Here is a 56269-nt window from a genome sequence, read left to right as displayed (position 1 = left end):
TGGAAAACATTGAGCGTCAGCGTCGGCTGGGGCTGGACCGATTTGAATCGGCCCTGAAAGGCGTGAAAGAGGTGTGGCCAGCGGTATTGGCTTCCACCACCACGACCATGCTGGTGTTCCTTCCGATCCTGTTTATTCAGGAAGAGGCAGGGCAGCTGTATTCCGACGTCGCTATCGCTATCTCGGCGGCGATTCTGGCCTCTATGCTGATTGCGGTCACGGTGATTCCCACCCTGAGTGCGCGGCTGGATTTTGGCACCCGAAATGGCAATGCTGACGTACAGGGTAATGTGGTGTCCGGCGGCTGGGCTGGCGGCATTGTTCGAGCCGTTCGCTGGATGGTGAGCGGGCAATTGAGGCGTCTGGTGGTGATTGGCGGCACCATCGCCGCGAGCCTCTGGGTGATTCTGGTGCTCACGCCGCCGGCGGAATATCTGCCCGAGGGTGAAGAGCCCAAAACCTTTGCGTACATGAATGCGCCGCCGGGCTACAACCTGGAGGAGATGGCCGCCATCGCGCAACAGGTGGAAGACCATTTCCTGCCCCATGTGAACGCCGAACCTGGACCCTATGAGCGCGGTGAAACGCCGGTCCCGCCCATGGCGTACCTGAACCTTGAGGCCACGCCCACCAGCATTCGTATCATTGCAGAAACCATCAATCCGAATCACATCGACGTACTGATGGAGGAGATTACCGGCTTCTACGAGCAGTTCCCGGGTATGCGGGCGTTTGCGGCCAAGGGGTCGATTATCTCCAGCAACGACGGTGGAACCCGCAGTATCAACCTCGACATTTCCGGTCCGGACCTGGTGTCGATTTACAAAGTCGCCAACACCGCCTATGACCGGGCCCGAAGCATCTTCGACAATCCGCGGATTCAGAGCCGCCCGGCTACCCTGTCGCTGGCCCAACCCCTGATTCAGGTGCGCCCCGAATGGGATCGGGCTGCCGAACTGGGCTTGGATACCGAGGCCATCGGCTTCACGGTTGCGTCGCTGACGGAAGGCTCTTACGTGGATGATTTCTTTCTGGAAGACGACAAGATCGACATCTATCTGTACGGCAGTGGCGGGCGCCAGCCTGGTTTGGCCCAGTTGCCGGACGTGATGGTGCACACCCCGCAGGGCGCCACGCTGCCCCTGTCCAGCCTGGCAACCATTGAGGAAACCGTGGATACCAGCACGGTGCGGCGGCTGGACGGCCGCCGGACGGTGACGCTGAATGTGATTCCACCTGACGATGTGCCGCTGGAAGTGGGCGTTGAACGGGTGAAAACCGAATTGCTGGGGGCGATGCGGGAGAGTGGAGAAATTCCGCTGGATGTGTCCATCGACATTTCCGGTGCCAGCGACCAGTTGAACGCCACCAAAGAGGCCCTCACCGGCAATTTCCTGATTGCGTTGGTTATTGTGTACCTGCTGCTGGTGGCGATTTTCGCCCACTGGGGCTTTCCACTGCTGATTCTGACGGCGATACCGCTGGGCATTGCCGGTGGCATTGTGGGGTTGTCGCTGATGAATCTGGTGGGCAGCCTGTTACCGATGATCGGCTTGCGACCGCTGAGTCAGCCGTTCGACATGATCACCATGCTGGGCTTTCTGATTCTGATGGGGACGGTGGTGAACAATCCGATCCTGGTGGTGGAACAGGCCCGGCAAAATCTGCGGCACCGCTCCACGTCGGTGGTGGATGCGGTGGTGATGGCGGTGGAAACCCGCCTGAGGCCCATTGCCATGACCACGCTGACCACCATTTGCGGCCTGTCGCCGCTGGTGTTCCTGCCGGGTGAAGGCACGGAGCTCTACCGGGGCGTGGGTGCTATTGTGCTGTTCGGCTTGCTTGGCGCTGCCACCGTTACGCTGACGTTCTTGCCTGCACTGACAGTGTTTGTGCTGGGGTGGCGTCGGCGTTCTGGCGCGGAGTCGGCCTCGCAGGCCTGAGAGCCCTGGTGAGTCGCCGCTTCGGGGCTCGTAGACCTTTTCTTCTGGAAAAAGAACTCGCTGCGCTCAGACACCTTTTCCGGCCAGAAAAGGCCTACCATCCCCCAATCGGCTTTGCTGACAAAGTGCTGGTCTCGCTTCGCATTGACCAGCACGGACTCAGAATTCAGCCGTTCACTACTTGGCCTGGTCAGGCTACTGCAGACTCTGGCTTTTTAGCAGGCACACCAAGTACTACTCGACCCTCTTTCAGGGCGACCTGGTAGGTTTTGACCTGAACGTTTTCGTCTTCCAGACACTGCCCGGTTTCCAGATTGAAGTGCTGCTTATACAACGGCGACGCCACTACCAACTGTCCTTTCAGATCGCCGGTAATCCCCCGCGCCAGCACATTTTTCCCGGTAAACGGGTCGGTGTGACCGATCGCGTAAAGCTCGCGCCCCCGCTCTGGCAGATAAAACACCGCCACCGGTCCATCTTTGGTCCAAACTGCAATGCCAGATTCCGGCACCAGGTCTTCAAATGTGCAAACCGCCGTCCATTCAACTTGATTCGCCATAACAGTTCTCCCTATCAAAAGGCTTTGCCCGTTCTGGGCAAAGCACAATCTTTCCTTTCAAATCTCCGAGTCTTCCAGTGTTAAGCAGGCTCACTCTCAAGCTCAGCCTCATGAGCCGGGCGCTTCTGCCCGCGTTCAGAGACCCACTGCTGCACCGGATCTTTCTTCTCTGGCGCATTCACAAACTCGCGGAACCGCTTGCGCTTCTCCGGATCTTCCACCGCGGCTTTCCACTCGCACTGATAAGTGCCCACAAGGCTTTCCATGTGCTCTTCCAGTTCCTGGCCAATACCCAGGCTGTCTTCCAGCACCACCTGCTTCAGGTAATCCAGGCCGCCTTCCAGGTTCTCCATCCACACGCTTGTGCGCTGCAGGCGGTCGGCGGTGCGCACGTAGAACATCAGTACCCGGTCGATGGTGGATACCAGTTCTTCGTCGCTCAGGTCAGTAGCAAACAGGTCGCCGTGGCGTGGGCGCATGCCGCCGTTGCCGCAGACATACAGGTTCCAGCCGTTTTCTGTGGCGATCACGCCGATGTCCTTGCTCTGGGCTTCCGCGCATTCGCGGGTGCAGCCGGATACGGCGAACTTAATTTTGTGCGGTGCGCGAAGGCCCTTGTAGCGGTCTTCCAGATGGATCGCCATGCCGACGCTGTCCTGCACCCCATAACGGCACCAGGTGCTGCCGACGCATGACTTCACTGTGCGCAGAGCCTTGCCATACGCATGGCCGGTTTCGAAGCCGGCAGCGATCAGTTTCTCCCAGATTTCTGGCAGCTCGCTCAGGCTGGCGCCGAACAGGTCGATGCGCTGGCCACCGGTAATTTTGGTGTACAGGTTGTACTGCTTGGCCACTTCGCCCAGCACGATCAGCTTGTCCGGTGTGATTTCACCGCCCGGGACACGAGGAACGATGGAGTAGGTACCGTTCTTCTGCATGTTGGCCATGAAGGTGTCATTGGTGTCCTGCAGGGGAACATGATCCGTCGCCAGCACGTGCTCGTTCCAGCAGCTAGCCAGAATGGAGCCGACGGCCGGTTTGCAGATGTCGCAACCGTGGCCACGGCCATGGTCCCGGATCAGGGTCTGGAAGGTGCGGATGCCGTTTACCTTCACCAGATGGAAGAGTTCCTGTCGGGTGTAAGGGAAGTGTTCGCAGATGTCTTTGTTGACCTCCACGCCGCGCTTTTCCAATTCGTTGTCCACCACGGATTTCAGCAAAGCCGCGCAGCCGCCGCAGCCGGAGCTGGCCTTGGTTTCAGCCTTCACAGAGCCCAGATCGGCACAACCGGCGTCAATCGTGGTGCAAATGTCGCCTTTGGTGACGTTGTGGCAGGAACAGATGCCCGCGGTGTCCGGCAGGGCGTCAGGGCCCAGCGCAGGGGCACCACCCTCCGATTCCGGCAGAATGAGGGTTTCGGGGCTGTCCGGAAGTTCTATTTCGTTCAGCATGTATTGCAGCAGAGTGTCGTAAGGGCCGTTGTCCCCGACCAGAATGGCACCCAGTAGCTTTTTGCCGTCCTCGCTGATGACCATGCGGCGGTAATGGCCGGCCTGCTCGTCGTTGAAGCGAATGCTCTTGGCTCCCTTGGTCTGGCCATGGGCGTCGCCGATAGAGCCCACATCCACACCCAGTAGTTTCAGCTTGGTGCTCATATCGGCACCGATGAAGGCGGCTTCTTTATCGCCATTCAGGACTGCTGACATGGTGCGAGCCATGGTGTAACCAGGGGCGACCAGACCGAAGATCTTTTCACTCCACAGAGCGCATTCGCCGATGGCGTGAATGTTCGGGTCTGAGGTTGTGCACTGATCGTTGATGACGATACCGCCGCGTTCGCCCACCTGAAGGCCACAGGACCGGGCCAGCGCGTCCTGGGGACGGATGCCAGCAGAAAACACGATCAGGTCGGTTTCCAGGTGGGTGTCGTCGCTGAAGTTCATCCGCAGACGGGCGTCTTCGCCCTCAACGATGTCCGTGGTGGCCTTTTCGGTGTGCACCTGCACGCCCAGGTCTTCAATTTTGCGCTTCAGCAAAGCGCCGCCGTCGGTGTCCAACTGGACCGGCATCAGCCGGGGCGCAAATTCAACCACGTGTGCTTCCAGCCCCAAGCTCTTCAAAGCGTTGGCGGCTTCCAGGCCCAACAGGCCGCCGCCCACAACGACGCCGGTTTTAACGCCTTTGGCACTGGCGCGGATGGCGTCCAGGTCTTCCAGGGTGCGGTAGACCAGGCAATGGGGGTGTTCGTTGCCCTGAATCGGTGGAACGAACGGGTACGAGCCCGTCGCCATGACCAGTTCATCGTATGGGTAGTCGCCCATCGGTGTGGTCACGATGCGGCGGTCCCGGTCGATGTTGGTCACTTGCTCGCCCAGTCGCAGGTCAATGCCCTGCTCTGCGTACCACTCGGCCGTACTCATGGCCAAATCACTGTGGGTCGAACCACTGAAATATTCCGACAGGTGCACCCGGTCGTAGGCGAGGAGTTTTTCTTCGCCGAAGACAACGATGTTGAAGTCAGAAGCGGCCGGGCTATCGCAGAACTGTTCCAGGAAATGATGGCCGACCATGCCGTTCCCGACTACGATCAGATTTTTTTTGCTCATGCCGCGTTTGCCTCCCGCACAACTAAAAAAGCCGGAGCAGTTAGTCCCCTGGGGGAAATAACTGGTCCGGCGCCAATGCCAACAACAATGATCTGATGGTCCGGCCTGAATCCATGGCCGGGGAAATCTTCCATACACTCAGAACAAAGCGATCTTTGTGCCAACTTTTAAAGCGTCTAAAAATCAGTCACCTATGATTTTGGGGTGTGGAAAGCACCAGTTTTTGGCGGAGTTCTTGCCCAGACACGGGGCAAGGCGCACGAGTTTGGCGCCTGAATTTGCTGGCGTGGTAATTGCTCTAGTCGTCCAGTGTTCAAATGTAAAGAATCCTGGCGCACTGGAGTTGAGCCATGAATACGACATCCGATTCAAGCCATTATGTCCCGAACGCCGGTGATTATCTGATTGCCTCAAAGTCCTGCGAGCTCATGAGCCTTCAGTATTTCCTGCGGATGGGCAAAATGATTCAGTGCATTAGCAACCTTGTGCACGGGCTGCAGCGAGAGCGTGGCGCATCGAATGTATTTCTAGGCTCCGCGGGTACCAGGTTTGGGGTAGAACGCCGGGAGCTTCTGGAAGAAGCCGACCGGTTAAAACAGGCCTTTGAACAGGCCCTTGCCGAGATTCACGAGGAGCTCACGGGGGATCCGGTGAGCAGCCGCTTGCTGAACCAGATCGCCATTGGTCTCCATGATCTGGAGGGTCTTGATGAATTGCGCGCAGGGGTAGCGGCCCTGAGCATAACCGCCGATTGTGCCACCGAGAGCTACAGCACCCTGATCAAGAACCTGATAGCCATTGTATTCGAGGCGGCCGACACCGCGGTGGACCCCACCATCGCTGGCCTTCTGGTGGCGATGGTGCATTTGATGAACGGCAAAGAATTCTGTGGCCAGGAACGAGCGGTCGGGTCCACCGGTTTTTCCAGTGGAAGCTTCAACACTGCACAATCTCAGCGCATGATGCACCTTGTTGAAGCGCAGGAACGGTGTTTTCAGGTTTTCACCAGTTTTGCAGACAATGATTCGCTGGCGCTCTGGCGAGACGTGAGTGAGCACGACCGGGAGAGGTCGATCAAACAACTCAGAGAGCTTGCTTCCTCAGTGGGCCGATACAAATCCCTGGACCCGGAGCTGGCGGACCAGTGGTTCGCCCTGATGACGGACCGCATCGATGCCTTGAAAGCAGTCGAAGACAGCGTTGAGGGCTGCTTCCACGCCCGTTGTGCAGAGCGTTATGCCGATGCGCGGGAGTCCCTGTCGCATCAGGAAACGCTAATTTCCTCACTGGAGGAAGAAGATAAGAGCCCCGGCCAGCCGGTGTTGCTACTGTGTGATTCTGGTGAGGATGAAGAGACTGCCGGTTCCTTTGCCAGCGGCGGTGTCAGCCAGCAGTTCGGTCGTTCGATTTTCGAGTTGGTCCAGCAGCAAAGCGTTCGGCTACAGCAGATGAATGACGAACTGCAAAGTGCCCGTGAGGCGCTTGCGGATCGAAAACTTCACGAAAAAGCAGTGCTGGTCCTGATGAATCACCGGAACATCAGTAATGATGAGGCCCACCGGGTGCTCAGAAAGCTGGCCATGGACCAGGGAAAGAAACTGTCGGAGGTGGCGAGTTCAGTGATCGCCATGGAGGAGGTTCTAAAACGCCGCTGATCTCGAACCAGTAGATGGCAGCACTGGATATTCTCTATGGTTTGCAACAGAACCTAAGCCTACCTGAATCTGTCCCCTACGTTCTCCACTTTCCGGAGCAGCTGAACAGGCACCCGGTAGTGCAGGGCGCGCGACAGTCCAAACCCCTGCACGGTGCAGGTCTTGTGATTTACGCGCAGTATTTTGCCATGCAGCTCACGGGTGCTGGTACTGAACGCAACGGTATCGCCAACCTGCCAGCGTGCCTGATGATCCACCGGGTCTGGAAGTTCAAACTCGTCAACCGATAACACGATGTCCTGATTTCTGGCCTTGCTCAGAAGCTCATTGCGTGTGGCGTCGGCCAGTCCGTCGGTGTGAAGCTCGTCCAAAAGCCGGTAGAAATGGACGTTGTGAACGGACCCCCGATACCGATGTCCTGCGTTGTGTTGAAGGAGGTGTGCAAACTCATGACAGCAGGTATGAGCCAACAGATTGAGCGCGCTCAATTTCCCGCCAAAATAATTTCGTTGCGTTATCTCCCGCGCAGAAAGCCACCCGGTTGCGGTTTCCGGCCCGTGTTTGGCTGCGATCATTTTGGCGCCGTAGGTGATCTGATGCTGCTGTCTTGAAGGGTCGAATCGATGGTAGGTCGCCTGCCCGGAGCCAACGCGGCACATAAGCGAATGACCTTTCGAGCGATATTGGGCCGTTGTAGACGCGGCGGGCCACAGCACCTGTTCGGTTGCGGCGCACATCAGTTGGCCGAGCTTGCGGGTATTAAGGGATGGTTTCGTCATGACAAAGAGGATAATGCCTCTTTTTGTCACAAAGAAAAATGCCCCGAACGACATAAGTCGACGGGGCATCTGAGAGGCATCTAACGGATCGACCTTACGCCTCGACCGGTGCGCGCCAGTCGTCGCCACCGGAAGTGCCGGCAACGGCATGTTCCCAGGTGATCTTGCGGTAGGACAGGGAAGCCGTTACCAGCTGGGTGAAATCAGCGCTGGCGGCGTCCTGGCAGTGCGGCATGTTGCACTGGATGTCGATGATGGTGGCATCTTCCAGGATGGTGGAGAAGAAGTGCTCCTGCTTACCCTCGACAGAGGTGCGGTACCACTTCAGTTCGACTTTCGGCAGCATTTCGCCGGACGCCAGAGCGTTGTACATAAGCGGCGTGGCTTTGTTCAGCGCAGAGGTGAACTTGAAAGGCTTGTGAACGCGCTGGCCTGAAGGCTGGCCTGACTGAGGGTCAGTCGGAACGGTAACAACGTGGCTGAATTCCTGAACCAGCACTTCGTCTTCGTGACCTTCAACGTAGATGTTGCCTACGGAATCAGAAGTGAATGCGCCAGCGGTAATGTTGCCCTGAGTTTGGCCTTCGATGCTGATATAACAAGGAGTTGGCATAGTCTGCTCCATGACGATTAAATGAATAAGTGTCCCAAGGTTCTCCCTGGACAATCAGGTTATTACAAGCAACGTGCCACTATTGGAAAGTGCAGTAAAAACAGAGGTATAAGATTTTTCGGTGGCATAAGACCAGATGGTTGGGCAATTCGTTGCAGAAATTGGAGCGATAAATTGCTGGCTAGGCAAAATCTTGCTCAGCGTAAGAAGAAACGGATGGGCAGCGCGAAAGAAAATGCCTCTCCAGACATGGTGTCCGGCACCTCCGGTAGCGGCTCAGCGGCTTTCATCATGCTGAGTGCGGCATCGTCGAGCATGGTATGGCCTGACCCTGTCCTGATCCTGTAATCCAGCAATTCCCCCTGACGGTTGAATTCGAACAAGACCACCGGTGTGCCTTCCATGTTCAGCCTTTGCGCCCGGCGAGGATAGTTATAGAACTCGCTGAGATGTCGGTTCAATCTGGTCAGATAACTGTCCACAGACGATGAACTGCCTGCAGTCAGGCGTACCTGTTGCGCGACAGGCTCTTCTGGCGTCTGAACCGTTTCCGTTGATTTGCGTGTGGGTTCTGTTTCAGCAGGCTTGGCAACAGGTTCAGGTTCGGCCACGATTTCTGGCTCTGGCTCTGGCTCTGGCTCTGGCTCTGGCTCTGGCTCTGGCTCTGGCTCTGGCTCTGGCTCTGGCTCTGGCTCTGGCTCTGGCTCTGGCTCTGGCTCTGGCTCTGGCTCTGGCTCTGGTTCCGGTTGCTCAACCGCCTTTGGTTTCGCTTCGGTAGCTGGCAATTGTTTCGGTTGGTTGGGCGGGGCCAGTTGGATTTTCATGGCGGGCGCCTGCGTGATGGTTGCATTGCCTTGAATACGCAGCTCGGGCGTATCTTCTGGAAGCGCAAACAGTAAAACAGCGCCTGTCATGGCGATCGATATCACCAGCAGAACGAAACGGGCCAGCGCACTCTGGTTCATGTTTCAGAAGGCTCCGTCATTAACAGAACGTCCTGAAAGCCCATCTTCGCAAGCAGTGCGAACAGTGATTCGAGATCCGCCATCGACGTATTCCCGGCGGCCCCGATGGTCAGGGTGGGAGACTCCTCTGCGGAAGGCAGAAGCCGGGCAAGGTTGTCTTCACCGGCCGGTTCCCCTTTTACCTGCCACTGACCGGAACCCAGCACAACCAGATCAGCGTCTGGTCCGTCCTGTTTAAGTTCCGTCGCAGAGCCTGGCAAATCCGGAAGCGAATGGTTCTGGAGCTGGCCGGCGACGATGAAAAACATCAGCAGCAGGAAGACCAGGTTGATCAGCGGAAGCAACGCGTCTTCGAGTCGCTCCAGTAACGATTTTCGCGGAGCGAAGGAGGGTGGCACAAACTCGGTCATGGCTGGGTCTTTGCCCCTTGTTCCCTCACCCAGTTGGGTTTGATGCCCCGGTAGTCCAGTGTGCTCAGGGCCAGTGTAAAATCCTGAACCGTTGCGTCGGGTGTCGACACCATTCTGACACGGCTGATCCCAGCGGTTTTCAGTGCGCTAACGAGATCATCCAGTGAATAGTGCTGGTCGTTCCACGCCAGCTCCTGGTTTGGAAGGATTGAGATTTCCGGAACAGGATCAGTGTCCGCTGAGCTTGCAGAGGATCGAACGCTGGTACTCACTTCCATAAGACCAACCGGCAGCAATCTTGTGGTCAGCATGAAAAAGACCAGAAGTATAAAAACGACATCGATCAGTGGGGTAATCCGGATGGCCAGCGGTTTTGCCGGCCTGGGTTCAACGAACGGCATTGACGGCCTGACGTCCCTGCCAATCCATGTCTGTCGCCTCTTGAGGTCCCATAACCTGCGCGGCGAGCGGCCGGGCATTGGAGTCGCGTTCGACGTCAGCGGTTTCAGGCGTGTTCAGGGTATCGAATAGAACGGTGTTCATGGTGGCTTGCAATCGGCCCAGGCGGAATTCGATCCAGGCAGCAATGGCTGCAAATGGAATGGCGACGACCAGACCTGCCGCTGTGGTTGTCAGCGCCTGGTATATGCCACCGCTCAGCTGCGAGGCGCTGGCCCGGCCCTCAGCAGCTGCCATGGTGCTGAAAGCTTCCATCATGCCGATGACCGTTCCTAACAAACCCAGCAGCGGTGCCAGGGCCGCAATCACCTCGATGATTTTCAGCGGTGCCTCGAAAGGCGCGAGGGCCCCCTTAGCCTTTTGCGAAACCGACTCCTGAATCCGCGCTGAAGGTTGTCGGTTCAGCCGTCCTTCCATGATTGCCAGCACCAGATGGGAAAGCGGATTCAATCTGCTTGCACCTCGAGTTGACTTGTTCAGGCTTTCCGCCATTGTACTGTCCGGCTGCTGTTGCCACAGCTGAAGGTGTCGTTTCAGCACCGCAGAATGGCGAGGCGCAAACAGCGCGCCGTAGAGCATCAGATAAACGAAAGCCACGACGCCGATAACGGCCATGATCATCAAAACGGCTATTACCGGGCCGCCCATGATGATGAGCTGATCTATCAGTCCATTGAGTGCTCCGCTGGAGGGCATCACGGTTTCCATGGGCGAGGCTCCGAAAACTTTTGAAATACGAATGATAAAGATTCGCAATAATATATCAAGTGTTCGATCCTTAACCACCGTGGCGCGGAGTCTCTGTTAAACTCAGGGCATGGAAAGTAGAGACCGCATTATCTCTGGAGAGTTAATCCCTTGGCCAAGTTGATTAGATGGTGGTTTGCCAGCCTGGTTAACCGTGCCGTCACTTTCATGGTGGTAGGGATTGTTCTGGCCGTGCTGGTGGTGGTGTTGGTCGGTTCAGCGGTTTCTCGCTCTGAACTTGAAGCCCAGGCGCGTCAGCAAGTCGCTACCATTGCAGATCTGGTGGCGGACGATCTGGACGTGAAACTGGGGAATCGTCGCGACACTCTGGCCCATGTCGCCCAAAACCTCACCATGGACGAAGAGGTGCTGCTGTCACGGGCCAACGTGTTTTTACGCCGCAACGTGGCACTTCAGCACCAGTTTGATGGCCTGTTTCTATTCGACGCTGCAGGCAATGCGCTCGCCGCTTTCCCTGAGAAGTATCATCTTGTGGACCAGAACGTTTCCGACAAGCCCTATTTCATCAATACCTCAGGGCAGTTGACCCCCTTCATCAGCGAGCCTTACGTGACCGACTATCAGGACAACCCGGCGATCATGATGACGGCCCCCATTTTTGATCATCGTCAGCGTTTTATTGGTGTACTGGCCGGTAGTGTGCGTCTTGAAGGTAAAAACTTCATGAAGGAATCGAGCGGGATTCGGGTAGGCAAATCGGGTTACGTAACGGTCGCCACCCGAAACGGTGTGGTACTGACTCATGGTCGCACCGGTGAATCCATGGTTCAGGTCAGGGTTGAAAGTGAGGCGGTCAAAGACGCCATGGCGGGTTTCGAAGGTACGAGGCGCACCCGCAACGCCGCTGGCGAGGATGCCATCATGGCAGTGCGTCAGTTATCCCAGGTGCCCTGGTATGTGTCGACGGTATGGCCCCTGAAAGAAGCCTATGCTCCGGTGCAGCGTCTGACAGACAGTTTCGTTCTGGTGTTATTGGGTGTGCTGCTGTTTATTTTGCCGTTGGCCATGTTGGTGTTCCGTCGTCTGATGGCGCCCTTGAAGTTGCTGGGTGCACAGATCAGTGACCGGCATCTGGGGATAAGGACGGTGCCCGTTGACGAGGTGGGTGGCAGTGAGATCCGCCAGGTGGCGCAAACCTTCAACACCGTAATGGAAGAGCGGGATGAAGTTATGGCGTCTCTGGCTGAGCGCGAGGCGTTTTTCCGGTCACTGACCCGCAGCGCACCCATCGGTATTGTGCAAACGGACGTGCTGGGGCGCATCGAATTCGCCAACCCGGCGTTTGAACAGATTGTAGGCGTGGCCTCCAAAGACCTTCAGCAAAGCCTGTTGATTGAGGGCGTTTACGAAGAGGATCGCGCCGGTGCCGTTGATGCCTGGCGGGAAGCATTGAGGAATCATACCGTCTTCCGCGCCCGTTTCCGTCTCAAAACTATCAGTGGCGAACTTGTCTGGGCCGATGTGATGACAGCGGTGATTGATACCGAAGAAAAGACCCTGGGCACCATTACTGTCGTTCGGGATATTACCCACCAACTGGAGATCGAAGGCCAGCTGGCAGAAGAACAAGCCCGGGCTGACAGCATCCTTGGCGTGCTGCAGGAGGGCGTTTTGATGGTGGATCTGGCCGGTGAGATCCGCTACGCCAACAACGCATCGAAGGACTTTATGGGCGCACTGGACCTGGGCGAGCATGAGAACTTCTTTGATTACATCACCATCGTTGATGAGGAAAAAACCTGGACCCCGGAAGAGTTTTTGCAGGGTGATGACCAGGAAAACCTCTACGTTACCCTCAAGAATTCCCAGAACCTGAGTTACGACATCGATTTGACGGTGCTTCACCTGCGGCCCGATTCGGACCGCCATCGCGTGGTCTTTGTGATACGCGACGACAGCGAGCGTCGTCGAGAGGAGCAGAAGCTGTCCTGGGAAGCTACCCATGACAGTCTGACGGGCTTGTTGAACCGACGAGCTTTCAGTGCCTCCCTGAATCGTTGCCTGACAGAATTGTCCCCTCGCTCAAATGACAGTGTGTTGATGTTGATCGACCTTGATTACTTCAAGCCGGTGAACGATCAAGGGGGTCACCTGCTTGGGGATGACCTTTTGACCCGGCTATCGAAATTTCTGATGGACACGGTCCGGCAGTCAGATACTGTTGCCCGCCTTGGAGGCGATGAATTCGGAGTTATCCTGCCTGCCTGCGGCATGGCTAGAGCCGAGGTCCTGGCAGAGCAAATCCGTCGTGGCGTCGAAGGGCTTAGAGTGGAGCAGGATGGTCGAACGTTCGGAGTGACTGCCAGCATCGGTGTAACCGCGATGTCGTCATATGACAGTGGGCCGAGGGAAATACTGGCCAGGGCCGATGAAGGCACCTACGCTGCCAAGGCCCAGGGTCGCAATCAGGTGGTTGTGGTGCCATTACCACCAGAGCGCTGACTGGCCTGCCTGCCACAGGAGTCTCAGCGCCAGCAGGGTCAGAACCAGGTTGAATACGCGCTGGAAGTGACGGTTGCTGATCGATCGAAGCACATGCAGGCCCAGCCAGGTACCGGCAAAACCGAAGGCGATCATCGCCAGCATGAACGCCAGCCATTCGTGGAACACAAAGCCGGCAAAACCAAATACAACGGCTTTTGGCGCGTGTTGCAGGCTCATGGCGGTGGCAAAGGTCGCCACGGTTTTGTAGCGGTCTTTGTGCATCTGCTTGATAAACGCTGCCACCAACGGCCCTGTGGCACCCACAAACAGACTGATAAAACTGGTCGCCATGGAGGCGATGAAAATGCCGGGGCGCCCAAAGGCCCCTTTTGGCAGCGCTGGTCCCCAGCAAAGGTAGAGTACGAAAGCGGCGATGGTCAGTTGCCAGAGGTGCTCGGGAAGATCAACCAGCAACCAGGCACCAAGACCCGCGCCAACCAGCACGCCGGGCGCGAAGGCCGCGATCGCCGGCCAGTCGGTATGCCGCCAGGTCAGTGTGGCCCTCCCCACATTGGAGCCCAGTTGAATCATGCCATGTACCGGTATGATCGCCGCCGGTGGAATCCACAGCGCCATCAGGACCAGCAACAACAAACCACCGCCGGCACCCAGGCTGGCGGTAATCATGGAGGTAATAACAGAGGCCATCATCAGGCCGATGGCGATGGTAGGGCTAATAGAGCCAGGTAGTAGAGATAATTCCAATCGTGTTCCAGCAAAAAGCGCGGTTTGGTCCAGTGTTTACATCAAGCTTGATCAATCAAAGTAGCAACTTTCCGCCAGAACAGGAATTCAAAGATCACATTACCCTGCTGGGTTTTGTCCGTCTTCTGAGGCCCACGATACCAAGTCCCATCCCCAGAAGTAGAAGAGAACTCGGTTCTGAAACTGTGGAAATAGGCAGTGAGTTGCTAGCGCCAAACCTAAGAGCAGTCAGAGAGTACGTGGCATTCCCAAATGAATCGCCCAGTTGAGTCCTGTGAAAGATCTTCAGTTTCGTGCCTGCTGCCGCTGTTGGGGAAGTCCAGTCAAGCCCGAAAGGCTGGTAAATGTCCTCGCCTGCCAGGAAATCGAAGTCTGGAATCTGAAAGCTCAGTTCGATTCGACGAAGTTCCGCTGTGTTGATCGCAGTGGTATCACTGGCTTTATCTATGAATTCAAGCCTATCTCCCACTGAAGAGTCTGAATCGACCATAACCATCCGATCGGTTTGCAGCGGTGCTTGAGTGTTATCCATCAGGGGGAGTGACAGTTCGTTAATCGTTATGTCGATCCAACTGATGTTGTTGGTATTGTTGTAGTAGACACCGCTGCCGCCATTGCTAACTCGGGCTGGTTCATAATCGATAAAGATATTACCCGTGATTTCCTGGACCTGGGACAGAGGGCTAGTTGCTGTTGCCGAAAAGTTGCCTTCGAGCAAAAGGGCATTTGCGCTGGAACTGAGTAGGACACCAGACAGCGCCGCTGAAAGAATCCTTTTTTTCATATTTCTTCCTTGATTGGGGAATAGAGTGAACCCAAAGGCTAGCAATGATGGGATTAGAAAAGCGGGCCGCTAGTCACATTTCGTCGATGCTTTTACTGAATTCTAGGGGCAGAAGTGTTCTTGCCTTAGATCTACGGTGGCGCATAGGGCTTCGGTAGCCAACTCCACATCGGCAACATAGTAAAGCGATGCCAGCCCCAGGCGATCACGCCCAAGGTTGTGGAAGATCATGCCGAACAGAATGTCGCCGGCGCTGTACTCCTCATGTTCGCGTGCGAAATAGATGGCTGGCTTCGAGAGTTGTTCATCGGTGAGCAGCGACAAAACACGTCCCACGCCACCGTGGTAGGCCTGTACCAGCAACAGTGTGAATAACTGGTCCCGTTTCATGTCGGGCAGGTGGCCGAAACGTTCCTCGAAGGTGGGTTCGAGGTTGCGGGCATTCTGTTGCATCAGCTTGAGCGCGCAGTCGACCTGCGCAAGACGATGCCAGTGGTTGACTGGCTTGATCTGGCAGTCGTTCAGCGCGGAGGGTGACAATTGCAATATGCCTTTGGCATCGGCTCGGGAATGGGCGTTGGCCTGCCCGCTGCTCTCAATCAACACCTGGCCACCAAGATAACGGGGCAATGTAGCGGGCAAGTCGAGCCTCTGCTGGTCAAGGCGAGTCTGGTAGACATACATCATGGCCTGATGCAGGGAGCGCGGCTCTGCCTGAGAGGCAAAGATCAGGTCGTCCCAGGTCCCCCACAATAGGTCGGATTCGGACCGCCCCAGGTAACGGTCTACAGCCGCAGACAGGTCGACGTGCGGCTGAAGGCATGACAATGCAAACGGATAGCCAGTGTCGCTCAGGCTGCCCGGCACCCAGCTGTCCACCTTGCCTTTTTCAGCCAGCGCCGCTCTGGTTTCGTTCAGTCGGATCTGGGTGGCCTGTCGGGTCGCGGCGTCGTCGATATAGCCCAGAAACTGGCCGCGCCGGTCAAAGAGGATGTGGCGGTCAGCAACTGAGCAAAATCCACGCTCTTTCAGCACCCAGCGTCGGATGGTGGTGATGTTCTGGTAAACACCCTGGCTAACCCAGTAGGGTGAATTGCGAACCACCTCTACCCAGTCTTTTTCCGGTTCTGGCGGTTCGCTGGCGTGGGCAATCGGTGCAATAATGCCTGCCAACGCCACGATTCTGACAACACAATAAAAAACGGAACGCCACATGAAGCAATCCGAATACCTTCGATTCGACGCCGTTGCCCTTGCGGACCTGATACGGCGTAAAGAAGTCACCGCGCGTGAAGTCTGTGACGCCGCCATTGAGCGGGCGGCCACGGTGAACGACCGGCTGAATGCCATCTGCTACCCCCAATTTTCGGACGCGCTTGAGCAGCCCTTTCCCTCCGATGGTACCTTTTGTGGGGTGCCAATGCTGCTTAAAGATCTGATGCAGCAGCAACAGGGCCACCCTTGCACCTACGGAAGTAGAGGGCTGAAAAATAACATTGCCAGCCAGGATTCTGAATTTGTGCGGCGCGCCCGTGAAGGTGGGCTGGTGTTTCTGGGCCGAACCACCACTCCGGAATTCGGGCTGAAAGGCGTCACTGAATCGAAGCTGTGGGGTGCAACCCGTAATCCATGGAACACTGACCGAACGCCCGGCGGCTCAAGCGGCGGCTCTGCCGCCGCGGTTGCTGCGGGCATCGTGCCGATGGCCGGTGCCAACGACGGTGGCGGCTCGATCCGCATTCCCGCTGCCTACAATGGCTTGTTCGGGCTCAAACCCTCGCGCGGGCGGATCTCTTCCGGCCCCTTTGCCGGGGAAGCCTGGACCGGCGCCTCGATGGACCACGTCGTCACTCGCACGGTGCGGGACAGCGCTGCCATGCTGGATGTTCTGTCCGGGCCAGCACCTGGCGATCCGTTTGTGATCCAGCAGCCGCCCGCTCCCTTCAGTGATCTGATGCAGCAGTCGCCAAAGCCTTTACGAATCGGTGTATTTACCTCTTCTCCCTACGATACGGAGGTTGCCGCAGAATGTGTGGACGCGGTCGAGGACGCGGCGCGTATGCTCGAAAGCCTGGGCCACACCGTGGAGTACGCTCGGCCGGAGTTTGAAGGGATGGCGCTGGCACGCTGCTATCTGGGTCTGTACTTTGGCGAAGTGTCCACCCTGATGGATTACGCCAAAAAGGAACTCGGTGCTAAAGACGAAGATTTCGAGCTGGATACCCGCCTGATCGGCATGCTGGGTCAGACCCTGCCGCTGCCCGAATACGTGCGCCGCCGACAGCAATGGAATGACTTTGCCCGGGCGTTGGGCGCCTATTTCGAAACCTACGATATGTACCTGTGCCCCACTGTTGGCCAGATGCCCGCAAAGATCGGCGAGCTGGACACACCGGCTCATTTGCAGATTGCGGCCAAACTGATGCTGCGCCTGAATGCCGGAAAAATTGTGCATCGAAGCGGCCAGGTGGATCAGATGGCCTTGGAAAGTCTGTCAAGAACCCCATTTACTCAATTAGCAAACCTGACAGGCACGCCGGCTATGTCCGTACCATTGAACTGGAGTACCGAGGGGCTACCTGTTGGCGTTCAGTTTGGTGCGCCCCATGGTGATGAGGGGAAACTGCTGCAACTGGCGGCGCAGCTGGAAGAAGCCAGCCCCTGGTTTGGCCAGTATGAGCGGCTGGACGCCCTGATGTGACAACGTTTGATCAGGTGTTGTGATCCGCCCGTGAAAGTTTCACGTTTATCTTTATGGCAGGAACAGTCTATGCTGTGAGTCAGGGAGACCCTTCTTCCTGTACGACCCTGATGGCATCGAGGAGGCGAGTGAATTATGAACCAACCGATGGCAATCGACGAACTGGTGTCTGTAGCGCAGGCCGAAGCCATGGGGGAGCTCGACGCCCCGATGATGGCGATCGTACTGTCCAGCGAACAAAGCTACGACTTGCCCATTAACTCTCTTGAAAGCGATGCCGACAAGGCCCGCTGGGGTTTGATCCTCCGCGCGGCCCGTGAGCACGTAGAAGCCGACGCCGTGGCCGTGCTGTATCCGGCATGGACCACGATCCGCAACAAGAAACCCGCTGAGGAAACCGAGGAAGGCGTTGAAGACGAAGCGCTGAAAGCGGAAGAATCCGAGCAGGACATTGACCCGGGCCGTGGGGAAGATCCGAGCGAACCCATTGATACCTTGTTTGTACAGCTTCACACCCGTGACCGTATCTACTGGCGCGGTTTTGAACAGATCCGCGATCCGAAGCATCAACGGATCATCGGTTTTCGCAGGATCAAAGCCCTGTCTACCGAGTATGGCCGTGACGAAGCACCATCAGTCACGTCGTGGCTGAATACCCTGTTCGAGCCTTTACCCGATGAAGGGCAGGAAACCGACGTGGATCGGGAACTGGCGGATATGCTTGAAGAACCCGAAGTCAGCGCGGCGCTGTATCCGCGACAGATGCGGGCTCTGCATTAAGGCACGGCTAGCGGGCCCTTGGCCTCCCTAAGTTGTCATGGCGCGTTCAGCTACTCGATAGAGGCTGAACGCGCCAATGGTTACCTGCCCCAAAATCTGGCCTATTGGCCGGATAGCATGGTCAGGCAGAGCTGAGCGTTCTGGACGAAATGTGAAAACGCGGTGAGCTGCTGATCCGAGGGTACGTAGTCCGCCGCCGCGTTGTCCGCATAAAACAGGCCAACCAGGCGGCCTTTTGCCTTAAGGGGGCCGACCAGCGCCGGCACTTGCCCCAGCCAACGGTCGTATTCCACCGGTTCACTCTTGCGTTTGGGCTGGTAGATGTAACAGCTGGCATGGGGCAGCAAAGCACCCAGCTTTCCCGTTCCGTCCTTGCTGATTCGAAAACTGTCTTTCCAGTTTTCTGTTCCCTTGCCACCCAGCTTTCTTGGAATCAGCGTGTGGCCCGATTTGTCGGTCATCAGCAAGGCAACACGCTGCATGCCCACAGCTCGGTGTATGCCTTCAATGACCAGCTGACATACCTCATTGATGTCGGGTTTGTCTGTCAGGCTGTGAGTCAGGTCTCTGAGAATCTGCAGCTGCAGATTGGGGTCGACTTCCGGAGCGTGAGTTGCCGTCGCCCCCTCGTCGCTGTTGCTTCCCGGCATCAATGCGGTGACCTGGGGTATGCCTAGTGATACGGCCACCCGGGCTGCTTCGCCGGCATTCACTTTAACATGGTCGCGCACGGTGGCTGGCGGTTCGCCGATGTCATCACCCAGCTGCTCCAGAACGGCATCCATGTCTGCGCCTCGCCAACCATGTTCAGACAGCTTTGCCATTTCAACGGAATGGCGCACCAGGCTAGACGCTTTCGAATTTGCTTTTCCGGGCGCTACAACATCCTTGATGAATGGGCCCAGCGCCCACGCGTCCACAAGGCCACGGGTAATGTCCGTAAAGGTCGAGTGAATGATCGATTTCTGAGCCTCGATGGCGGGTGTCTCCAGCCGCAATTCCTGCTCCAGCTCGCTCGCCTGCTCGGTGTCGCAGGACCAGAAAGCCAGCTCACCGATATTCATGAGGAGAGCCCCTATGAACACTTCCTCCAGCGCCTGTTCGTTTCGTTTTGGCAACAGGCAGCGGGCCTGAACCGCGGCATGAATCGCCCGGGCCAGACAGTGGAGCAGGTGTGGGCGATCATTGCGTTTGAGCAGCGAATCAACAATCAGTGACGAGATCGCCATGGATTTGACCGCATCGAAACCAATCAGAGTGATGGCACGGCTGACTGTGCTGACCTGGGTTCGGGTCTGGTTGTAAAAAACCGTATTGGACAACCGCAAAACCTGCGACGTGAGCTGGGCATCATTGAGGATCACGTTGGCCAGCTCATTAACGGTGCTGTTGCTGTTGTCCGTCAGTTCGTTGATCCGCCGTAAGGTGTTGGCCAGTACCGGCAGCTCCACTTTACTGAGATAGGAAACCCAGGCGCTGGTAGAAGTCATTCGTGGTGCTGCACTGCTGCTATTGTCGCTCAACGTCTGGTCCGTCCTGCTTTGTCAGATGGAATAGATAGTAGTAGATGATGACCGTTAATTGAGTCTAGTCCAACAGGCAAACGGGTGTGGAATGCTTGCCGTGTACGGGCATTTACCAAGGCCATAAGCTCGGGTTCAGACAGTGAGTGGTCTATAATCGCCGGTTTTTTCCACGCACTTCCGACACGTTGGCAGGTTTGACCCGTGATTGTTTTTGACCAGGTTGAAAAGTCCTATCAGGTGAATGGCCAGGCGGTTCCCGCATTACGCCCGACCAGCATGACCATTGAAACCGGAGAGATCTTCGGCATTGTGGGCCATTCTGGTGCCGGCAAATCCACGCTGGTTCGTCTGATTAACCTGCTGGAACCGCCCTCCGCAGGTCGCATCCTGATTGATAATGAAAACATCACTCGCTACAGCCAGGCAGAGCTAAGGGCCTTCCGTCGCAAGGTGGGCATGATCTTCCAGCACTTCAATCTGCTGTCCTCAAAAACCGTCGCTGACAACATTGCGTTCCCCATGAAGCTGGCGGGCATCTATTCCAAACAGGAGATACAGGCCCGGGTGGAAGAGTTGCTGCAGAGGGTCAGCCTGAGTGATCAGGCCAATAAGTATCCGTCCCAGCTATCCGGTGGTCAGAAGCAGCGGGTCGGTATTGCCCGCGCCCTGGCCTGTCGACCCACGATATTATTGTGCGATGAAGCGACCAGTGCGCTCGACCCACAAACAACACAGTCGGTTCTACGGCTGCTGGCGGATATCAATAAAGAACTCGGGCTGACCATCGTACTGATCACCCATGAAATGGACGTGGTGCGGCGCGTGTGTGACCGGGTGGCCGTCATGGACGCCGGTGAGGTCGTGGAAATGGGAAAGGTCAGCGATGTGTTTCTTCATCCGGAGCACCCAACCACCCGGGATTTTGTGTTCGAGAGCGAGCATATTGATCATGAGGATATGCAACGAGATCTGGCGCACGCGCCCGGCCGCATCCTGCGTCTGACGTTCAAAGGTGAATCCACCTACACGCCGCTGCTGGGAAGTGTTGCGCGGGAATCCGGAGTGGATTTCAGCATCCTGTCGGGCCGAATTGATCACATCAAAGACACGCCATACGGCCAGCTTACTCTTTCACTGGTGGGCGGTGATCTGAATGTGGCCATGAACGCCCTGAAAGCCGCCGATGTTCACGTGGAGGTACTGCGCTGATGGATGCTTTGATGGAAGGCCTGTTGAGTAACGTGGATTGGACCGAAATCGGCCTGGCCAGCTGGGATACGCTGGTGATGGTCGGGTTGTCTTTGTTGTTCAGTGTACTGATCGGTTTGCCCATTGGCGTGTTGCTGTTCCTGTTTGGCAAGCGCCAGTTACTGGAACAGCCGATTGCCTACGCAGTGTTGTCATTTGTAGTGAACGTGCTGCGTTCTGTGCCGTTTATCATCCTTTTGATCGTGATGATTCCGTTTACCGTGATGCTGATCGGTACCTCGCTGGGCGTGGCCGGGGCGATACCGCCGCTGGTCGCCGGCGGGGCTCCCTTCTTTGCGCGTCTGGTGGAAACCTCATTGCGGGAGGTGGACCGCGGTATCATCGAGGCCACGCAGGCCATGGGCGCAAATGTACGGCAGATTGTCTTCGGCGCCCTGCTTCCTGAAGCGTTACCCGGCCTGATCGCCGGTATTACGGTGACTGCTATCACCCTGGTGTCCTATGCCGCGATGTCCGGCGTCATTGGCGGCGGTGGCCTCGGTGACCTGGCCATTCGCTTCGGTTATCAACGATTCCAGACCGACGTCATGGTCATTACCGTGGCGCTTCTCGTGATTTTTGTTCAAGTGCTGCAGATGGTCGGCGACCGTCTGGTGCTTTATTTCAGCCGAAAATAACGTTTGGCGCGAAAAACGCTCATTTCCAAGACACTCTGACAGGAGAATATCCATGAATGTGAAGAAGACGTTGGCAGCCCTGGCTGTCGCAACCACGGTGTCAGTGGCCGCGTCCGCAGAAGAGTTGTCTGTGGCGGCGACGCCGGTGCCCCACGCGGAGATTCTGGAGCACGTAAAGCCAATGCTGGCGGAAGACGGCATTGAACTTGAGGTCAAAGTCTTCACCGATTACATCCAGCCGAACATTCAGGTGGATCAGGAACGGATGGATGCCAACTTCTTCCAGCATCAGCCTTACCTGGATGAATTCAATGACGGCCGCGGCACTGACCTGGTGACCGTGACAGGCGTCCATGTGGAGCCTTTTGGCGCCTATTCCAATCGCATCGATTCACTGGATGACCTGGAAGAAGGCTCGGTAGTGGCCATCCCTAACGACCCTACCAATGGCGGCCGGGCCCTGCTGCTGTTGCAAAAGCACGGTGTGATTACCCTCGAAGACAGCAGCAAGATTACGGCGACACCGCGTGACATTGCCGACAATCCGAAAAATCTGGATTTCAAGGAGCTGGAAGCGGCGACGTTGCCACGGATTCTGAACCAGGTGGATATCGCCCTTATCAACACCAACTACGCGCTTGAAGCCGGCCTCAATCCGACAGAAGACGCGTTGGTGATTGAGGGGTCTGATTCACCGTACGTGAACATTCTGGTCGCGCGCCCGGACAACAAGGACAGCGAGGCGATGCAAAAGCTGGCTGAAGCGTTGAACTCCGAATCGGTGAAGACCTTCATTATGAATCAGTATGAAGGTGCCGTGGTCCCGGCGTTTTAATGCAGATAATGTAAGAACAAAAAAACCGGGCCGAGGCCCGGTTTTTTTATGGCTGGACGATTTATTCGCCGCTCCAGTTCACAGTCGGATCTGGCGTCATCCGCAGGTACGGACGCACCGCGTTGTAGCCTTTCGGGAAGCGCTGTTTGATTTCGTCCTCGTCCTGAAGGGACGGCACGATCACGACGTCTTCGCCTTTTTCCCAGTTACCGGGTGTGGCTACCTTGTGTTCATCGGTCATTTGCAAGGAATCAACGGCGCGCAGCACTTCATTGAAGTTACGGCCGGTGCTGGCCGGATAGGTAATCATCAGGCGGATTTTCTTGTTCGGATCGATCACGAACAGCGAACGAACCGTCAGGCTGTTCTCCGCCGCCGGCGGAATCATGTCGTACAGCGTTGAGACTTTGCGATCCTCATCCGCGATGATCGGGAAGTTCACGGTGCAGCCCTGAGTTTCGTTGATGTCGCTGATCCACTGCTTGTGGGAATCAACGGCATCCACGCTCAGCGCGATCGCTTTCACATTGCGCTTGGCAAACTCGTCTTTCAGCTTGGCAGTCAGCCCCAGCTCGGTGGTGCATACCGGCGTAAAGTCGGCCGGGTGAGAAAACAGAATGCCCCAGCTGTCGCCGAGCCACTCGTGAAAGCGAATGGTACCCTCACTGGATTCCTGCTCGAAATCCGGTGCGGTATCTCCAAGATGTAAACCCATAACGTTTCCTCCTCTACTGAAACCAAACCAAATTGGCTAAAAACCGACAAACATACTGTGCCGGTGTGTGCTTCCTATACGAAGTGATATGGTGACGGATGATCGAAAAACCAAGGGCGCCAGCGACTGCTTCAATACTTGCTGAAACCAACTGTTGCAGCCAAGAGTGTAGACCCATGGTCCGTGGTGTACATATTTCATCGGTAGGTTAATCTGACGATGAGAGTTTTCAGGAGTAAACGTCCATGACCCAGACATCGACCCCACAAGCCTTCCACGTTGATGTTGGTGACTTGCAGTTTTGCGTGGAAACCCGGGGCAATCCCGAGGGTGAGCCGGTGCTTTTCGTCATGGGGCTGGGAGCCCAGATGACCTTGTGGCCGGAAGCGCTGTTGGAGCAGTACGTCAGTGAAGGCTACCGCGTAATCCGGTTCGATAACCGGGATATTGGCCTGTCGTCTCATCTGAAAGACCGACTGAAAGGGCATCCCATGGCGGTGATGGCAAGGGCTCGGATGGGGCTCAACGTGCCCGCGCCTTACACGCTCCAGGATATGGCCGCCGATGTGTGCGGCATCATGGACGCCATGCAATTGAACAGTTGCCACCTGGTAGGCGTGTCGATGGGTGGGATGATTACCCAGCTGGTGGCTGCCAACTGGCCGGAGAGAGTGCGCTCGGCCACGTTGATCATGACATCGACGAACAGCCCCCGCCTGCCTATACCCAAGCCTTCGCTGATTGTTCGTCTGGCCGGGATTGGTTCCCGAGGAAACGACGAAGATACCGTGGTGGCGCGCTCCATGGACTTCTGGAAGCTGATTCAGAGCCCGGATTTCCCGTCACGTGACGACGAGCTCCGAGAGCGTATCACTGTTAATTACCGGCGCAGTTATCACCCTGCTGGCATACTTCGCCAGACCCGGGCCATTCTGGCGACTGGTAGTCTATCCTCCGCGACCCGGCGGATTCGTCAGCCTGTCGCCGTGATTCACGGTAAGGCGGATCCTCTGGTACGCCCGGCGGCGGCAGAGCAGCTTGGCTATCTGATGCCTCACGCCCGCGTTGAACTCATCGAAGGGATGGGGCATGACCTGCCACAGCCTCTGCTGCCTAGGTTTGCGGAAATCGGCTTTGAAACCATGGGCCGTGCACGCTGATTGACGTTTCAAGTTTCGCCGGGATTGCCTATGTTTAGAGTGTCGTGAACCGGAATTTAATTGATTAGGGAGTGTGATCATGGAATCGCTCAAAGCTTCGGATGTAATGTCGAACCACATTGAACCTATTCGTTGTGGGACGCCGCTGACCAAAGTGGTTAAAACCCTGCTGCATAACCATGTCAGCGGTTTGCCGGTCGTCGATGACCATCGCAAGGTGATTGGTTTCATTTCTGAACAGGATTGCATTCACGCTCTGCTGGTGAGCAATTACCACCGGGAAGGCGATCCGAAAGTCGACGATGTAATGTTTCACAACCCCATGACCATTTCACCGGAAATGTCTGTAGTGGATCTGGCGCAGAACCTGGGCGCGGGCAAACCGAAAGTGTATCCGGTGACCGATCATGGCCGCTTGATTGGTATCGTGACGCGCACATCCATTCTTCGGGAATTGGCCAAGATTGGTTGCGGCATCGAGGTGCCCAAGACCGCCTGACGGCCGCTGCGCTCTCAATAGACACCGCGTATGAAAACAAAGAGGTTGGCATGGAACTGCTTTCGACAAATGTCTGTTTCAACGGCGAGCATCGGCGGTATCGGCACCGCTCGGCGGCGCTGGACTGTGAAATGGAGTTTGCCGTGTTTCTCCCCCCGGCCGCCCTCGGCGCCGAATCCCGGAAGGTGCCGGTGTTGTACTGGCTGTCAGGGCTGACCTGCACTGATCAGAATTTCATGCAGAAGGCGGGCGCCATGAGACGGGCGGCCCAACTGGGGTTGGCCATTGTGTGCCCGGACACCAGCCCGCGGGGCGTGAATCTTCCCGGGGAAGACGAGAGTTACGATTTTGGCAGTGGGGCTGGCTTTTACATCAACGCCACGCAGCAGCCATGGGCGCCCCATTACCGGATGTACGATTATGTGGTGAAGGAAATCCCGCAGGTGGTGGAATCCAATCTGCCGATCACCGAGCAGAGATCCATCAGCGGTCACTCAATGGGTGGTCATGGTGCGCTGATTGCAGCGCTGAAGAATCCGGGGCGATACCAATCCGTGTCGGCCTTTGCGCCCATTGCGCATCCAACGGCCTGTCCCTGGGGACAGAAAGCCTTTAAAGGGTATCTGGGCGACGATACCAGTACCTGGGAAGAATGGGATGCAACGCTGCTGATTCCGACGGCCCGGGAACGTCTCCCCCTGCTGGTGGACCAGGGTACAGCGGATAATTTCCTGGATGAGCAGTTAAACCCGGATGCGCTGTTGGACGCCTGTGAAAAAGTACATCACCACATCGATTTGCGGATGCACCGTGGCTACGACCACAGCTATTTTTTCATTGCATCATTCATCGACGAGCACCTGGATCATCACGCCAGAGCACTTGGCCTGATGCCGGGCTAGTGGAAGCCCCAGATTTGCCCGAAATCCATTGACGGCATGATTTCGGGCATCTCGACCCCCACAATATTGTAATCCGGTTGGCTGCAATCGCGCTCGAAGGTGCCGTTGTAACGGTTGCCTCTGGGGCCGATGATGGCCTTCGCAAAAGGACCCTTCGCCCGCTTCGGCCGCGCAAAGACCACCGCAATTTCCTCGTTCTGAAGCCGAACCAGAGTGCCTGGTGGGTATTCAGTAAGCACCTTCAACAAGGCTTTAGGAATCGCCGGCCTGAATGCGCCATCCGCCAGGCTGGCAACCATCTTGTTCGCCTCTATGACGGTCATCCGCTTTCGATAGGCCCGGCGCGTGATCATGGCAATGTAGCGCTCTGACAACGCCAGTATTTCCGCTTCGCCCCGGATATCGGTGCCGCTGAGCCCATGGGGGTAGCCGGAGCCATCGGCCTGTTCGTGGTGTTGATCAATGATCTTCAACAACAGTGCGTTGTCGATCCCTGCTTCTTTGAGTGCGGCAATACTGCGCTGCGGGTGTTTGCGGATGACGGCTCTTTGATCGTTTGTGAGAACGCGATTGGAGGCGTTCAGTTTGTCCGCAACGGGTACCAGGGCCAGGTTGGCTGTAAGGGCAGCGCTAATCAGGACGGCCGTGCGCTTTTCGTCCAGGCCAAAACGCTTTGCGGTGAACTGACACAGAATGGCGTAAAAAATGATCTGTTCGTATATGGTTGGCTCGATGGAATACAGCTGCACCAGCGCAAGGCTGGCTTCCGGTGAATCCGTGCACATCTGGTCAATCATTCGTGCCAGGCCCAGCAAGCGTTTCTTCGCATTCGGGTCCTGACTGGTCACCGCGTTCAGGGCCGATTCCAGCGTCTGAAGCAGAACAGGGTATTCGGCAAAAGGGTTACGAACGCGCGTGTCCTCGACCGCTTCCTCCGGCCGGCGTTCCATCTTTCGCGGGTGGAATAGCCCACGTTCAAAAAGCTGTTCCAGTTGAGTCTCGTTCTGAATTACATAGCCCTGACGCAACAGGACGTTACCGTCAGCATCAAAGACAGTCCATGGCAATGGTTTTCCGATGTCCAGCGCACCGGGCGCAATTTTGACGAGATTAGCCAAGTTACGAGGTCCTTCTTATTATTCTCGTGTATTTCAATTCTAACCTCTAAAATATATCTGTCATCTTTCAATATATTGTGAAATCTTGAAGCGGCGCACCCAAAAGGTGCAACCGTTCGCATATAATAGTTGTCTATTCAAGCACTGTGATCCAGTGTAGTAGCCTGCGCGTTCATTTCCCGGATATTTCATGCTCTACCGTCTGAAGACAGATCTCAGATTATCGGTTATTACCTTGCTTGGCATAAGCGCTTTGCTGGGCATCACGCCGTTCGCCATTATGCGTTTTGCGCAAGGCAATGCGATAGCCGGGCTGGTCGATCTGACCATTATGCTGGCCATCCTGTCCGCCATGACATACGCCTGGGTCACCGGCGACACGGCGCGCAGTGGTTTTTTCATGGCCATTGTTGCCGCCAGTGGTGCCGTTGCCGTGGGCGCAGTGGTTGGCGAGCCCGGTTTGTTCTGGTTATACCCGGTACTGGTGACCAGTTTCTTTCTGACCGAAGCGCGCTATGCCATTTTTATCAATGTGGCCGCCGTTGTGGCACTGATGGTTCATGGCGTTGCATTCAGTTCTTCCGTTCAGATGTGGTCGTTTGCCACCACCGCTTTTGTTGTCAGTGCCTGTGCCTTTGCCTTTGCCCACCGTAATGAAGACCAACGTGAACGTCTCGAACACCTGGCGACAGTGGATCCGCTTACGGGCGTCAAAAATCGCCGTTCCATGGATGAAGAGCTGGCGATCGCAACCTCAATGGCGGCACGTAACGGCATTTCCCAGGGCCTGGTTCTGCTGGATATTGATTTCTTCAAGCAAGTGAACGATGAATACGGGCACAGCGTTGGCGATGAGGTGCTGAAAGAACTTGTTAACCTGTTGCAGAAGAACGTGCGTCGGTCGGATCAGTTGTTTCGCTTTGGTGGTGAGGAATTCGTGCTTTTGATGCCGGGCGTGGAGCAAGTCGGATTGCGGGCGGTTATGCACAATCTTCAGGAGATCATTCGCCGTTTTCTGAGGCATCCAGGCGGCCCGGTCACGGCTTCGTTCGGGGTGGCAGTGCTGAAGCCAGATGAAAGTCCGGAAGACTGGTTCGGCCGGGCAGATGGAGCTTTGTACCGTGCCAAGGAAACCGGACGTGACAGGGTTGTCTATTCAGAGGACCTGCCCGAAGTCGCCAACGTGCAATCTGCTGTATGATTCTGCTTCAGGCCTGATCCTGCCCGGGCCTGAACAGGAAGAGCCGAATACCAAGTAACACACTGGCGGAAGTCAGCCCGCACGTCAGCCCTACCCAGAAACCGGCCGCGCCCATGGTCGGCACCAGCCAGTCTGTAAAGGTAAGTACCCAGCCCAGGGTCAGGCCTACACCCCAGAACGAAAACAGCATGATGAACATGGGAATGCGGGTGTCCTTGTAGCCCCTCAGCGCACTGATGCAGGTCACCTGGATGACGTCGGCAATCTGGAAGATCGCTGCAAACACCAGCAACCGGATCGTCACTTCCTGCACCTGAGGGTCGCTGGTGTAGAGGGCGGCGATTTGCTCTGAAAACAGGAAAAGCCCCAGAGCGAACACGAAGGCGACCGCGACAGCCAGTATCAGTGAACTCAATGCAATGAGCCTGGCCGTGCCCGGTGTTCGTGCGCCCAGAAGAAAGCTGACCCGTAGCGTCAGCGCCATGCCAATGCTCAGTGGCAGCATAAACAGCAAAGACACCACGTTCAGAGCGATCTGATGGCCCGCAACCACAACTGGCCCCAGGGGAGCGAGAAACAGGGCGATGACCGAAAACAGGCTGGCTTCGACGAAGATGGTAAAGCCAATGGGAATGCCCAGCTTGAGGACTTCCATGATGCCCTGTCGGTCGGGTTTGACCCAATCGGCCAACAGATGGAAATGGCGGTATACCTCACTGCGATTCAGGTACAGAACCAGTGCAGATACCGCCACCACGTTTGAAATGGAGGTGGCCCAGCCACAACCGACGCCACCCATGGCCGGCACGCCGAATTTACCGTAGATGAAGATGTAGTTCAGCGGCAGGTTGACCAGGGTGCCCAACACTGAAAACGCCATGATCACCCGGGTATGTCCCAGGCCATCGGTCAGGCCTCGCAGAGACATCATCACCAGCATGAAGGGGATGCCCCAGGCAAAGGCGTCCAGATACCCCTGGGCGATGCGGGCGGTATTGATTTCCAGCCTCAGCAGATTGAGTACCGGAAAAACGTTGGTCAGCAACAGGATCATGATCACTGACCCGCCCGCTGCGATATACAGGCCTTGCCAGGTGGCAGGCATGATACGGTCGAAGGTTCTGGCACCGTTGTGCCCGGAGATGATGGGTTGCAGTGCGCCCAGAAGGCCCATGAAGAACAGAAATACCGGCATCCACAGGCTACTGCCGATGCCGACCGCGGCCAGATCTTCTGCGCTGGCATGGCCCGCCATCACGGTATCAATGACGCCGTTAGCCATTTGTGCCACCTGGGCAATCAGAATTGGCCCACCCAGGATCGCCAGAGTTCGCCATTCCGTAAGTGTGCGCGGAATCAGCGGCTGTCGGACTTCGGGTAATGGCTGATGGGTTTCATCCATAGCAGTTGGAACCAGGCCAGCGGAAAATGGAAAACAATGGAAACGCGGGATGGTACCTCATACGCGCCAGTGATTGGCATAAGTGTTTCCTCGGCACGGTGTACAGGCCGTCGTGCTAAGGGGTAAAGTGCCCGGCTTGCAGATTTCGGGGGTAATGAACGTGGGTCTTCTGGTTTTTGTCACCGTCTTGTGGGCGTTCTCTTTCAGCCTGATTGGCGAATTCCTTGCCGGTCAGGTCGACAGCGATTTTGCGGTCCTGACCCGGGTTGTACTGGGGGCCCTGGTGTTCCTGCCTTTTACCCGCTGGCGTGGCGTACCCGGTGGCATGAAGCTCGGTGTGCTGGTGACCGGCATGCTGCAGTTCGGCATCACCTACCTGTGCCTGTACCGTTCCTTCAGCTATTTGACGGTTCCGGAAGTGTTGTTATTCACGATTTTCACTCCGCTGTACGTCACCTTGATTGACGACGCGCTTTATCGCCGTTTTTCGCCCGTTGCTCTGGTTGCAGCGGCGGTTGCGACCCTTGGCGCGGGTATCATCCGTTACGATGGGCTCAGCCAGAGCTTCGTCACCGGTTTTCTTCTGCTTCAGGTGGCCAACTTTACCTTTGCAGCAGGTCAGGTGGGTTACAAACACACCATGATGCATTTTCGCTCGGAATTGCCGGCGTACCGCACGTTTGGCTATTTCTTCTTTGGTGCGCTGATCATCGCCTTGCCCTCGTTCCTGATTTTTGGCGATGCCGACAAATTGCCGACAACAACGGTGCAGTGGGGCGTACTCGGCTGGCTGGGTCTTGCAGCTTCCGGTGTCGGGCTCTTTCTCTGGAACCGGGGGGCTTGCTATGTGGATGCCGGCACTCTGGCGATCATGAACAACGCTCTGGTGCCCGCCGGGCTGTTAGTGAACCTGCTGATATGGAATCGCGACGCCGATCTGATAAGGCTGGCCATTGGGGGTGGCGTTATTGGCTTTTCTTTATGGCTGAACGCCCGGTTTCATCCCCGGGCGCGGATGGTGGCCCGGGGATGAAACCGGCGTTGAACTATTGATCGGCTTTTGTCACCGCGCGTAGTTCATGCATATAAGGCCGAATGGCCTGTTTGTCCGCTTCCGGCGCGTTAGAGGCCTGTTCCATGGCTGACATGGCGCCGCCCATCATTTTGCGCATCTGCTCTTTCTGCGCCTCGCTCATGTTCGGGTTGTTATTGATCTGATCCATCGCCTGGGACATTTCCTCGCCCATCATTCCGGAGTGCCTGCCCATTTCAATGGACGTCCAGGCGTGGAAGATCCGATCGCCAGCTCTGGCCCAGGAGTCCGTGCTGTCAAAGCCATGCTCCTGCACGACATCTTCCATGCGACGATGGGCTTCGTGGCCTTTCATTTGCTCCACTGACGTCGAGAAAATTCGGGACATGTCGGGCATTTGCATATCGTTGTTCTGGCTCTCGAGCTCTTCCGTTAGCCCCTCGAACTCTCCTTCCATGGATTGAAAGGTTTTCATGGAATCGATGAATGAGCGGATGGTGTCGTCGGTCAGAGGCTCAGCACGCGCTGCCAGCGGCGCCAGAAGGAGCAAGCAAAAAACAATAAAGCGGACAGGGTAGGTGCGATTCATGGTGGATCTCCTTTTGATATGAAATGCCCGGTTCCTTGATCGGGCGTCACTTAAAGGTAGCTCCGGGACGGATTCGAGGCAACCGGCTTAGCTGAACGCCTGCAGCCCGGTCTGGCCCCGCCCGAGGATCAGGGCATGAATATCGTGTGTGCCCTCGTAGGTATTCACCGATTCCAGGTTCATCACGTGGCGGATGACGTGGTATTCGTCGGAAATGCCGTTACCTCCGTGGAGGTCGCGAGCAACGCGGGCGATATCCAGGGCCTTGCCGCAGTTGTTGCGTTTCAGCAGCGACACGGCCTCTGGTGAGGCCGTGCCCGAATCCATCATCCGGCCCAGCTGCAGCGTGCTTTGCAAAGCCAGGGTGATCTCGGTTTGCATATCCACCAGTTTTTTCTGGATCAGCTGGTTGGCCGCCAGCGGCTTGCCGAACTGTTTCCGGTCCAGGGTATACTGGCGCGCCGCGTGCCAGCAGAATTCAGCGGCGCCGAGCGAGCCCCAGCAGATGCCATAACGGGCCTTATTGAGGCAACTGAAAGGGCCCTTCAGGCCTTCGATGTCCAGTTTGTTCTCGTTCGGCACGAAGACGTCGTCCATAAAAATGGAGCCGGTCTCGGAGGCGCGCAGTGAAAATTTCCCCTCGATCTTTGGCGTATCCAGCCCTTCCATGCCTCGTTCAAGTACGAACCCGGTCACGGTGCCTTCCAGTTTTGCCCAAACCACAAACACATCGGCAATGGGAGCGTTGGTAATCCAGGTTTTGGATCCGCTCAGGCGAAAGCCCCCTTCGGTGGCGACCGCACGGGTTTCCATGCTTCCGGGGTCCGAACCGTGGTTGGGTTCGGTCAGGCCGAAGCTGCCCACCAGCTCTCCCGAAGCCAGCCTGGGCAGCAACCGCTGTTTCAGCGATTCTTGCGCAAACGCGTGGATGGGGTGCATCACAAGCGACGACTGCACGCTGAGTGCAGATCGATACGCCGAATCCACGCGCTCTACTTCGCGGGCAATCAGGCCATAGCAAACGTGGCTGAGCCCTGGTCCACCGTAGGCTTCGGGAATAGTAGAGCCCAGCATGCCCAAGTCGCCCATGTCGTTGAAAATCTGTCGGTCAAAGGTTTCGGTGCGGTTGGCCTGGATGATGCCCGGCATCAGCCGCTTGTCACAGAACGCCCGGATGCTGTCCCGAACCTGACGCTCGTCTTCGGCAAGCTGGCCGTCGAAATCCAGCAGGTCATCCCAGGAAGTTTTGTTCATGGCGGTCTCTCGTTTGTGGCGGTTTTCGGCATTGGAAATAGCTTTGGCAGCCAGTCTAACCGTAGAAATCCACTTCTGCTATTTGGGCCGCCGTGATGGAATCGTGATGTTTGCGGTATAGACTTTTTAGGTGGCCGTGACATCGCTGTGAGTGTGACGGTTCATCATTTCTCCTGAGCCCGCTGAATCGGTGGGCCGAAATATCGAACTTTCAGACGAACGAATGGAGAACAGGATGATGAACCTCAAGACAATCACCGCGGTATGCATGCTTGGCCTGATGTCTGGCTTTGCCCACGCTGATGAGATGGCCAAAGACGAAGGTATGATGAACGACGGTATGGACTCGACCATGGCTGAACCGAACATGAAAAAAGATGACATGTCTAACGACATGGGCCACGGTATGAAAGACGACGACATAATGAAAGACAAGATGCACGGCGCCATGGAAGACGATGGCATGATGAAGAACAACATGCTTGGCAGCATGGAAGAGGACAGCATGATGAAAGACGATGCCATGGGCAATTAAGCGGCGGCCATGACTCGAACCGTACTCATTATTGAAGACAACCCTGGCATCGGGGACCTGGTGCGCATGCACGTGGCGGATCTTGGTATGACGCCCGTGCTGTGCGACCGGGGTGACACCGGCCTGGCCCGCTTTCGGGAAGGCGGCATTGATCTGGTGATTCTGGATCTGATGCTGCCGGGGCTGGACGGGTTGTCGGTGTGTCGTGAAATCCGTTCGGGCACCGGTTATGTGCCCGTGCTGATGCTGACAGCCAAGAGCACCGAGCTCGACCGCGTTCTGGGTCTGGAAATGGGCGCAGACGACTATCTGACCAAGCCTTTCAGCGTGGCCGAACTGTCCGCACGGGTGAAGGCCCTGTTTCGTCGGGTGGACGCCATGGCTGGGGCAAAAGACGCGCCGGCGGAAGACAGCGAACTGGTGGTGGCAGGCCTGAAAATGGACCCTGCCCGGCGACGGGTCTTTGTCCACGATCGGGAAGTAGAACTGACCGCTCGTGAATTTGATCTGCTGTGGCATTTCGCCAGCCAGCCCGGACGGGTATTCAGTCGTAGCCAGTTGCTGGACAAGGTCTGGGGCTACAATCACGAAGGCTACGAGCACACGGTGAACACCCACATCAATCGGCTACGAGGCAAGATCGAAACCGACCCTTCCCAGCCGGAATTTATCGAAACGGTGTGGGGTGTGGGTTATCGCTTCCGGGAATAGGTCATGCTGAAAACTCTCTACACCCGCCTGGCCCTTGGCCTGTTTCTGCTTTTATTGCTGGTTGGCCTTTTGTACGGCTTTATCTCTTCCTATTCCCTCCAGCAGTACAACGCCTCTGTCAATCAGGAGATTCACCGTAATCTGGCGAGCAACCTGGTGGCGGATCGCAACCTGGTCAGCGGAGGCGAGCTGGACAAGAGCGCGCTGAAAGAGCTGTTCGCCCTCTACATGACCATCAATCCCAGCATCGAGATATATCTGCTGGACCTGGACGGTACGATCCAGTCCTATTCCGCCGACCCGGCAAAAATCAAACGTAATCGGGTCTCCATCGAGCCCATCCACAAGTTACTGGCGGACATGGACGAATACCCGATTCTGGGTGACGACCCCCGCAGTCACGAGCGCCAGAAGGTGTTTTCCGCCACTCCCGTGCCGTCGGCTGAAAACCCAAAGGGCTATTTATACGTTGTTTTGCGAGGTGAAGAATACGATGCGGCTGAAACCATGGCCCGGGGTGGTCAGTTGCTGGCTCTGAGCGCCTGGGCATTGCTGGTAAGCCTGGTGGTGGTGATGATTGCGGGCCTGGTGATCTTCCGCTTGTTGACCGGACGCCTGACCGCGCTGACCCGTCTGGTGGAAGACTTTGAAACCGGTGACATGAGCCAGCATCCATCGGAGACCTGGCGTAGCCAGCGGCCCGTAGTGAAGGATGAAATCGATTATCTGGGGGTCACCTTTGACGATATGGCCCGGCGGATTGCGTCGCAGATCGAGCAACTCAAAGAAAAAGATGCCCAGCGGCGGCAACTGGTCGCGCAGGTGTCTCACGATCTGCGAACGCCTCTTGCTTCCATGCAAGGCTATATCGAAACCCTGAAGCTGCGTCGTGATCGCCTGGAACCGGAAGAACAGGATCGCTTTCTGAACATTGCGCTGAAGGAAGGCCAGCGTCTTGGCCGCCTGGTAGATGAACTGTTTGAATTGGCCGCCCTGGAAGCGAGAGAAAAACAGCCGGTACTGGAGCCTTTCCCCTTGGCTGAACTGGTTCACGACGTAGTCCACAAACATAGCTCGAAGGCTGACAAACGGTCGGTGTCCTTGGCGGTTACAGGAAACCCCAGACTTCCCCCGGCGTATGGGGATCTGGCCATGACCGAACGGGTGCTGGATAACCTGATTGGCAATGCCATTGATTACACGCCGGAAGGCGGTCAGATCATTGTGATGCTCGGCGAAGCTGACGGCCAGCCGCAGGTGAGTGTTCTCGACAGTGGGCCCGGAATTCCAGAGCAGGATCTGCCGCACATTTTTGACCCCTTCTACCGGGCCAGCAGCGACGGAGAGCACGGCCACGCTGGGCTGGGGCTGGCCATCGCCCGGCGTATCATGAGCCTGCAGGGCGGTGAGATCCAGGCTGAAAACCGGACGGAAGGCGGTGCCTGTTTCTCAATTCGACTGCCCGTGTACTCCAGCGATAATAGTTAATGCAGCCGGATTGAACCCAATGGCGTTATAGAATCGTAACTATTAGAAGAAACCAATGTGACAGTTCAGGTTCAAACTGTTTATCAGTGCCGCTAAGGCTGTTCACAGGTTTACAACGAAAGAGGTTTGGTTATGAAACGCTATTTGATATTGGCATCGGTGGCCGCTGCGATCGGGCTGGCCGGGTTCAACGTCGGTGCCCAGAACGAGGCAGACACAGAATTCGCCCCAGACAACCCCGACCTGGCGGTTGCAACCTTTGCGGGTGGATGCTTCTGGTGTGTGGAAGAGGCCTACGAACAGAAAGCACCGGGCGTGGTCGAAGCCGTGTCTGGCTATGCCGGCGGCGAGGAGAAAGACCCCAGCTACAAACAGGTAGCCAGTGGCCAGACCGGCCACACCGAGGCCGTTCAGGTCTATTACGATCCGACCAAAATTACCTATGAAGGGCTTCTGCAGACCCTGTGGCGTACCGCAAACCCAACGGATTCCAACGGTCAGTATGTCGACCGTGGCAAGCAGTATCGCCCGGCCATCTTCTATCACAATCAGCAAGAGAAGCGATTGGCAGAGCAGTCCGTCGCTGAACTCGAAGCCTCTGGCCGCTACGATGACCCGGTGACCATCGAAATCGTGCCATTCGAGACGTTCTACCCTGCAGAGAAATACCACCAGGATTATTACAAGAAGAATCCGGTGCGCTATAAGGTGTACACCTTCAACTCTGGCCGCTACCAGTTTATTGAGGACGTCTGGGGCGAGGATCAGAAGGTAGATTATTCCCAGTACCGCCCCGAAGGTTTCCAGAAAACGTCATCTGCTGGCGGCAGATCGAACGGTTTTGATCCCGATACGTTCACCAAGCCGTCTGATAAGGTTCTGAAAGAGCGTTTGACGGAAGAACAGTATTACGTCACTCAGAAAGACGGCACCGAGCCGGCGTTCAATAACGAGTACTACGACAACAAGCGCGCCGGCCTTTACGTGGACGTTGTGTCTGGTGAGCCCTTGTTCTCGTCGGCTGACAAGTATAAATCGGGCACTGGCTGGCCGAGTTTTACCAAGCCAATTGATCCGGACATGGTAGTGGAAAAAGAAGATAACTCCTTCTTCATGACCCGCACAGAGATTCGCAGCCGCTACGCGGATTCACACCTCGGCCACGTGTTCAACGACGGGCCCGCGCCCACCGGGTTGCGCTACTGCATGAACTCCGCTGCCTTATCGTTTATTCCTCTGGAAGAAATGGAAGCGCGCGGTTATGGCGATTACATCGACGAAGTGAAAGGCGACAGCTAGGTCACTCACGGCTCACAGCCAGAGATCCCCGATGCGGGTCTCTGGCGAAAAGTGATGCCGCATCTGGGCCATCAGCAGCTCAGCAGTGGCCAGGGCATCCACCACCGCATTGTGGGGTGGATAATGGGGTAAACCGTAACGCGATCGGCTGTCCGCCAACCGGATCGATATCGGTTGCTTGCCCAGAAGCTTCTGCCAGAAATTCAGTGACCGATCCGGGTGCAGGTGCGCTTCAATGGCCATAGTGTCCAACAGCGGAAAGGTAATCCCTTCGCCGGTTCGCCAGTTCATGGCCACATTCAGGAAGGGCCTTTCAATCGCTCGAAAATGAACCACCGGAATTCGGCCTTTCAGATTGTCCAGAATGTCCCCCAACACCTCGTTCAGATCGGGTGCCTGATCAATGTCGCTGTGCGTAATGCCGTGGACGGTAATGGACGTTTGATGCAACGGCAATGCCGGTTTGACCAGCCAATGGCGGGCGCCGGACAGCATCACTCTGTCCACCGTGAAAGGGACCAGGCCGATGCTGACAATGGAGTGCTGATTGGGATCCAGGCCCGTGGTTTCAAAATCCAGCGCCACCATTGGTACGTCTTTGATGGCGGTATCGGCATCCACGCACCCTGCTTCGTAAAAGCGTTTCAGCCGTTCATCGTTTGACGAATTGGCAAGCTCTGCCAAACGCTCTGGCCAGGACAGTTGCTGCTCTGTTTGTTGATTGTCTTCAGGCATTGCGTACCGCCCCTGCGTTGTAGCGGAAGCGCAGGAATTTTTGAGCCTGGTTCACCACCTGGAAAGCGTCTTTGAGGTGGCTGCGCTCGAAGGGCGACAGGTCTTCGGGGCGAACGTTGTTGTCTGGTTTGCGGCCGGCTTCGATGGCCAGTGCCTGATGGCGGATTCGGACGATGGCAATGAATTCGAACGCATCCCGCAGGTTATCTACGCCATCTTCGGGAATCAGCTCGGTGGCCCCGATCGCTTTCAGGCGATTGAACGTATTTTGGGCGCGAGATCCGCAGGCCAGCGCATGAATCCGGATCAGATCCGACATGGGCGCGGTGCCCCGGCGCTTGAGGTTGAAGGTTTTGTTGTGTTTGCCGTCCTCTTCCATCACAAACTGCCGGAAGAAGCCTAACGGCGGAGTTCGCCCAAGGGCGTTTCTGGCCATCATGGCCAGGAATCTAGGGTTCCCGCTCGCCCTTTTGGCAACGAATTCCTGCAATTCGTCAGTGAACCGGGTTTCGCCGTAGATCCCCTCAAGGTCAAAGAAGATATTGCTGTTTAGCAGCGCCTCGGCCTTGGGGTTATCGATCCAGTCTGCAAAGTATTCCTTCCAGACCTTCAGCGGCTGCCGCCATTTATCGTTGGTGGCCATAATGTCGCCGGTGCAGTAGGTGTAACCGCACTCTGCAAGGCCGTCGCTGACGAACTTGGCCAATGCTTTAAAGTAAGCGTCGTGCTCTTCAGGAATGAACGAATCGTCCAGCACCATGGCATTGTCCTGGTCGGTGACGACCAGCTGTTCGTCCCTCGCCATCGAACCCAGCGCCATGAAGCAATAGGGTACCGGCGGCGGACCCAGCTTTTCTTCACCCAGCTCTAGCAGTCGCTGGCTGAAACTGCGGCCGATGCCTGCCATGGCACTGCCGATCATGTGGGAGTTCGCGTCCTCGTTAACCATACGCACGAAGGTATCCGGGACGTCCTTGCTCAGCTTCTTGAGCCCTTTCACATCGTGCTGATGATAAATATTGCTAACCAGGTACAGGCTGCTCTGGGATTCGTGTTTGATGATGTCTGACAGTGCGATAACGCCTCGAACGGTGTCGCCGTCCATGACTGGCAGATGATGCACGTTGTTGTGCAGCATGGTCAGCATCGCTTCGAAAATGAAAGCGTTGGAATGGGTCGTGGTGACATCCGTGCTCATGATGTCGCTGATGGGCGTCTCAGAGGGCAATGCGTGCGTCAGAGCGCGTGTGCGCAGATCCCGGTCTGTAACGATGCCGCAAAGTCTGGGCTTGTCGCCACTTTCATCCATCAGTGGCAGGGCGGACACGCCGTGTTCCGTCATAACTCTGGCCGCCTCTTGCAGCCGCACCGTGTTCGGGACAATGACCGGAGCGCGGTTGATCAGGCGGGTGACTTTTGCCGTCATCAACTGGTTGGATTTCTCCCGGCGGGAGTTGGCGCTGCGCAGGCGTGAGCGGTCTTCGATCTCAACGAAATCAGTGAATTCCTCGCTTTGCAGCAGGTACTGGAACAGCTCAAACGGTATCTGGTATACGAGCGTGTCTTCGATGGCCCGAGCCGGGAAACGAACCGTGCGATTCATCATCAGGCCGATCTGGCCAAAGATTTCACCTTCGGTGACCCGGTTGTACAATTCTCCACTGCGCCGGAAGATTTCTACGGCGCCACTGCGAACGTAATGGAGATAGTTGTTGTTCTGCCCCAACTCCAGAATGTCGGTGCCGGCCTGGAAATAGGTAATTTCAATACCGGCGACGACCTTGTCCATCATTTCCGTGGGCAGTTCGTCAAAGGGCGCGTGCTGCACCATGTGATTCCGGATTTCGATCAGCTCTGCCTGCATTACCTGTGTCCTTTTTGCGCCGGTTCAGCCACAAGCATAGCATTCGTCTACCCATGGCTGACTAGACCACACATCACGCCTTTATCGGAAGTGTCTATCTGAAGGCGGCTACGACAGGCATAGGGCACCTTGATGGCCGAAAATGAGCGCTCCAGGGGAATGCTCATGACCTCTGCCAGCAGCATGCCGATTACGCCACCGTGACAGACCAACAGAACCTTCTTGCCCTCGGCCCTTCGCTGCCAGTCCTGCCAGCTTTCGCGAATACGAATGCTGAAGTCACCCAGCGCTTCGCCGCCTGGCGGCGCGTGAACGACCGGATTACTCCAGAACTGCCTGAGCGCCTCTGGCGTGTGTTCGAGTATCTCTGCCGCCGTACGGCCTTCCCAGTCACCAAAATGCAGTTCCCGGAAACGCTCCTCGATCTCCAGAGGAATGCCCCGCTGACCAGCCAGCTCTCTGGCGAATTCCTGACAGCGAAGCAAAGGGGAAGACAGCACCAGGTCCCAGCTTTCCTCGTCTGCGATCGCCCCACGCATTTGTTGCCAGCCTGTGTCGCTCAGAGGATCGTCTTTGCTGCCCCTGAACATCTGGCCACCTTGCGGTTCGCCATGGCGGATGAGGTCGAAAATGGTGGTTTTTGTCTTCATGTTCGAAGGCCCTCTGCATTGGGTTCGCCTGGCGCGCAGGTAACAGCATGCGTGAAACACAGAGTGATACCAGAATTAACGCCAGCTTCACAGGTACGTCGAATTACATTGACGGTTCACGGGCCGGTTGATAGCCTCTCGCCCAGTTTTCAGGTGCTGATGCGCAAAGCTGCGCCACAGTGAAACGGGAAGCCGGTATGAGTCCGGCGCTGCCCCCGCAACGGTAAACGAGACAACAGCGATCAAACGCGCCACTGTGCTAATGCATGGGAAGGTGATCGCTCAGGGCCCGACAATCGCCCGCTCGTGAGCCCGGAGACCGGCCTGTCAACACACCAGACGCTGCGGAGGGCTGCGTGGGTGGGTGACAGGCTTGTCTGTGGTTTTCCGCGCATTTCCTTTTCTGCCCGCCTTCCGAGATCCTGATGTTCGCCGACGAAAACCGGTCGGTCTGCTCATTGCCTTTCGCGGATTTGTTCAACGGTTCACGCGGGTGCGCGTCAACCATGCGAGAGTGCTATTCATGAAAGAAACAACACAGACCCATCTGATTTGGAGCCTGGCATTCGTTCTTGCCTTCCACGCCAACCCTCTGATAGCCGACGAGCAAGACGAGGATTCCGCAGAACTCGAAACAATTGTTGTCACCGCGCCACTTGGCCCAAAAACGATTGGCGAAGACCTCTCCTCTGTGACAACGATTGAGCAAGAGGAGATTCGGCGCCAACAACCCAAGCAATTCAGCGATGTCATTCGGGCGGAACCGGGTGTTTCTGTTCAGAACAGCGGTGGCATAGGGCAGCAAACCTCGGTGTATCTACGTGGACACGAGTCCGATGGCACGGTCCTATTGGTCAACGGTATACGGATACGCTCAGCAACGACCGGCATTCCTGCGTGGGACGCGGTGCCCCAGTCGCTCGTGAATAGAGTGGAAATCATTCGAGGCGGCCGCAGCAGCCTATACGGTTCAGATGCGATGGGCGGTGTTATCCAGATTTTCACAACGCCTCAGGATGAGGGATCGACCGGTTGGGTAGAGGCCGGTGCCGGGAATCTGGACACTCAGCAATACAGCGTGGGTGCGGCATCAGTTGATAGCAACAGTTCGATCAACGCAGGTGTTACCCGGTTTGTGACCGACGGGTCGCCTGTTGTTGAGCAGGGAGATAGTAAGCGTTACCGAAACGAAGCGGGAACCTTTAATGCCAGCCAGACTTTCGACAACGGCGTGAAAGTGAATGTGACCGCGCTGGGCTCCGAGGGTGACGTTGAATACGAAGGCGGCAGCAAGGATTTCGTGTTCCAAACGGCTGGAGCTGCTGTGGAACTGCCTATTAACGACTATTGGCGTTCCTCAATTGAACTCTCCGATGCTCGCGATGAACAAACGTTTTTCAGTTCTTTCGGGGCAACGGATCTGGACAGCAAAACTCGAACGTCGCGTCTGGAAAACTGGTTTGTGGCGGATGTTCATGAGTTTGTAGTCGGCGCCGAAACCATGACAGATCAGGTGCTTGGCTCAACGACGTACGTTGAAGATACTCGTAGAAACGATGCGTATTTTGCGCAAGCGCTTTTGAACTTTGGGCCGACAAGTCTCAATCTCAGTGCAAGAACGGACGACAACGAAGCCTATGGAACCAATGAGACGTGGGGCGCTGCATTTGGCTATCGGTTCGGCGCGGGCTATCGCTTCCGGGTAAATGCAGGAACGTCATTCAAGGCACCCACGTTTAATGATTTATACTCGCCCTTCGGGGGAGCGAACCCGGACCTTGAGCCAGAAGAGGCGACGAGTTACGAGGTCGGCCTGGAAAAAACAACAGCCAACTGGTTCTGGGGTATGACTGTTTATCAAAGCGACGTGGAAAACCTGATCGTCTCGTTTTTCCCCCAGCCCAGTGAAAACGTAGATCAAGCCGATTTGAGGGGCGTGGAAGCGGTTGCTGGCTGGGCGGACCATGGTTGGTCCATTGAGCTTACTCTCAGTGCGGGTGACTTCAAGAATACCGAGACCGGCAAGGATCTGGTCAATCGATCAGAGCAATCCGCTTCTCTGGATGTCGATAAAGACTTCGGTCGTTACTATGTTGGCTCCACTGTCCGTGCTGAAAACGAAAGACTGGATAGAGACGGCGTAAGCCGGATTCCGGGATACGGGGCGTGGGACCTGCGTGGTGGTGCCATGCTCACCAAAGGATTGGAGTTGCGCTTGAGCGTCGAGAACGTTCTCGACAAAGAGCGCAAATTGGGCACCTACATTGCGCCTATCAACTACGTCAACGCAGGCCGGACCTACATGGCTTCGCTGCGGTATGACTTTCAGCTGTAAACGCTGCTGACCGTGGAGTGATGATATGACGATACCCCGGCTCGGCTATTTTCTGTTGGTCAGTCTCCTATGGAGTCTTCCAACCTTTGCCGAGTCCCTTTGTGCCTCCGATGCAAGGGATCGACAGGTGTGCCTAGATACCCCGGCCGGCCGTATCGTCTCTCTATCCCCCGGCGCCACAGAGCTGCTGTTCTCAGCTGGCGCCGGTAACGATGTCATTGCTGTCAGTGCCTGGAGCGACTACCCGCCAGCCGCTGAAAACCTGCCTCAGGTTGGCGACAGCAACCGGTTGGATCTGGAAGCCATTGTGTCTCTTGAGCCGGATCTGGTCGTGGCCTGGACAGACGGCAACTCCGCCCCGCAACTCGAGCGAATCGAGGCCCTTGGCATCCCTGTGTTCTGGCTGGAACCGCGAACCTTTGACGACATCGCGCATGCAGTGGAGCAACTGGCTTTGCTAACAGGCCACGACAGTGTTGGGTCACAGCGGGCGGATCGTTTCCGGGCCCAGATGGCTCAGCTTGAACAGCACTACGCCGACGCCGAACCCATCTCTGTGTTCTATCAGGTGTGGCATCAGCCATTGATGACCATTAACGATCAGGAACTGATCGGCCGGGTGATCAACCTGTGCGGTGGGCAGAATGTGTTTGGCGATCTGACGCGCCTTGTGCCGCGAATCAGCACCGAAGCTGTATTGCAGGCCAACCCCTCCGTGGTCATCACTGGTGGCAAAGATCAAAACGATCAGCGATGGCTGGATGAGTGGCGACAATTTCCCGAGCTGTCGGCAGTCCAGGCAGACAACCTGTTTCTGGTGTCGCCGTCACTGATTCAGCGTCCGACCCTGCGAATGTATGACGGCGCCGTTGAGTTCTGCCAGGTTCTGGAGCGTGCTCGTGGTCAGTTATAGCCGTGCATTGATTGTGCTCACACTGCTGAGCCTGCTTTGCATCTTGCTGTCATTGAGTATTGGCAGCGCTTCCCTGTCTTGCTCTGATACCTGGGCCGTGCTGACGGGGTCTGGCACTCCTTTGCAGCAAACGCTGGTGCTGGAGCTTCGTTTACCGCGCACGCTCACCGGTTTTGCGACCGGGGGGTTATTGGCCGTGGCTGGCGCCCTGATGCAGGTGCTACTGAGGAACCCGCTGGCGGATCCTTACGTGCTTGGCCTGTCAGGTGGCGCAGCAGTGGGTGCGTTGCTGGCGATGTTGGCGGGAGTTACGGGCACTTTGATATCCGGCTCGGCCTTTGCCGGGGCGCTGTTGGCCACGTTCCTGGTGTTTGGGCTGGCTCATGGCACTGGTAGCTGGACGCCATCCAGACTGCTGTTGACCGGCGTGGTGGTTGCCGCAGGGTGGGGCGCCGCCATCACCTTGATACTGGCCATGAGCCCCGCAAGACAGCTGCCGGGTATGCTGTATTGGTTGATGGGTGACATCTCGCCCGCCGCAAAACCGGCGCCTGGCCTGATTTTGCTGGTGGCTGTCTGTTTGTTGCTGGTTCCCATCGGGAGAAGCCTGAACGTTTTGGCTCGGGGGCCGATGCAGGCGGCAACGTTGGGTGTCTCTGTTCGCAAGCTGGAGTGGCTGATTTACATCCTGGCCAGTCTGCTGACCGCGACGGCTGTCACCATGGCCGGCAGTGTTGGTTTTGTTGGTCTGGTTGTGCCTCACATGCTGCGCCTTGTATTGGGCAATGATCAGCGGCTGATCCTTCCAGCCTGCGCGCTCGCCGGCGGTGCCCTTCTGGTGCTGGCAGATGCACTGGCCAGAGTGGTGATTGCGCCCGAGCAATTGCCGGTGGGCGTCATTACCGCCTTGCTGGGTGTGCCTATGTTCCTTTACCTGTTGTACCGGAGCCGCTGATGAATTCGCTGAAGACTCGACAGCTGGTGATTGACGTTCCGGGCCGCAGCGGTGGGCAGCCCATGAACTTTTCGGTTGAATCCGGGCAGGTCTGGGGCGTTCTTGGCCCCAATGGCGCAGGCAAAACCACTCTGTTGCATACTCTGGCCGGTTTGCGCCCTCCGCGCAGCGGTGCGGTCTGTCTGGGCGAACAGTCGCTGACGGACTGGAAGCGCAGGCAGGTGGCGCAGCAACTGGGGTTGGTGTTTCAGGACCAGCAGGATGGCTTCCCGGCCACCGTTCTGGAAACGGCTTTGATTGGTCGCCATCCCTGGCTGGCACCCTGGCAAATGGAAAGTGGGGATGATGAACGGCTGGCCCTGGAAGCCCTCAAGGCAATGGACGTTGCTCATTTGCAAGCTCGACTTGTCAGTACCTTATCGGGCGGTGAGCGCCAGCGAGTCGCCATCGCCACCGTGCTGACGCAAGCGCCGGATACCTGGCTGCTGGACGAACCCACCAACCATCTGGACCTGCATCATCAGGTGTCGGTTCTGGAATTGCTCGCCAAACAGGCCCGGCAGGGCCGGTCCATTTTCATGTGCCTTCACGATCTGAACCTGGCGGCCCGCTGGTGCGATCACATTCTTTTGCTATTCCCGGATGGCGACGCCTGCTGGGGGCCGGCTGGCGACATGCTGGTGCCGTCCGTGCTCGAGCGCCTTTACGGTCAGAAACTGGTGACCGTTGAAGCCGATGGTGCGCCGGTGTTTGTGCCGGTCTCCCGCTGATTGCCTGTTTCGGAACCGGGCTTATTCCACTCTGTTACAAAATAAGTAACCCATGGTTATTTACAATCCCGCGTTGTCTCCTTATATTAAGTAACCATTGGTTACTTATTTGGAGGAAAGCATGTCGTACGTTGTCATCACCGGCGCCAGTGCCGGCATTGGAGAAACCTTCGCCCGGGCTCTGGCTGCAGAGAATCAGAACCTGATTCTGGTCGCCCGTCGAGAGGAGCGGTTGAACGAGCTGGCCGCCGAATTGAAACAGCAACACGGTGTCGACGCCGTTGTGTTAAAGGCCGATCTTGCGGAACCCACGGGCGCGGAAGCGCTGGCCCGTCAAATTGTCGAGGGCGGCTGGGGTCTCTCCGGGCTGATCAACAACGCCGGATTTGGGGACCGTGGCGCGTTTGCCGAACTGAGCCTTGAGCGGCAGCTTTCGATGATCCAGGTGAATGTGACATCGCTTGTGGCGCTGACCTGGCAACTGCTGCCTCACCTTCGCCAGAACGCCGGCAGCTTTATCATCAACGTGGCGTCCACGGCGGCCTTCCAGGCGGGGCCGAACATGGCTATTTACTACGCCACCAAGGCGTTTGTGCTGTCGTTTTCCGAAGCTTTGCACGAGGAATTGCGAAATAGCGGCGTGGCCGTCAGTGCACTGTGCCCCGGTGCTACCGACTCCGAGTTCGCCCAAGAGGCTCATATGACGGACACCAAGCTGTTCAAGGCAGGCACCATGACCGCTGAGGCCGTGGTAAAAAAATCGCTCGCTCAACGACGCAGAGCCATCGTCATTCCGGGCCTTCGCAATGTTCTGATGATCTGGTCTGGTAAACTCTCGCCTCGAGCCGTCACGCGCAAGCTGGCGGGTTGGCTGCAGGCCTGATTCCGATGATTGGTTCAGCGATTTGAGGTGGTTTTGAAGCACGTACTGTGTGGTGGTAAGCAGCGGGCCCGGTCAGAGTCTGACAAGGCCCAGCGGGAACAACAAATTCTGGATGCCGCAGAAGCGCTGTTTCTGGCGCATCGCTATCACGGCCTGACGTTGGCCGACGTCGCCCGGGAAACCGGGCTGACCAAAGCGGCGTTGTACCGCTATTTCCGCAGCAAGGAATTGCTGTTTATTGCCGTATACCGCCGCGCCATGACCGCCTGGGTTGACGATGTGGAAGGGCTGGGGCCGGAAGGATTTCCGGCCCGGTTTGCGGATCGGCTATTGGCCCATCCGGTGTTCTGTGGCCTCACCGCCATTCTGCACATTGCCCTGGAAACCGGCCTGAGCGAGCAGGAAGCGCGTGAATTCAAGCTGTTCCTGTTGACCGAGTCTCAACGCATGACGGCGGTGATCGGCGCCGCCACCGGCAAAGACGAAGCGAGTTGTCTGGCCTATCTGCTGCAATGCCAGCAGGCGCTGATTGGCTGCTGGCACATGTCTCATCCGCCGGAGCCTGCGCGCAAGGCGATACAGGTGGAGCCGCTGACCGTCTTCCAGATGGATTTTTCTGCCGCGCTGGGGCAGCACCTTCGCCTGCTAACCGACGCCTTTATTCGCCGCTAGCATCTTCAGACTGATTCAGTAATGACGGCTTTTTCAGAGCCTTCAGGAACAGGTCTTTTTCTTCCGCAATGGCTAGCGCACACTGCTCGGCGTGTTCGTCAGACAGATCCTTCACCTTGGCCTTGAGGAACATCATCACTTCCTCGGACAGCTCCAGCATTTTGTCCCGGGCGTCGGCGTCTGCCTTGTTCGCGAACAGCATTTTTTCCGGGTTTTTCAATGCCATGTCCTGCCCGTCCCTCTCTGAAAAATAAAGCGCCTTTACAGCCATGAGCCTAATCTCCTGTTAGCATCCCGTCTGTAGGTATGTTGAACGGGACTCACTGATCTGGCGGAATCCTACCATTAATACTGTACATAAATACAGCCACAAGGACTCGGTGCAATGAAACTGATCATCGGTAACAAGAATTACTCCTCCTGGTCGCTCAGGCCCTGGTTATTGATGGCCCATCACCAATTGGCCTTCGACGAGGAACGCATCCCACTGGACGAGCCGGGAACCAAGGACCGCATTCTGAAGGCCTCTGCGGCGGGCAAGGTGCCGGTGTTGAAAGATGGCGATCTGACCGTGTGGGATTCCCTGGCCATTTGCGAATACGTGTCGGAAAAATACCTTGAGAATCGCGGCTGGCCGGCCGACATCAACGCCCGGGCAGAGGCGAGGGCCGTCAGCGCTGAAATGCACTCTGGCCTGTCAGCCATTCGGGGGCAGATGCCCATGAACTGCCGCGCGACGGGGCGCAGTGTTCCCATGACGCCGGAACTGGAACAGGAGATTGCGCGCGTAGACAGCCTGTGGAGTCATTACCGCCAGAAATACGGTGCCAATGGCTCATGGCTGTTCGGTGAATTCTCCATTGCGGACTGTATGTTTGCCCCGGTGACTTCGCGGTTTGTCACCTACGGGGTGGCCTTGTCCGACACGGCTCGTGCCTACCAGCAGCAGGTGCTGAACTCGGAGGCCATGCAGGCGTGGGTACAGGCCGGCCGGGAAGAGACCGAAATCGTCGAAGCCGACGAAGCGGGGGCCTGATCAGGCGAACAAGACGAGCACCCCTAAAAACTGGATAATGGCGGGCACTGAAAACGGCGTACCGCCACACTCTCCAATCCGGGTAGCTCGAACATGGAAATCAACGTCAACTTCCTCGACAACCTCAGACTTGAAGCCAAGTTTGACGATTTCACCGTGGTGACCGACCAGCCCATCCGCTACAAGGGCGACGGTTCCGCGCCCAGCCCGTTTGATTACTTTCTGGCGTCGTCCGCCCTGTGTGCCGCCTACTTTGTGCGTGTTTACTGCAAGGCCCGGGACATCCCCACGGAAAACATCCGCCTGTCCCAGAACAACATCGTGGACCCGGAGAATCGGTACAACCAGATCTTCAAGATCCAGGTGGAACTGCCCGAAGGCATCTCGGAGAAAGACCGGCAGGGCATTCTGCGTTCCATCGACCGCTGCACCGTGAAAAAAGTGGTCCAGACCGGCCCGACTTTCGAAATAGAGCAGGTCGAAAACCTGGACGAAGATGCCCAGGCCCTGTTGATGGTGAAGCCTGAGGGCGACACCCGCACCTACATCGAAGGCAAAGACCTGCCCCTGGAGCAGACCATTGCCAACATGACCGGCATCCTGGCGGACCTGGGCATGAAGATCGAGATTGCCTCCTGGCGCAACATCGTGCCCCACGTCTGGTCCCTGCACATTCGCGACGCCGCGTCGCCCATGTGCTTCACCAACGGCAAAGGCGCCACCAAGGAGAGCGCGTTGTGCTCCGCCCTGGGTGAGTTCATCGAACGCCTGAGCTGCAACTTCTTTTACAACGATCAGTTCTTCGGCGAGGAAATCGCGAACAGCGAGTTCGTCCACTACCCCAATGAAAAATGGTTTCAGCCCGGCCCCAACGACGAACTGCCCGACGGCATCCTGGATGACCACTGCCTGGCCATCTACAACCCGGACGGCGAAGTGCATGGCAGCAACCTGATCGACACCAACTCCGGCCGCACCGACCGGGGCATCGTATCGTTGCCCTTTGTGCGCCAATCCGACGGCGAAGTGGTGTACTTTCCGTCAAACCTGATCGAAAACCTGTTCTTGAGTAACGGCATGAGCGCGGGCAACACGCTGGCCGAGGCCGAGGTGCAGTGCCTGTCTGAGATCTTTGAGCGGGCGGTGAAAAAGCAGATTATCGAAGAAGAAATCGCCCTGCCGGACGTGCCACAGAGCGTGTTGGACAAGTATCCTCACATCGTTGAGGGCATCAACGCGCTGGAGGCTCAAGGGTTCCCCATTCTGGTGAAAGACGCTTCCCTGGGTGGGCAGTTCCCGGTGATGTGCGTCACCCTCATGAACCCTCGAAACGGCGGCGTGTTTGCCTCCTTCGGCGCGCACCCGAGCTTTGAAGTGGCGCTGGAGCGCAGCCTGACCGAGCTGCTGCAAGGCCGCAGCTTTGAAAACCTTAACGACGTGCCACCGCCCACCTTCAACAGCCAGGCGGTGTCTGAACCCAACAACTTTGTGGAGCACTTCATCGACTCCACCGGCGTCGTGTCCTGGCGATTCTTCAGCGCGACAAGCGACCTGGAGTTTGTGGAGTGGGATTTTTCGGGCACCAATGAGGAAGAAGCCAAAGGCCTGTTCGGCATCCTCGAAGATCTGGGCAAGGAAGTTTACGTGGCCACCCACGAAGACCTGGGCGCGCCGGTCTGCCGCATCCTGGTGCCGGGCTATTCCGAGGTTTACCCGGTGGAAGACCTTGTCTGGGACAACACCAACATGGCACTGGACTACCGCGAAGACATCCTGAACCTGCACACCCTGAGCGACGATCAACTGGCCGACCTGGCCGAGCGCCTGGAAGCCAGCCAGCTCGATAACTACATGACGATTATCAGCCTGATCGGCATCGAGTTTGATGAGAACACCGTGTGGGGCCAGCTCACCATCCTGGAGCTGAAACTGCTGATTTGCCTGGCGCTGCAGTGGCAAGAAGAAGCGCTGGAATTCGTCGACATGTTCCTGCAGTTCAACGACAACACCGTGGAGCGAAACCTGTTCTACCGCGCCGTGAACGCCGTGCTGGAAATTACCCTGGACGATGAACTGGAACTTGACGACTACCTCGCCAACCTAAAACGTATGTACGGCGACCAGACCATGGACGACGTGGTCGGGCTGGTGAACGGCACGGTGCGCTTCCATGGCCTGACGCCCACCAACATGCAGCTGGAAGGGCTGGAAAAGCACCAGCGGCTGATCGAAAGCTACAAGAAACTCCACGCAGCACGAGCGGCGAAGGCCTCCGCCTAAACATGGCGAGAACGGCCGCTCAGAATGCGTGCCTGGATGTACAGTATTATTGAAAGCGCGAAATGCAGAAGTCGCGATATTACATCGCGATGGTTTATGGTTGTGTTAGCGCTCTGTTTTTAGAGGGATTTTCTAATCACCCGTTCTGCTTTTTTGCGGATTAATGAAGAAGTCAGATTTATGCATTAACGTAGAATTCGGTCTAGTTGCTGTTAGCTGTTTGCAGCAGGCAAGAGTAATGTTCAAATTTATGAACAATAATAAGGGTATATATCTATGAATTTATTGGCGAACATTTTCACGTTTTTGGTAGCAATAAGTCATATCGGAATTTTGATATTGGAGATGTTTTTTTGGAATCACCCAATTGGACAAAAAATATTTTCAATGACACCTGAGGTAGCAGAGTCATCTTCAGTGCTTGCTATGAATCAGGGGCTTTATAACGGTTTTCTTGCTGCAGGACTGTTTTGGGGGTTGTTCAAGAATCGCTTCGACATCAAAATATTCTTTTTGTCCTGTGTAATCGTTGCAGGCATATTTGGTGGTATCACCGCAAAGACAAGTATCCTTTTTACACAGGGATTGCCAGCATTACTAGCATTTATTTTAGTTTTAGCCGCTTCACGAAATGCCACGAATTGATGTCTGATATAGTAACTACAGCTAACAATTTGCTTAAACGGAAAAATAACAGTTGGCCATCGCTTCGCGATTATAGCCAACCATTATTTTCCGCTTAGCAAAGCGTTATACGATAAAGATAAGCGATCATGAGTAATCTGCTTTTAAGTTTTCTGAGCGGCGTCGGCGTAACATTGGTTGGCGCTTTGGTAGTACATCTTTTGCAATGTTCTGAGGCGAAAAAGCGCCGTATTAATGAAGTTCAGACTGATATATATTTCAAAATGCTTGATTTGTCTCAAGAGTATTTTTGGGTCGCAAGCTCAGAAATTCATCGAAAAGAAGTAGCCGCAAAAAGAAAATCAAAGATATCTGATTTGGCTTGGCAAATTTCAGACTTGGTGCGCCAAGAAGATGAAGTTCAATTTGCAGAAGAAATACTACGAGTCCTCATGAGTAATGAGTATTCGTCTGCTACCGATAGGCACCGCGCGATGGCCTCCCTTCTAGAAAAACTAGGAAAAGTGATCAACCCAAAATTTCAAAAGATCAGCAAAGAGTTGAGCGATTCCAATCTGCTACGCCTAGGTTCGGGGGATCGCTCTGCAACTCAATCAACTACGCCCGGCTTTATGGAGTAGGTGTCGTGCCCCAGGAGCGTATAACCAGTGCATCAACGGGACCGGTTTGTTCCGCTGGTGCTCCACAAATCGGCCCGTTATGCCAGCGTTAGCTGTGATTGCCCCACCTGAAAAGTGATACTATAGTGTCACTATTAGTCTGATTCAGGGTGAGCCCATGAAAGTTGAGCTTGTTACGAACCTCAAGCGCCAAGCCACAAAGATTCTGGCAGATCTGCACTTGTCTAAGGAGCCGATACTGATCACGGAGCATGGTCAGCCATCCGCATACCTTGTCGATGTGCAGGATTACGAGTTTATGCAGCGCCGACTTGAGCTGCTTGAGGGGCTCTCACGGGGAGAGCGTGCTGTACTTGAGGGAAGAACGTACAGCCAAAGTGAGGCCAGGGAGAAAATGAGTAAATGGCTGAAGTAGTCTGGACGGAGCCGGCCCTTCAAGAACTGGATGCCATCGCCGAGTACATTGCTCTGGATAATCCTGCCGCCGCAAGTCATCTGGTCCGGGAAGTTTTCGATAAGACCGAGCGTTTGGAAAATTTTCCCCAATCCGGACGGATTCCTCCTGAGCTTCCTAATTCGGTATACAGGGAGGTAGTGGTTCCGCCGTGTCGCATTTTTTATCGCGAGGATGAGCAGCGAGTTTTCGTCCTCTATGTCATGCGAGAGGAGCGGCAGCTTCGTGCGTACATGCTTGGGAACAGCTAACCAAGCGCGTCACTCGGATGCCTTTGTCTCCGCTTCGCTACGTCAAAGTCACCGGTGCGCTTCAGCGTTAACAGATAAGGAGATCGAAGTGAATTGGTTTTGGGATGCTTTTCAGCAGACAGAAATAATCGAAAATCGAAAACGGGGCAGTGATGCGCAGATTGACGCAAAGGGTGCTCTCCGTTCGATCAATGAGCTAGAGGAAAAGGTCGATCGCCTCTCGCTTCTCTGCCATGCGTTGTTCGAAGAACTGGAGCGAACAACCGGTTTCTCCGAAGCTCAGCTCAAAGAGAAAATGACTCAAATTGACCTTCGAGATGGAAGATCAGACGGCAAGTATGATCCTGTTCTGGGGAGCGATTGCCCGGATTGTGGTCGCAAAGTAAAGAAAACGCGTTCAAATTGCTTTTGGTGCGGCGCCAGCCTTCGTACACTCGGTTAGGTCCAGCCTGTTAACAAGTCAATCAAGTAAGTTCCGGCCTGCGGCCTCCACCGGACGCCCCTGTCAGGGCGCCGCTTATTTCAGCGTTATAGGCTCAAGTTGAGTTGAGAATGAAGCACCCCGCTTTATACATAGGTATAGCAGTATTTTGTGCAGTGGCGATTTGGCTTCTGTTTTTTAGCCGTCCTGATGAGGCTTTTCTTGTTGTGTATGTTGGCGGCCCTGCATGGTCTGGGGTTCTGATGTTGGTTCTAGGAATAGGGTTTTTCGCATCGTATGTCTTCCAGCAGGCGGCGTTTGCAAAGCCATTTCTTTTCATATGCCAACGTTTTTCGGCGCCAGCTAGTGACAAAATGGCCTTGTTCTATGGCGTGCTACTGAGCATTGCTGGTATCGCTGTGGTGATTAATGCTCTATCTAATTCGGCAGTTTGAAGGGCTATTGTGCTGGGGCCCATAACCAGTCATTCAAGTACGTTCCGGCCCTGGCGGGCCTCCACCGGACCGCCTTGCCTACGCGGTGCTTCGGCAAGTCGGCCGCTTAATATTGGCGTTAGCTGCGCAAGGACTCTACTCAGGAGCAAAAGCAGAGTGTACATCCCCAATCACTTCAAAGAAGACGACCAGGACAAGCTTCAACAATATATTCGCGACTATAGCTTTGGGATGCTCATCATCGCCGACGATGAAGGGGTTGAAGCTAATCATGTCCCATTCCATCTAAGCTCTGGGGCAAACGGTTCTCTAGGGAATCTTCAATGTCATCTAGCTCGAAGTAACCCTGTTTGGCAACGCATGCAGGATGGCGCTCGAGTACTTGCTGTTTTTAAGGGACCAGACGCTTACGTTTCACCCTCCTGGTACCCAACCAAGGCTGAAACCGGTCGAGTTGTTCCAACTTGGAACTATTTAGCTGTCCATGCGGAGGGCAGTGCTCAAATTATTCAGGACTCAAGCTGGCTTAAACATCATCTTCATCAACTTACAGAGCAACATGAGTCGCAAATGGCTGCTCCTTGGTCTGTCGATGACGCGCCAGGGGATTTCACCGACCGTTTGGTACAGGCCATCGTTGGCGTAGAGATTAAGATCGAAGCTCTGACAGGTAAATTGAAAGCAAGCCAGAATCAGCCAGAAAAGAACCGGATCGGAGTCAAAGCTGGTTTGGAAACTGGAGAAGGAACCCAGAATCGTGCCATGGCCCAGTTCATCAGCTAACCAGGAGCTGTTGTCGGACGGTTTTTCCGTCGCTTCGCTCCTCCAAAACTGCCGCAAAGCCAGGCGTTAAGTGAAACCAATGATTAAAACCCCCGTTCTGCAAGTCCATAAAGATTACCTTTTGCCTGTGGGCGAAAAAGAGTTCGGGGTTTGCGGGCTGGCCAACTTTGAGAGCGGTTGCTTCAACGACGTCCGATTTATAGACGTTGATGGGCAGGAGTGGTTTGTGGAGCAGGTTGAGAATTTGGGATACACGAGTTGGCTGCAGCGCCTCTATTGGAGGAGGGAGTACAAATCGATAAAGGTCGATTTCTCTCTTCGTCCAGGTAAACGATACGGAGTTGATGAGCTAAAGCGTGAGATTCAGAGCTTTTTGGTAAAGAAGAGGTTAAAGGGGGCTCCTTTCAACAAGAAGTCCGAAGACATTCCTTTGTATCTTGAGCGATTTAATTCAATCGAAGAGCTGGTGAATGGCATTGGATTTTTTGATGCCCGAAGCAGCACTTAACAAGTCACGGCACGCGGACGGCCATAAAATGGCCGCCGGTGCGCTCAGCGTTAAATTTTTGATCGGAGTTGAGAGTGAATCGATATACACGGACGTTTTCTTCAGTGTTCTTAGCATTGGTACTTACCGCCTGTTCATCTTCAGAAAGCGACGAAAATGGGGGTGAATATATTCAGAGCTACATCGATGCCCAGCTTGGTTTTGATTACGCCGCTTTGATGGAAACAATCGAAAACCAACGGCAAGAACTTCTTCATCAAGCGTCGATAGCCTCAAGAGTGAATCGTGAAATGGATTTGCTTTTACGCGATCCCGCCGGTCACTCCAAACTGAAAGAGTACGTTGATGGTCTCTCGGAAGAGGAGAAGTCTGCTCCCACAGAAATGGTGAGAATCGCAAATCAAATGAAAGGTCCGATGGCCAAAGCTTTCGAAGCTTTTTCTGCGCAAATGGCGGTTATGACGGTAACTGAAGAAATTTGTGGAAAGCCGAGAGCTGCGGAGAAGTGGCAAGATCTTTTCATTCGTGTGACCTCAAAACTGAATGAAAAGTTATCTCAAGCATCACTGGAAAAGGCTGAAAGAAATTACCTTCGGCAACTTGATTCCACAGCGAAGGCTTACGAAAGCGGGACTTATAAACCATCATGTTCTGCACAGCTGGAGAACACGGAGTTTCTGTATTTCTCAGAGCTGGTCCTCAACGAAATTTAACCAAGTGGTCAACGGGACGCCTACTGCGCTGCGCTCCGTAGCCGCCCATTACCACCGCAGTTATGTAGATATCAATGGTTAAACGGTTTCGTGATTTCGAAGTCAACGTGGCACCCGGTGTATACGGCGGATTTGCTCTTCTGTCGAGTTTTTCCTATTTTCTGGCTGGGTCAGCGATATGGCCCTTTCTCGGGGTAGGTGTTATTTCGGTCCTAACTTTTTTGGACCGCCCAATGAGATTTAGCCTTCTAAAAAGAAAAAGTCTGGTCGTAACTTACTTTTCAATTTTATTCGCTAGCAGCGCAGTTCCCGTAGGTTTGCATAGTTTGCTCGAGTATCCGGAGGGTAATTTTGCGGCGATGATGTCTGTGCCGGTGCTTTCGATCTTGCTGGGGGCTTTCGTGGCTTGGTTCCACACGACCGAGAGGCTTATGGCCTCGGGATGGGAAAAGGTTGGCTAAAGGTGAAGCAGGCTACATAACCAGTCATTCCAGTACGTTACGGCCCTTTTGGGCCTCCACCGGACGGCCTTGTCAGGCCGCCGCTGAATATTGGCGTTATATGGAATCATGAATATTCGACCTAGAAGTTTTGCGGTTGCTTTCGGTCTAGCTCCGGTAGTAGTCGCTCCGCAGCTTATAGTGATTCAGCTCTGCGAGTATTTTCAGGTCGTTTGGCCCATTTTCATCATGCTTCCTTTGGTGGCTTTGGTTTTTGGTCTGGGTTGGGTGCACTACGTCACTGGTATGAAGTGCAAAGTATGCAATGAAAGTTACGGGGTTTCTTTCAGCTTTATCAGTGCCTTGTCGATCCCAGAAAAATGCATGAACTGTGGTGCGGATGCCGACACCGCATAACAATCCACTGTTGCCGGACAATTTTTCCACCGCTTTGCGGTTCCAAAATTGCCGCAAAGTTTTAGCGTTATATTGCTTTGAGGTTTCATGGACGAGCATAGATCTATCCTTCAGGCAGCAGAAGCTGGCCAACTTCCGAATACAGTCGATGAATCTTCTGGCTTCGACATGGAAGTTTTTGAGGAGCTAATCCATTCAGGATTGATCGATGGTGCAGACGCATGCTCTGATGATGGGCGCTGTTATTTAGAGCCAAGAATCACACTAGCCGGCCGAGAGTACCTGGCAAATTTAGGGAAAGATAACGTTTCCTGGTGGCATAGTTTCGACAGACGAATTGCGGTTATAGGCTTGGTTGTAACTGTTCTCGGGTTGGCATATGCAGTTTTCGCCAACTAAGTAATATAACCAGTGCATTAAGTTTGTTCCGGCCCTACTGGGCCTCCACCGGACGGCCTTGTCAGGCCGCCGCTTATGCAGGCGTTATCCGGACTTTAAATGCTAAGTTTTTTCGACCCTAATTTTTTCCTTTTTCGCTGTGGCGCCTTGCCAAGCAGTTTGCAGCGGTGGTTGTGTTTGCTCCTCTAGTTTTGTTTCTGTTTGACTTGGTGAAAGGACAAGAATCCGATTTTGTCGGCGAATTTTTTATAGCTCTACACATTGTCACTTCAATGTTGGCTGTATTTATCGTTCCCACTGCGATCGTAGGTACGATTTATCACCTGAGTGCCGTGTGGAATTCGTTTTTGTCGCTGAGCAAGAGTAAATTGCCATTGGAGTTGAGACCGGGCCCGCCACTTCGTTTTTTTAATCCGAGGTTTCATTCGGCGAATGGGCAGCGTTCTGCACGTCTTGTGGGTACGGGTTTTTTTGTGATTTTTGCCGTGTGTTATGGCGTCGTTGGAACAAGTGCCGCAGCTAGGTATTTCGCAGGATAACAAGTCACGGAAGGCGGACGCGTGAGACGCGCCGCTTTGTTTTTGCGTTAGGAATCCAATATGACTTTACGAACACTCCCCTTTTGGCTCGTCGACGTATTCGCTAGCGAGCCATTGTCAGGCAATGGGTTGAGTGTGTTCTTGCTTGATGACGACTTGCCCAAACA

The 56269-nt window shown here is 55.7% G+C and carries 56 protein-coding genes and 1 riboswitch (1 of these 57 cut by a window edge); of the genes, 34 read left to right on the top strand and 22 right to left on the bottom strand.

Translation table 11 applies throughout. From position 1 onward, the window contains the following. On the top strand, positions 1-1943 hold the 3' portion of the coding sequence (locus QLQ17_RS00280; protein WP_283207541.1) for an efflux RND transporter permease subunit. It extends 1228 nt beyond the left edge of the window; 1943 of the gene's 3171 nt are visible here — the last part of the coding sequence; its start codon lies beyond the left edge, outside the window; the stop codon is at positions 1941-1943. A gap of 190 nt (positions 1944-2133) precedes the next feature. Here QLQ17_RS00280 and nirD read toward each other — a convergent pair whose 3' ends face one another. Then, complete coding sequence (gene nirD / locus QLQ17_RS00275; RefSeq protein WP_283207540.1) at positions 2134-2502, bottom strand: nitrite reductase small subunit NirD; 369 nt, start codon at positions 2500-2502, stop codon at positions 2134-2136. 80 nt (positions 2503-2582) lie between these two features. Then, positions 2583-5108, bottom strand: coding sequence for a nitrite reductase large subunit NirB (gene nirB, locus QLQ17_RS00270; protein ID WP_283207539.1), 2526 nt, complete (start codon positions 5106-5108; stop codon positions 2583-2585). Positions 5109-5458: 350 nt separating this feature from the next. Between nirB and QLQ17_RS00265 the strand changes: the two genes are divergently transcribed. Then, entirely contained in the window at positions 5459-6763 is a 1305-nt protein-coding gene (locus QLQ17_RS00265; RefSeq protein WP_283207538.1) for a nitrate regulatory protein, read from the top strand. 59 nt (positions 6764-6822) lie between these two features. On the opposite strand, the gene QLQ17_RS00260 is transcribed toward QLQ17_RS00265, so the two are convergent. From QLQ17_RS00260 to QLQ17_RS00235, 6 genes are all read right to left on the bottom strand, one after another. Continuing rightward, a complete protein-coding gene (locus QLQ17_RS00260; RefSeq protein WP_283207537.1) occupies positions 6823-7542 on the bottom strand; it encodes a hypothetical protein in 720 nt (239 codons plus the stop codon). A 94-nt stretch (positions 7543-7636) separates the two neighbouring features. Continuing rightward, a complete protein-coding gene (locus QLQ17_RS00255) occupies positions 7637-8155 on the bottom strand; it encodes an Hcp family type VI secretion system effector (RefSeq protein WP_283207536.1) in 519 nt (172 codons plus the stop codon). A 197-nt stretch (positions 8156-8352) separates the two neighbouring features. Further along, a complete protein-coding gene (locus tag QLQ17_RS00250; protein ID WP_283207535.1) occupies positions 8353-9120 on the bottom strand; it encodes an energy transducer TonB in 768 nt (255 codons plus the stop codon). Next, positions 9117-9530: an ExbD/TolR family protein gene (locus tag QLQ17_RS00245; protein WP_283207534.1), complete on the bottom strand. Its 414-nt coding sequence runs from the start codon at positions 9528-9530 to the stop codon at positions 9117-9119. Before QLQ17_RS00245 ends, QLQ17_RS00250 begins: the two co-directional genes overlap by 4 nt. Next, complete coding sequence (locus QLQ17_RS00240) at positions 9527-9931, bottom strand: ExbD/TolR family protein (protein ID WP_283207533.1); 405 nt, start codon at positions 9929-9931, stop codon at positions 9527-9529. Before QLQ17_RS00240 ends, QLQ17_RS00245 begins: the two co-directional genes overlap by 4 nt. Continuing rightward, a complete protein-coding gene (locus QLQ17_RS00235) occupies positions 9918-10697 on the bottom strand; it encodes a MotA/TolQ/ExbB proton channel family protein (RefSeq protein ID WP_283207532.1) in 780 nt (259 codons plus the stop codon). The genes QLQ17_RS00240 and QLQ17_RS00235 overlap by 14 nt, the downstream gene beginning before the upstream one ends. A 150-nt stretch (positions 10698-10847) precedes the next feature. Between QLQ17_RS00235 and QLQ17_RS00230 the strand changes: the two genes are divergently transcribed. After that, entirely contained in the window at positions 10848-13199 is a 2352-nt protein-coding gene (locus QLQ17_RS00230) for a sensor domain-containing diguanylate cyclase (protein WP_349306782.1), read from the top strand. On the opposite strand, the gene QLQ17_RS00225 is transcribed toward QLQ17_RS00230, so the two are convergent. From QLQ17_RS00225 to QLQ17_RS00215, 3 genes are all read right to left on the bottom strand, one after another. Beyond that, positions 13182-13946 (bottom strand): sulfite exporter TauE/SafE family protein, encoded by a 765-nt coding sequence (locus tag QLQ17_RS00225; RefSeq protein WP_283207531.1) that lies wholly within the window; start codon positions 13944-13946, stop codon positions 13182-13184. The two genes, QLQ17_RS00230 and QLQ17_RS00225, sit on opposite strands and share 18 nt — an antisense overlap. Positions 13947-14040: 94 nt before the next feature. After that, the gene (locus tag QLQ17_RS00220) at positions 14041-14730 is read right to left on the bottom strand and encodes a PEP-CTERM sorting domain-containing protein (protein WP_283207530.1); all 690 of its coding nucleotides are present in this window, start codon (positions 14728-14730) and stop codon (positions 14041-14043) included. A 102-nt stretch (positions 14731-14832) separates the two neighbouring features. Next, positions 14833-15945, bottom strand: coding sequence for a hypothetical protein (locus tag QLQ17_RS00215; protein WP_283207529.1), 1113 nt, complete (start codon positions 15943-15945; stop codon positions 14833-14835). On the opposite strand from QLQ17_RS00215, the gene QLQ17_RS00210 reads away from it, so the two are divergent. Then, a complete protein-coding gene (locus QLQ17_RS00210; protein ID WP_283207528.1) occupies positions 15944-17431 on the top strand; it encodes an amidase in 1488 nt (495 codons plus the stop codon). The genes QLQ17_RS00215 and QLQ17_RS00210 overlap by 2 nt on opposite strands. Before the next feature lie 135 nt (positions 17432-17566). Beyond that, the gene (locus QLQ17_RS00205) at positions 17567-18211 is read left to right on the top strand and encodes a hypothetical protein (RefSeq protein ID WP_283207527.1); all 645 of its coding nucleotides are present in this window, start codon (positions 17567-17569) and stop codon (positions 18209-18211) included. 101 nt (positions 18212-18312) lie between these two features. Here the strand turns inward: QLQ17_RS00205 and QLQ17_RS00200 are convergent, their stop codons facing one another. Next, positions 18313-19701, bottom strand: a complete 1389-nt coding sequence (locus QLQ17_RS00200; protein WP_283207526.1) for an HDOD domain-containing protein — start codon at positions 19699-19701, stop codon at positions 18313-18315. 237 nt (positions 19702-19938) lie between these two features. Between QLQ17_RS00200 and QLQ17_RS00195 the strand changes: the two genes are divergently transcribed. Genes QLQ17_RS00195 through QLQ17_RS00185 form a run of 3 tightly spaced genes read left to right on the top strand, consistent with a single transcriptional unit; the run spans position 19939 to position 22458 of the window. Further along, positions 19939-20946, top strand: a complete 1008-nt coding sequence (locus tag QLQ17_RS00195) for a methionine ABC transporter ATP-binding protein (RefSeq protein ID WP_283207525.1) — start codon at positions 19939-19941, stop codon at positions 20944-20946. Beyond that, complete coding sequence (locus tag QLQ17_RS00190; RefSeq protein ID WP_283207524.1) at positions 20946-21623, top strand: methionine ABC transporter permease; 678 nt, start codon at positions 20946-20948, stop codon at positions 21621-21623. Before QLQ17_RS00195 ends, QLQ17_RS00190 begins: the two co-directional genes overlap by 1 nt. 52 nt (positions 21624-21675) lie before the next feature. Next, positions 21676-22458, top strand: a complete 783-nt coding sequence (locus tag QLQ17_RS00185) for a MetQ/NlpA family ABC transporter substrate-binding protein (RefSeq protein ID WP_283207523.1) — start codon at positions 21676-21678, stop codon at positions 22456-22458. Between the two features lie 61 nt (positions 22459-22519). On the opposite strand, the gene QLQ17_RS00180 is transcribed toward QLQ17_RS00185, so the two are convergent. Further along, positions 22520-23173 (bottom strand): peroxiredoxin, encoded by a 654-nt coding sequence (locus tag QLQ17_RS00180; protein ID WP_283207522.1) that lies wholly within the window; start codon positions 23171-23173, stop codon positions 22520-22522. A 245-nt stretch (positions 23174-23418) separates the two neighbouring features. Between QLQ17_RS00180 and QLQ17_RS00175 the strand changes: the two genes are divergently transcribed. From QLQ17_RS00175 to fghA, 3 genes are all read left to right on the top strand, one after another. Beyond that, complete coding sequence (locus tag QLQ17_RS00175) at positions 23419-24333, top strand: alpha/beta fold hydrolase (RefSeq protein ID WP_283207521.1); 915 nt, start codon at positions 23419-23421, stop codon at positions 24331-24333. A gap of 79 nt (positions 24334-24412) precedes the next feature. Further along, positions 24413-24832, top strand: a complete 420-nt coding sequence (locus QLQ17_RS00170; RefSeq protein ID WP_283207520.1) for a CBS domain-containing protein — start codon at positions 24413-24415, stop codon at positions 24830-24832. A 50-nt stretch (positions 24833-24882) separates the two neighbouring features. Continuing rightward, a complete protein-coding gene (gene fghA, locus QLQ17_RS00165; protein WP_283207519.1) occupies positions 24883-25734 on the top strand; it encodes an S-formylglutathione hydrolase in 852 nt (283 codons plus the stop codon). Here fghA and QLQ17_RS00160 read toward each other — a convergent pair. Continuing rightward, complete coding sequence (locus QLQ17_RS00160) at positions 25731-26852, bottom strand: HD-GYP domain-containing protein (RefSeq protein ID WP_283207518.1); 1122 nt, start codon at positions 26850-26852, stop codon at positions 25731-25733. The two genes, fghA and QLQ17_RS00160, sit on opposite strands and share 4 nt — an antisense overlap. A gap of 190 nt (positions 26853-27042) precedes the next feature. Here QLQ17_RS00160 and QLQ17_RS00155 point away from each other — a divergent pair, with 190 nt between their 5' ends. Then, positions 27043-28053, top strand: a complete 1011-nt coding sequence (locus QLQ17_RS00155) for a GGDEF domain-containing protein (protein ID WP_283207517.1) — start codon at positions 27043-27045, stop codon at positions 28051-28053. A 7-nt stretch (positions 28054-28060) separates the two neighbouring features. On the opposite strand, the gene QLQ17_RS00150 is transcribed toward QLQ17_RS00155, so the two are convergent. After that, positions 28061-29455, bottom strand: a complete 1395-nt coding sequence (locus tag QLQ17_RS00150; RefSeq protein WP_283207516.1) for an MATE family efflux transporter — start codon at positions 29453-29455, stop codon at positions 28061-28063. Between the two features lie 160 nt (positions 29456-29615). Here QLQ17_RS00150 and QLQ17_RS00145 point away from each other — a divergent pair, with 160 nt between their 5' ends. Next, positions 29616-30488: a carboxylate/amino acid/amine transporter gene (locus QLQ17_RS00145; protein WP_283209016.1), complete on the top strand. Its 873-nt coding sequence runs from the start codon at positions 29616-29618 to the stop codon at positions 30486-30488. 13 nt (positions 30489-30501) lie between these two features. Here QLQ17_RS00145 and QLQ17_RS00140 read toward each other — a convergent pair whose 3' ends face one another. Both QLQ17_RS00140 and QLQ17_RS00135 read right to left on the bottom strand, forming a co-directional pair. Next, a complete protein-coding gene (locus QLQ17_RS00140; protein ID WP_283207515.1) occupies positions 30502-31077 on the bottom strand; it encodes a hypothetical protein in 576 nt (191 codons plus the stop codon). Positions 31078-31164: 87 nt separating this feature from the next. After that, positions 31165-32331: an acyl-CoA dehydrogenase gene (locus tag QLQ17_RS00135; RefSeq protein WP_283207514.1), complete on the bottom strand. Its 1167-nt coding sequence runs from the start codon at positions 32329-32331 to the stop codon at positions 31165-31167. A gap of 235 nt (positions 32332-32566) precedes the next feature. Here QLQ17_RS00135 and QLQ17_RS00130 point away from each other — a divergent pair, with 235 nt between their 5' ends. The 4 genes from QLQ17_RS00130 (at position 32567) to msrB (ending at position 36364) form a co-directional block, all read left to right on the top strand. Then, positions 32567-32866, top strand: a complete 300-nt coding sequence (locus tag QLQ17_RS00130; protein ID WP_283207513.1) for a hypothetical protein — start codon at positions 32567-32569, stop codon at positions 32864-32866. A 9-nt stretch (positions 32867-32875) separates the two neighbouring features. After that, positions 32876-33577, top strand: coding sequence for a winged helix-turn-helix domain-containing protein (locus QLQ17_RS00125; RefSeq protein ID WP_283207512.1), 702 nt, complete (start codon positions 32876-32878; stop codon positions 33575-33577). Positions 33578-33580: 3 nt separating this feature from the next. Next, the gene (locus tag QLQ17_RS00120) at positions 33581-35065 is read left to right on the top strand and encodes a sensor histidine kinase (RefSeq protein WP_283207511.1); all 1485 of its coding nucleotides are present in this window, start codon (positions 33581-33583) and stop codon (positions 35063-35065) included. A 132-nt stretch (positions 35066-35197) separates the two neighbouring features. After that, the gene (msrB, locus tag QLQ17_RS00115; protein ID WP_283207510.1) at positions 35198-36364 is read left to right on the top strand and encodes a peptide-methionine (R)-S-oxide reductase MsrB; all 1167 of its coding nucleotides are present in this window, start codon (positions 35198-35200) and stop codon (positions 36362-36364) included. Positions 36365-36376: 12 nt separating this feature from the next. Here msrB and QLQ17_RS00110 read toward each other — a convergent pair whose 3' ends face one another. From QLQ17_RS00110 to QLQ17_RS00100, 3 genes are read right to left on the bottom strand one after another with little or no spacing between them, the layout of a single operon-like run. After that, positions 36377-37099, bottom strand: coding sequence for a 3'-5' exonuclease (locus QLQ17_RS00110; RefSeq protein ID WP_283207509.1), 723 nt, complete (start codon positions 37097-37099; stop codon positions 36377-36379). Beyond that, positions 37092-38963 carry a putative nucleotidyltransferase substrate binding domain-containing protein gene (locus tag QLQ17_RS00105; RefSeq protein ID WP_283207508.1) on the bottom strand — a complete coding sequence of 624 codons (1872 nt, stop codon included), beginning with the start codon at positions 38961-38963 and terminating at the stop codon, positions 37092-37094. Before QLQ17_RS00105 ends, QLQ17_RS00110 begins: the two co-directional genes overlap by 8 nt. A gap of 47 nt (positions 38964-39010) precedes the next feature. Further along, positions 39011-39613 carry a histidine phosphatase family protein gene (locus QLQ17_RS00100; protein WP_283207507.1) on the bottom strand — a complete coding sequence of 201 codons (603 nt, stop codon included), beginning with the start codon at positions 39611-39613 and terminating at the stop codon, positions 39011-39013. Positions 39614-39747: 134 nt separating this feature from the next. Next, positions 39748-39955, top strand: a riboswitch (cobalamin riboswitch). 181 nt (positions 39956-40136) lie between these two features. Between QLQ17_RS00100 and QLQ17_RS00095 the strand changes: the two genes are divergently transcribed. The 6 genes from QLQ17_RS00095 to QLQ17_RS00070 all read left to right on the top strand — a co-directional run bounded on the left by QLQ17_RS00095 (position 40137) and on the right by QLQ17_RS00070 (position 46141). Further along, positions 40137-41948 carry a TonB-dependent receptor domain-containing protein gene (locus QLQ17_RS00095; protein WP_283207506.1) on the top strand — a complete coding sequence of 604 codons (1812 nt, stop codon included), beginning with the start codon at positions 40137-40139 and terminating at the stop codon, positions 41946-41948. Positions 41949-41973: 25 nt separating this feature from the next. Further along, positions 41974-42861 (top strand): cobalamin-binding protein, encoded by an 888-nt coding sequence (locus QLQ17_RS00090; RefSeq protein WP_283207505.1) that lies wholly within the window; start codon positions 41974-41976, stop codon positions 42859-42861. Next, positions 42848-43816: a FecCD family ABC transporter permease gene (locus QLQ17_RS00085; protein ID WP_283207504.1), complete on the top strand. Its 969-nt coding sequence runs from the start codon at positions 42848-42850 to the stop codon at positions 43814-43816. Before QLQ17_RS00090 ends, QLQ17_RS00085 begins: the two co-directional genes overlap by 14 nt. After that, positions 43816-44586, top strand: a complete 771-nt coding sequence (locus QLQ17_RS00080) for an ABC transporter ATP-binding protein (RefSeq protein WP_283207503.1) — start codon at positions 43816-43818, stop codon at positions 44584-44586. The genes QLQ17_RS00085 and QLQ17_RS00080 overlap by 1 nt, the downstream gene beginning before the upstream one ends. A 121-nt stretch (positions 44587-44707) precedes the next feature. Then, on the top strand, positions 44708-45469 hold the full coding sequence (locus QLQ17_RS00075; protein ID WP_283207502.1) for an SDR family NAD(P)-dependent oxidoreductase: 762 nt from the start codon (positions 44708-44710) through the stop codon (positions 45467-45469). Positions 45470-45496: 27 nt separating this feature from the next. Next, a complete protein-coding gene (locus QLQ17_RS00070; protein WP_283209015.1) occupies positions 45497-46141 on the top strand; it encodes a TetR/AcrR family transcriptional regulator in 645 nt (214 codons plus the stop codon). Here the strand turns inward: QLQ17_RS00070 and QLQ17_RS00065 are convergent. After that, positions 46128-46412: a YebG family protein gene (locus QLQ17_RS00065; protein ID WP_283207501.1), complete on the bottom strand. Its 285-nt coding sequence runs from the start codon at positions 46410-46412 to the stop codon at positions 46128-46130. The two genes, QLQ17_RS00070 and QLQ17_RS00065, sit on opposite strands and share 14 nt — an antisense overlap. 114 nt (positions 46413-46526) lie before the next feature. Between QLQ17_RS00065 and QLQ17_RS00060 the strand changes: the two genes are divergently transcribed. The 11 genes from QLQ17_RS00060 to QLQ17_RS00010 all read left to right on the top strand — a co-directional run bounded on the left by QLQ17_RS00060 (position 46527) and on the right by QLQ17_RS00010 (position 54307). Then, positions 46527-47177 (top strand): glutathione S-transferase family protein, encoded by a 651-nt coding sequence (locus tag QLQ17_RS00060; protein WP_283207500.1) that lies wholly within the window; start codon positions 46527-46529, stop codon positions 47175-47177. Positions 47178-47270: 93 nt separating this feature from the next. Beyond that, positions 47271-49457: an OsmC domain/YcaO domain-containing protein gene (locus QLQ17_RS00055; RefSeq protein ID WP_283207499.1), complete on the top strand. Its 2187-nt coding sequence runs from the start codon at positions 47271-47273 to the stop codon at positions 49455-49457. A 276-nt stretch (positions 49458-49733) separates the two neighbouring features. Continuing rightward, positions 49734-50102 (top strand): DUF1304 domain-containing protein, encoded by a 369-nt coding sequence (locus QLQ17_RS00050; protein ID WP_283207498.1) that lies wholly within the window; start codon positions 49734-49736, stop codon positions 50100-50102. A 128-nt stretch (positions 50103-50230) separates the two neighbouring features. After that, positions 50231-50722 (top strand): hypothetical protein, encoded by a 492-nt coding sequence (locus tag QLQ17_RS00045; protein WP_283207497.1) that lies wholly within the window; start codon positions 50231-50233, stop codon positions 50720-50722. A gap of 157 nt (positions 50723-50879) precedes the next feature. Continuing rightward, the gene (locus QLQ17_RS00040; protein ID WP_022992576.1) at positions 50880-51137 is read left to right on the top strand and encodes a type II toxin-antitoxin system Phd/YefM family antitoxin; all 258 of its coding nucleotides are present in this window, start codon (positions 50880-50882) and stop codon (positions 51135-51137) included. Next, positions 51125-51427: a type II toxin-antitoxin system RelE/ParE family toxin gene (locus tag QLQ17_RS00035; RefSeq protein ID WP_283207496.1), complete on the top strand. Its 303-nt coding sequence runs from the start codon at positions 51125-51127 to the stop codon at positions 51425-51427. Before QLQ17_RS00040 ends, QLQ17_RS00035 begins: the two co-directional genes overlap by 13 nt. Continuing rightward, positions 51402-51869 (top strand): hypothetical protein, encoded by a 468-nt coding sequence (locus QLQ17_RS00030; RefSeq protein ID WP_283207495.1) that lies wholly within the window; start codon positions 51402-51404, stop codon positions 51867-51869. The genes QLQ17_RS00035 and QLQ17_RS00030 overlap by 26 nt, the downstream gene beginning before the upstream one ends. Before the next feature lie 110 nt (positions 51870-51979). Beyond that, positions 51980-52303, top strand: a complete 324-nt coding sequence (locus QLQ17_RS00025) for a hypothetical protein (RefSeq protein WP_283207494.1) — start codon at positions 51980-51982, stop codon at positions 52301-52303. 156 nt (positions 52304-52459) lie between these two features. After that, entirely contained in the window at positions 52460-53086 is a 627-nt protein-coding gene (locus QLQ17_RS00020) for an FMN-binding negative transcriptional regulator (protein ID WP_283207493.1), read from the top strand. 79 nt (positions 53087-53165) lie between these two features. Further along, positions 53166-53594, top strand: a complete 429-nt coding sequence (locus QLQ17_RS00015) for a P-loop NTPase family protein (protein ID WP_283207492.1) — start codon at positions 53166-53168, stop codon at positions 53592-53594. A 74-nt stretch (positions 53595-53668) separates the two neighbouring features. Continuing rightward, positions 53669-54307, top strand: a complete 639-nt coding sequence (locus QLQ17_RS00010) for a hypothetical protein (protein ID WP_283207491.1) — start codon at positions 53669-53671, stop codon at positions 54305-54307. Between the two features lie 608 nt (positions 54308-54915). Here QLQ17_RS00010 and QLQ17_RS00005 read toward each other — a convergent pair. Further along, positions 54916-55263, bottom strand: a complete 348-nt coding sequence (locus tag QLQ17_RS00005) for a hypothetical protein (RefSeq protein ID WP_283207490.1) — start codon at positions 55261-55263, stop codon at positions 54916-54918. Positions 55264-56269 lie beyond the last annotated feature (1006 nt).

The organism is Marinobacter sp. CHS3-4 (assembly GCF_030053415.1).
Taxonomy (GTDB): domain Bacteria; phylum Pseudomonadota; class Gammaproteobacteria; order Pseudomonadales; family Oleiphilaceae; genus Marinobacter.
This window is presented reverse-complemented; position numbering and strand designations above follow the sequence as displayed.

Coding starts and splice junctions, on each gene's coding strand:
- QLQ17_RS00175 (WP_283207521.1), top strand. CDS start 23,419: ATGACCCAGACATCGACCCCACAAGCCTTCCACGTTGATGTTGGTGAC.
- QLQ17_RS00100 (WP_283207507.1), bottom strand. CDS start 39,613: ATGAAGACAAAAACCACCATTTTCGACCTCATCCGCCATGGCGAACCG.
- QLQ17_RS00130 (WP_283207513.1), top strand. CDS start 32,567: ATGATGAACCTCAAGACAATCACCGCGGTATGCATGCTTGGCCTGATG.
- QLQ17_RS00090 (WP_283207505.1), top strand. CDS start 41,974: ATGACGATACCCCGGCTCGGCTATTTTCTGTTGGTCAGTCTCCTATGG.
- nirD (WP_283207540.1), bottom strand. CDS start 2,502: ATGGCGAATCAAGTTGAATGGACGGCGGTTTGCACATTTGAAGACCTG.
- QLQ17_RS00185 (WP_283207523.1), top strand. CDS start 21,676: ATGAATGTGAAGAAGACGTTGGCAGCCCTGGCTGTCGCAACCACGGTG.
- QLQ17_RS00095 (WP_283207506.1), top strand. CDS start 40,137: ATGAAAGAAACAACACAGACCCATCTGATTTGGAGCCTGGCATTCGTT.
- nirB (WP_283207539.1), bottom strand. CDS start 5,108: ATGAGCAAAAAAAATCTGATCGTAGTCGGGAACGGCATGGTCGGCCAT.
- QLQ17_RS00105 (WP_283207508.1), bottom strand. CDS start 38,963: ATGCAGGCAGAGCTGATCGAAATCCGGAATCACATGGTGCAGCACGCG.
- QLQ17_RS00235 (WP_283207532.1), bottom strand. CDS start 10,697: ATGGAAACCGTGATGCCCTCCAGCGGAGCACTCAATGGACTGATAGAT.
- QLQ17_RS00135 (WP_283207514.1), bottom strand. CDS start 32,331: ATGAACAAAACTTCCTGGGATGACCTGCTGGATTTCGACGGCCAGCTT.
- QLQ17_RS00220 (WP_283207530.1), bottom strand. CDS start 14,730: ATGAAAAAAAGGATTCTTTCAGCGGCGCTGTCTGGTGTCCTACTCAGT.
- QLQ17_RS00055 (WP_283207499.1), top strand. CDS start 47,271: ATGGAAATCAACGTCAACTTCCTCGACAACCTCAGACTTGAAGCCAAG.
- QLQ17_RS00245 (WP_283207534.1), bottom strand. CDS start 9,530: ATGACCGAGTTTGTGCCACCCTCCTTCGCTCCGCGAAAATCGTTACTG.
- QLQ17_RS00120 (WP_283207511.1), top strand. CDS start 33,581: ATGCTGAAAACTCTCTACACCCGCCTGGCCCTTGGCCTGTTTCTGCTT.
- QLQ17_RS00190 (WP_283207524.1), top strand. CDS start 20,946: ATGGATGCTTTGATGGAAGGCCTGTTGAGTAACGTGGATTGGACCGAA.
- QLQ17_RS00065 (WP_283207501.1), bottom strand. CDS start 46,412: ATGGCTGTAAAGGCGCTTTATTTTTCAGAGAGGGACGGGCAGGACATG.
- QLQ17_RS00080 (WP_283207503.1), top strand. CDS start 43,816: ATGAATTCGCTGAAGACTCGACAGCTGGTGATTGACGTTCCGGGCCGC.
- QLQ17_RS00140 (WP_283207515.1), bottom strand. CDS start 31,077: ATGAATCGCACCTACCCTGTCCGCTTTATTGTTTTTTGCTTGCTCCTT.
- fghA (WP_283207519.1), top strand. CDS start 24,883: ATGGAACTGCTTTCGACAAATGTCTGTTTCAACGGCGAGCATCGGCGG.
- QLQ17_RS00205 (WP_283207527.1), top strand. CDS start 17,567: ATGAACCAACCGATGGCAATCGACGAACTGGTGTCTGTAGCGCAGGCC.
- QLQ17_RS00075 (WP_283207502.1), top strand. CDS start 44,708: ATGTCGTACGTTGTCATCACCGGCGCCAGTGCCGGCATTGGAGAAACC.
- QLQ17_RS00250 (WP_283207535.1), bottom strand. CDS start 9,120: ATGAACCAGAGTGCGCTGGCCCGTTTCGTTCTGCTGGTGATATCGATC.
- QLQ17_RS00180 (WP_283207522.1), bottom strand. CDS start 23,173: ATGGGTTTACATCTTGGAGATACCGCACCGGATTTCGAGCAGGAATCC.
- QLQ17_RS00155 (WP_283207517.1), top strand. CDS start 27,043: ATGCTCTACCGTCTGAAGACAGATCTCAGATTATCGGTTATTACCTTG.
- QLQ17_RS00025 (WP_283207494.1), top strand. CDS start 51,980: ATGAAGCACCCCGCTTTATACATAGGTATAGCAGTATTTTGTGCAGTG.
- QLQ17_RS00260 (WP_283207537.1), bottom strand. CDS start 7,542: ATGACGAAACCATCCCTTAATACCCGCAAGCTCGGCCAACTGATGTGC.
- QLQ17_RS00170 (WP_283207520.1), top strand. CDS start 24,413: ATGGAATCGCTCAAAGCTTCGGATGTAATGTCGAACCACATTGAACCT.
- QLQ17_RS00210 (WP_283207528.1), top strand. CDS start 15,944: ATGAAGCAATCCGAATACCTTCGATTCGACGCCGTTGCCCTTGCGGAC.
- QLQ17_RS00040 (WP_022992576.1), top strand. CDS start 50,880: ATGAAAGTTGAGCTTGTTACGAACCTCAAGCGCCAAGCCACAAAGATT.
- QLQ17_RS00035 (WP_283207496.1), top strand. CDS start 51,125: ATGGCTGAAGTAGTCTGGACGGAGCCGGCCCTTCAAGAACTGGATGCC.
- QLQ17_RS00045 (WP_283207497.1), top strand. CDS start 50,231: ATGAGTAATCTGCTTTTAAGTTTTCTGAGCGGCGTCGGCGTAACATTG.
- QLQ17_RS00005 (WP_283207490.1), bottom strand. CDS start 55,263: ATGCTCGTCCATGAAACCTCAAAGCAATATAACGCTAAAACTTTGCGG.
- QLQ17_RS00015 (WP_283207492.1), top strand. CDS start 53,166: ATGATTAAAACCCCCGTTCTGCAAGTCCATAAAGATTACCTTTTGCCT.
- QLQ17_RS00200 (WP_283207526.1), bottom strand. CDS start 19,701: ATGACTTCTACCAGCGCCTGGGTTTCCTATCTCAGTAAAGTGGAGCTG.
- msrB (WP_283207510.1), top strand. CDS start 35,198: ATGAAACGCTATTTGATATTGGCATCGGTGGCCGCTGCGATCGGGCTG.
- QLQ17_RS00265 (WP_283207538.1), top strand. CDS start 5,459: ATGAATACGACATCCGATTCAAGCCATTATGTCCCGAACGCCGGTGAT.
- QLQ17_RS00110 (WP_283207509.1), bottom strand. CDS start 37,099: ATGCCTGAAGACAATCAACAAACAGAGCAGCAACTGTCCTGGCCAGAG.
- QLQ17_RS00255 (WP_283207536.1), bottom strand. CDS start 8,155: ATGCCAACTCCTTGTTATATCAGCATCGAAGGCCAAACTCAGGGCAAC.
- QLQ17_RS00215 (WP_283207529.1), bottom strand. CDS start 15,945: ATGTGGCGTTCCGTTTTTTATTGTGTTGTCAGAATCGTGGCGTTGGCA.
- QLQ17_RS00150 (WP_283207516.1), bottom strand. CDS start 29,455: ATGGATGAAACCCATCAGCCATTACCCGAAGTCCGACAGCCGCTGATT.
- QLQ17_RS00050 (WP_283207498.1), top strand. CDS start 49,734: ATGAATTTATTGGCGAACATTTTCACGTTTTTGGTAGCAATAAGTCAT.
- QLQ17_RS00240 (WP_283207533.1), bottom strand. CDS start 9,931: ATGCCGTTCGTTGAACCCAGGCCGGCAAAACCGCTGGCCATCCGGATT.
- QLQ17_RS00125 (WP_283207512.1), top strand. CDS start 32,876: ATGACTCGAACCGTACTCATTATTGAAGACAACCCTGGCATCGGGGAC.
- QLQ17_RS00060 (WP_283207500.1), top strand. CDS start 46,527: ATGAAACTGATCATCGGTAACAAGAATTACTCCTCCTGGTCGCTCAGG.